We start from the raw sequence: 57,671 nt of genomic DNA, 5'->3' as shown, positions 1-57,671 counted from the left end.
TTACGACACCGATGCTCTACTCGCTTGCCTTTATTCCGATCTTCACGATCGGTGGCGTTACCGGCGTCATGCTGGCGATGGCCAGTGCCGACTATCAGTATCACAATACGATGTTCCTGGTTGCCCACTTCCACTATGTGCTCATTCCAGGCGCCGTATTCGCCGTCATTGCCGGTTTCCATTACTGGTTCCCTAAAGTGTTCGGCTTCCGTCTGAACGAAAAGCTTGGCAAAATCGCATTCTGGTTCATTGCCATCTCATTTAACGTTACGTTCTTCCCGATGTTCTTCCTGGGGCTTATGGGGATGACCCGCCGTACGTACACGTATTCGGCCGAAACCGGCTTTGGTCCGCTGAATATGCTGTCGATGGTCGGCGCGGTTGGCCTGGCGATCGGATTCATCCTTCTCGTATACAACATCTACTGGAGTACACGTTACGAGCCGCGCGACAAAACAGGAGATCCATGGGATGCACGCGCACTGGAATGGTCGACGCCAAGTCCGGTTCCTGTTTACAACTTTGCGGTAACTCCGAAAGTCAAAGGCCGCGACGCCTTCTGGTTCTCGAAGAAAAACAACGAGTCGCTTTCGGATGAGAAAATCACGAAGATTCACATGCCAAGCAACACCGGAAAACCATTTATACTAGGTATCGCCTTCTTCTTCCTTGGCTTCTTCCTGGTATTCAGCTGGTGGATTCCATCCATCATTGCCGGTATTGCGGTATTGATTATTTTGGCAACCATGTCCTTTGATCGTGATCACGGATACTACATCCCGGTTGAAGAGATTGTTCAAACCGAACAGAAACTGCGGGGTGATACGGTATGAAAATAGATGCCACTCAGCCGCTGGAATATGGAACAGAGGAAAATCGTAATCGTATATTTGGCTTCTGGCTGTTCCTTGGAGCTGAAATTGCGCTCTTTGCTACCTTGTTTACCGTCTACTTCGTTCTCGTGAACCGCTTTGCCAGCGGTCCGAGCGGAGCAGAAATCTTTGAAATTACACCAGTATTACTTGAAACGTTCCTGCTCTTAACGAGCAGCTTCACCATTGGTTTGGCTGTTCATGCGATGCGTCTGGGACTGAAAAAGCAGATGATGATCTTTATGGTCATCACCCTGCTGCTCGGTGCAGGATTCCTTGGGATCGAGATCTTCGAATTCTTCACCTATGTGCATGAAGGAGTAACGCTCTCAACCAGCGCCTTCTCCTCCAGCTTGTTCACATTGCTTGGCACCCACGGAGCTCACGTTACCTTCGGTCTCCTGTGGGGAACTGGCATTCTGCTTCAAATTAAAAAGCATGGACTGGATCATTCCACAGCCAACAAGTCCTTCATCTTCTCGCTCTACTGGCACTTCCTGGACGTTGTGTGGATCTTCATCTTCAGCTTTGTATACTTGAAAGGACTGATGTGACATGTTAAAACAGTTGTTTCCAATTAAGCATGTAGCGGGTTATATATCGTCTCTCGTCCTTTCAGCGGTTGCGCTCGTCGTTCTGCTGGATATGCCGGCAGCTTCGAAATTGGCCGTTCTGCTGGTTACCGCTATCCTGCAGGCAACCGTTCAGCTCATGCTGTTCATGCACGTCGGGGAAAGTGATGACAAAAAATCCGTTTACATCAACATTGCCTACGCTCTGTTTGTCGGTCTTGTCACCATCTTCGGAACGCTGTTCATCTTCGTATGGGGCTGGTATGCTTAATCCCTGCGAATATCTCTGAACTTAAAATATGGCGATGAACGTTCGCATCCTGATCCTATCATCCCATATCAAAGAGGGTGTCCCAAAAGATCCTAGATCTGGCGGGATGCCCTCTTTTCTTTTATGCGACGCTTCGTGTACGAATCGTTTCGTCCTCTCCGCTACGTTGTGCGGAAACATACTTTAGACAAACGAAAAGAAACCGTTTCTTGGTAAAATGGAAGTGCTACCCACCATTTACGAAAGGAACGGTTTCTTTACATTCAATACACCATGGACCAACTTCACCTGCCAATGCACTTGGAAGACGACATTAGTCACGCCCTGCATCCATGTCCAGAATTTCATCAATCTCACTCTGGAGCTTCGTGGTCAGGGTCTGTTCGTCTCCAATAATCCAGGCATGATTATAAGGAGCTTCCACCAGGGACTTGCCGCTCTGACGCCGTATCGATTCAACATACTTCATAATGGAGCGTGGCACCCCGTCACGGTTCGTAAACAATAAAGGTGCATGCTTCCCCATATGGGATAATGGAGCCGCTGCAATGGACAATACGGGCGAATCTGGAGTCGAGAACGAGAGATTGTAACCCGGCGATTGAATGCCCCAACCAAAGCCTGTTAAGCGATCATTGAACTGTGCAAAATGTATGGCATTCTCGAACGGGTCATCCCCGGATATTCGCGTCACCTTACCGTATTGCTGCAGCTCTTCCTCTACTGCCCGGGATACCACCTTTTCGGGACCGATGATATAGATATTCGCTTTCCCTTTCCGCTTATGAAGCGCCTGTGCCGTCTCTTCAGGCACATTCTTCTCGCGAACATACAGCATCGTTTCCGGCATATGGGCAATCCAGCTCACTGCAGGAAGCGTGTAGTCCGGACGATCCATCGATCCGACAATAACCGAGGTGGGTACTGATCCGGATACCTTAGCAGCGTATTCATCAATAGCAGCTGCTGCTTCTGCTGGCTCCCCGGCAGCAATGTGATCAGTCTTATATTCAAGACCGTGCAGTTCCTTCATCACCCTATCCGAGATCGGGCCAACAGTAATAATCTCAATGCCCTTGTTATGCTCCGCTCCTCTTGGCTTCAGCCGTCTCAGCTCTTCCAGCGTCTCCTTGGGAATCCCCTCTTCTTCCACAAACAGCAGAGGCCCTTCGCTAAGCTGCGTCAGATCGACGCTAACAGCCGCTATGGACCATTGAGCCGAATCCACCAGGATCACCGTCTGCGGACGACTATGCTCATTCGTGGACTGCCACAGCGTCTTGGAGGTCAGTACGGCCGCACTTACAGGATCAGATGTATTCAATCGAATGGTGTTCTTCGTAGCGGACCAAGGTACAGGAACATCCTTCAGCAGCTCCTTGTTGTGAACAGCCGAGGGAATGGAGGGCTCGGAATGACTTTGAGTCTGACTCCATGCGAGGATGCCTGCCGTTAACAGGGCAAGAGCCCAGCCGGCGATCATTTTTTTCACCGTATTTTCCTCCTGTCTCACAAAAAAGCGTCTTTAGGATAGATCTCCTCCACCCTTGATGCTGTGAATTCTACAGATCTTCCATTAACTTCTCCTCATCCATATCCGGCGGCAGTCCCGGCCGGTCATTGGAACGGTTTCGCCTCCATTGTTCCTTCAACATCTTCACAAACACGTCATCCCTGGAGAGCCAGGCACCATACTGCCGCTTCATGTGCCGCTCCGCCTCCTCGAACGATCTGAACCGGAATGGAAGGGGTTCTCCGTTCCACTCGACAATCCATTCCCCGGCGTGGGCATAAACAAACAGCAGATCCTCACCCCAGCTTTCGTATAGAACGCCGGACTCCGTCCCCTTCATGTTGAACTGATTCCGCGAAGCATCGAATCGAATCGGTTCCAGTTCAAACGGGTCAGCAGCAAATAATTGATACACTTCCTCCGTAATCGTGCATCCCGCTGCTTTGGGATGACCGCCTCCCCCGTATCGCATCGCCACTTCGGACACATCCACGTGATCATGAATCGTGCGAAGGCTCATTTTCCTTCCTCCCATGTTCAAAATGGAAATGTAATCCAGGTGGGGATACGTCGTTCCCAGCTCGCTAGCAAGCTCAGAATGATAGGATTCAGCATACACGATGCCTACACAATGCTCCCCCACGAAGGTCTGAATGAGTTCCCGCTGCTTGCGGCGGATGTAACGATCGATTTTATTCTCTTCCATATCCAATATTTTCTCTTCAAACTCATCAAAGAAGAAGTCCCCTTGCTCCCGCAGACGCTGCGTCATCTTGCTCTCAAATTCGTCAAGGGACAACATATAGAACAAATCATTCAGGCGTTTAGCCTCAATCTTCTGATTCTCTTCCCATTCCCACGTATCATAGAGGCGGACCAGCTCTACGAATTCGTCCAGCGCTTCACTTCTGCCCAGATGTCCATGCTCAATTAAATATTCATAGAATAGTGAGGTTGCCGATGCTGGGCGGCCGTCCCGATGCGTGACATCCACTTGCCCCCAGCTATATTCATTCAAGTGAAGAGCCGTTTTGTGGTGATCGATAAGCTGCACCTGCCCTCCCTCTTCGACATACACATTCAGTTCCTTCTCCATATCCGGAGCGACGGACAAATCCGTAATAAACAACACATCATACGGATTCTCCTGCACGGAAGTCCGGTTCAGATACCTTGCGACTTGCTGATTCAAACCGTGAATGGAGTTGTAACGGACATCAATTCCTTCACCGAAAGCGCATTTGGCGATAATGCCGCAACCGACACCATCCAGATCATTATGGCTGTATAGATGATACATAGGTGACTTCCTCCAAACAGTAGGTGGAATGATTAGCTGATCCTGTCTTTCATCCCTTTACGGTTCCCTAAATTCTATCGCTTTAACCCCTGTTAGCCCCATCCGACGTTACAATGGGACAAAAAAAGAAGCAGCTTGAGCAGCCGCTTCTTTTTTGTGAATAATAAAGATATTATGCCTGTTGAACAGGTCTCGGTCCTTTGGATGCCATAACCTCATACATGCCGTGGCTGGAGCTAATCACATGCTCAGGCTGCGGCTTGCCGCGTTTATCACGATGTCCTTGAATATGTGCGGGACTGGTTTCCCAACGTTTCCAAGCTTCTTTGGATTCCCAGCGAATCATGACGATGACTTCTTCCGTTTCGTCGGTACGCTTTGCATTCTTAACAAGGACATTCAGATCGATGAAACCTTCAATTTCTTCAATGGGTCCCGGCTTGCTAAAACGCTCAACAACCAAATTGGATGTGCCTGCTTTAACAATAATCGTTTTCGTCTCGATCAACATATTGAACGAACACTCCCTTAGCAAAAATAACGTAAAATGAACGATATTCTTTCATTCTAAATGATAACGATTATCATTGTCAAATTATATCCTTTCACCCGAAAAACAAAAAAATCTGACCAGCATAAGTCTGCTGATCAGATCATGATTAATTCAGTGAATGTTGCATGGAATTACAAGCCGTGCAATCCTCCTGTAAATAAAAAAGCGAAGTAAAGCCAGCCTTCTTCAACTTGCGCGCAGCCAGGATTCCATCCGAACGCTTCGGTGTTACAATGACCACGGCATCATCGGGTCTCAGCTCCTGCTCCCACACATACGGCAATCTTCCCAGAGAGATGTTAATCGTCTCTTTCTGCGGACAGGCCATATATTCGGATACATCGCGTACATCGAGCACTTTCAGATTCGGACATTCCTTCTGAGCCTGTCGAAGTTCACTGCACTTCATGAACCGCAGGCCAGTTATAGGTACATACCTCCGGTAATAAATACTGAATATAAATATAATCAGAGCGGCAGATGCAATCAGCACATAGCATTCCCCCATCATTGTCATGTGTTTCAGCTTGATGCTTGGTGGAAAGAGTACGGGACATTCAACCCCCAGTACCTACCCCTACGGGTATATAGTATGTGCTTCATGTTTAAATGTCAATACATCATGACAGAGCGCATTCCTCAATTTCAAACCCCAGGTCTTCAATCAATCCCCAGTCTGCGGTATGCGCCTGGCCTTCTGTCGTCAAATAATCGCCGATGAAAATCGAGTTGGCTGCATATAACCCCAGCGGCTGCAAGGAGCGCAGATTCACTTCGCGTCCCCCTGCAATTCGAATCTCTTTCGTGGGGTTAACAAACCGCATCATGGCAAGAATCTTCAAACACATCGTCGGGGTCAATTCCTTGCGCCCTTCAAGAGGAGTGCCTTCGATCGCATTCAAAAAATTGCAAGGAATCGAATCCGCTCCAAGCGATTTCAGAGCAAACGCAATCTCTACCCGTTCTTCCAGGCTCTCGCCCATTCCGAAAATGGCTCCGGAACAAGGGGACATTCCGGAAGAGCTTGCCTGCTTCACGGTATCTAACCGGTCATCGTATGTATGCGTGGTCGTAATCTGTTCATAGTAATCTTTGGAAGTATTCAAATTATGGTTATACCGATGCACACCGGCATCGGCGAGCTTACGGGCATGGTCCTCATTCAAAAAACCCAGGCAACAGCACACCTTCAACTGAGTAGTCTGTGTAATCTCCTTCACCGCTGCGACTACATGATCAATCTCCCGATTGGTAGGACGACGACCGGAAGCAACGATGCAATAGGTGCCCGCCTTTCGGCGAATCGACTCACGCGCGCCTTCGAGAATTTTGTCTTTGGTAAGCCATGCATATTTATCGATAGGCGCTTCCGAAACAATGGACTGGGAGCAGTACCCGCAATCTTCAGGACACAAACCGGATTTGGCGTTTACTATCATGTTCAGCTTGACTTTATTTCCGTAATACTCGCGGCGGATGCGATATGCAGCCTGCATAACCGTCAGCAGTTCCTGATCCTCGCTGCTTAGAATAGCCAAAGCCTCAATCGGCGTAATATCATGCCCTTGCACAACATGGTCAGCCAGAGTCACCCAATCATAATGGATTTGAGTCGTCATATCTTCATTCTCCCTCTACGTTTTTAATGTCAACCATATTTATATATTATTAGGTTAACAATATGGGTAATAATAGCATAGATGACGAAACAGTGGCAATCCTCCAGCGCAGCTTTTGCAAGAAAAAAAGGACTGCTTCATCCATGCCTGCGTCAGGCTTGATGAAACAATCCTCATCCTCGTTAACTACTCGTTGGCTTTACGGCGCTCGCTTGGGCAGCATTTTCACATATTCATCGGACAGCTTCATCAACTGCAGAATATAGTCATAATCGCTGCGATACTGCGAAATGTCCGTTACGGGCTCGAGTGTCTTCAAGGAAACCGCCGTGCCGTCCTCAAACCCGTCCCCAGGCACAAACAGAATATCATTATTAAAGAAAGACCCTGTCGGTAAATAATATCTCATCCCGATTACATTGCGGTCCACATTCAGCAGGTCATGGCCAAATGCGTTAAAACCTTCATCGTCCAGCGATACACCTAAAAGGTTAGCAACGGTTGGCAGAATATCGACCTGACCCCCCACCTGCTCGATGACCTTTCCTTCCTTCATCCCGGGTACATGAATGACAAGCGGGATGTTAAATCGGCTGACCCGCTCATGGTAAGGAATCCCTAACGTTGACGAGATCATATTGGCGTCGGCTTCTGCCGGATTAATGCCGAAGTGATCCCCGTACACAACCAGTACGGTATCCTCCCACAACCCGTTCTGCTTCAGACGGTCAACCAGTGTTCCGAGTGCATAATCAGAATAGTTCACCGACTTCAGGTAATTCCCCAGATGGGTCCCTTCCAGCTCAGCCGGCAGGGTAATCTTCGCGAATTCATCCTTCACATGGTATGGAGAATGGTTGGATACCGTGATGTAATGGGCATAGGTAGGCTTGTTCTGCTGTTGATTCTCCAGCAGCTTGTCCACGCCGACACGGAACAGCTCTTCATCAGAAGGTCCAAATTCATTGAAATTATCATTCGTGAAGTAAGGCTTGTCGTAATAATGCTGAAAATCAAGTGCCGGGTACAGTTTGCTTCGATCCCAGAACTTCACATCATTCACGTGGAATGTCGTAGTAATATACCCGTGCTTGTTCAAGAGCCGCGGCAGACCCGGCAGCTCTTTATTGCCGAACCCGGTGGACATCGCCACCGTTCCGGTCGGATAAATCGATGTATTGACCGCAAACTCGGCATCCGATGTGTTGCCTTGCCCGATCTGTTGGAAGATATGCGGGAAATACAGGCCGCCATCCGCAAGCTGGTTCATCACCGGTGTCAGCTCCTGGCCATTCAGGGATTGACCCACCGGAAAGTTCTGCAGCGATTCCATCTGAACGATGATCAGATTTTTGCCTTTGGCAGCGCCGAAGTAGTCCGGCTTGTCCTTTGCTTCCTTAACGTAAGGATAGGTCGCCAGCAGCTGCTGGGAGCGCAGAATGGTGTCCTGCAGACTCCCTTCGGCCAGCGCACGATTCTCCTGCGAATTCCGGATCACGGCCGATACCTGATAATTCATAAAGCCCATCTGCTCCGCACGCACGATTTCATTCTCGATTCCCCATTCTTTCCGGATGATAAGTCCGGACAGAACACCCGTAATGACCAGCACAACCGTCATGGAGATGCGCCACTTCATTCCAGGTCTGCGCGAATAGGATGCGGAATAACTCGAACGGACTCCACCAAAATGCAATCCTCTTCGGGAGCGCGAACGAATTTTTCGAACCGCCCATATGATCAACAGGACCAGCAGGTCCAGGAAGAAGAGAAAGTGCTCCGGCTCTAATAAAGCCGTAATGCTGGCTCTCACCTGGTTTACTTGACCGATACCCGCAAGCGCGGTATACGTCGGTATGGAGCCAAAATGAACGTTATAAACCGCGGACGCAAACATGATAAAAGATAATACGACATCTAGGATCACATAGACCATCTTTTTCCCTCTTACCGGCAGGATCAGCTCCAGTAAGCTAATCAGGACCAACAGGGATAGCGCGTCAGTAAGCACCTTACCCCATAAGACCCCATTAAACAGAAACACTCTTAGAAGAATCAACTTCAATAAGAGCGTCAAAAAAACGAGTATGCTTAATTTCAACCTTTGTTCAAGGTAGCGTTCCATTTTCCATTCCCTCTTTTGTGTAAATATAATGTTAAATTGCAGCTTCCATTATAACAGGAATGTAAACATCAATCTAATCTGCCCATTCCTTCGCCCCCCCTGTCAATTGTCCAATGCATGATCCTTACGTATCACGTAGGATAAAGCATCCCAATATAAAAGGCTGGAGGGTTTAAGACATGAAGATGGTTGTAACCGGCGGAGCTGGCTTTATCGGCTCCCATCTGGTGAACGGACTCGTTAATCAAGGCTATGAAGTCCATGTGATCGATAACCTGACAACCGGAGATCCAGGTCGCCTGCACAGCGAGGCGATTTTACATGTAGCCGATGTAAGCAGTCAGCAGACAACTGCGTATATCTCCGTGCTGAAGCCGGATGTCGTGTTCCACTTGGCCGCACAGGCCGACGTGCAGCGATCGATCAAGGATCCTCGACTTGATGCGGATGCGAATGTTATGGGCACCATCAATATACTCGAAGCATGTCGTAAGTCTGGGGTCCGTAAGATTGTGTTTGCTTCGACGTCAGGCGTATATGGGGACCTGGAGAAATCTCAGCTGACGGAGGATGATCCAGTTAATCCGATCTCCTTCTATGCACTTTCCAAAGTGGCAGGTGAGCAATATATCCGTTTATACCACCGCTTCTTCGGCCTGCAGTATACCATTCTTCGTTATGGGAACGTCTACGGACCGGGTCAGACTGCGAAGGGGGAAGGCGGTGTTGTGGCGGTATTTGGTGATCGCCTGCGTCAAGGCGCTCCGTTTCATATTTACGGCGATGGCGAACAAACCCGGGATTTCATTTATGTTAAGGATGTGGTTGAAGCGAACCTCGCCTCCATCCAACAAGGGGATGAGAGCGTTCTTCATGTTAGCACCGGCACTGGCCATACCGTCAATTCACTCGTCGATCACATCAGCAGTCTGCATCCTGACCGCATTGATGTCAACTATCTGCCTGCAAAGAACGGTGATATCCTGCATAGCTGCCTGAATAATGAGAAAACTCGGGCATTGCTGCAGTGGAGCCCGTTATTTAGCCTGGAAGAAGGAGTGGAAGAAACCTACCGCCACTGGCTTGGCACATCCTAGGTTCCCAAATGAACGGTAGCAAATGAACATAAAAACAGCCTTATTCCTCGTCATTCCAAGGGATATGGCTGTTTTTAAGCGTTCCGGTTAGGGACACGAAAAACATCCCAAACATAGCGCTTCGTTTTGTCAGAAAAACAAGCGGAGCCCTACCAAAGTCAGGATCCCGACGATGACGGTGGCAAACAGGCTTTTCGTGAGAAAAGCGGTTAGGAACGCGGGCACGGCTGCAATCAATTCGAGTGTATGCCCACCAGGATCTACACGTCCATCCGATAGGAGCAGCTCCTGGGCTAGCAGCGCTCCCATGACGGCAATCGGAACATGATTGAGCCACCGGATCATCGTCTCCGGAATGCGGAGCTTGCTCAGAATCATAAGCGGCAAAACCCTTGGAATGAGAGTTACGACAGCACAACCGATAATCAGTAAGGCGATATGCCATCTTATTTCCATCGTTCGATCACCATCCCTGCAGTAGCCGCAACCATTATCGCAACAATGACCGCCGCGCTTCCCGGCATAACTGTACTGACAGCTACCACTGAAACGGCTGCAATCATAACCACCATGAAGTCGAGTTTATACTTCTTCCGGCTGATCCATTGCAGAGCAAGCAATCCGATAAACATCCCCGGTAATGCGAAATCAAGGCCAAACTTCTCGGGCTCGGGAATCCATTCCCCGACTAAACCGCCTGCTACGTTGGCTGCGCACCAGAACAGATACGCCGTAATATTCAAGCCGACCATCCATTGATAGCCGAGTCTCTTCTGCTCGGTGGCCTTGGCTGCCGCAACACCAAATGTCTCGTCGGTTAACAGGGACCCGATAAAGAAGCTTTTTCCGGAGGAAAGCCCTTTAAAGTACGGGGCAATCGCGGCGCTTAACAGCAGATGCCTGGCATTAACAAAAAATATCGTAACAATGATCGATAGGATCGGGCTAGCAGCCGCTATCATCCCTGCAGCAATAAATTGCCCGGAGCCCGCATAGAGCAGCAGCGAAATGAGCGCAATCTCGAGCAGGCTGAAACCTGCGGTGCGCTCGACAACACCTGCCGCAAAACCGATGCTCAGGTAGCCCAGAAGGGTTGGAATACAATCTTTGAAGCCTTGAAGGTAGGTGTTTCCCTGGTTTCTCTCTAGACCTGCGGGAAGCTGTTCTGTCTTGGTGCTCATCTGTGTTCGATTCCTCTCTTACTCTACAATTCTATTTTTAATTACTATGAATTCTTCCTGCTGCCTTGTCAACGCTGTTACACCGTTTTTTCATCAAAAAAAGCGTCCCGGGAATGCTCCTCATTCGCCAAGAACGCTTCTTCATTCGGTTTATTTAGCTGCTTAAGGCTTCAGGATGACTTTGATACAGCCATCCTTTCGTTCATTGAAGATATCGTAGCCATGGGCAGCCTTCTCCATCGGGAGGCGGTGTGTGATGATATCCGAAGGATCTATAGTCCCCTCTTTCAACATTTGATATAGGTGCGACATGTAATGAATGACGGGTGCCAGCCCCATTTTTAACGTAATATTGCGTTCGAACAGCTCTCCAAGCGGAAATGCATGATAAACAAGCCCATACACGCCGGTTAGCTGGATGGTCCCGTATTTACGAACCATACTCACAGCCATGCGGAAAGCACCCAGTGAGCCTCCCTGGAGCCTCAGCATGCTGGCCAGCATTTCAGCAGGGGTCCGTTTGGCGTCCAGACCTACACAATCAATGACAACATCTGCGCCTCCCTTGGTGATCTCTCGGACATAATGCTCGATTTCGGGGATTTTCTCAAAATTGTAAGTTTCCACAAGATTGGTCCGTTTCGCATGCGCCAGCCTGTAATCCACATGATCAATCGCAATCACCCGCTTCGCACCTTTTAGCCAGGCAAACTTCTGCGTCAGCAATCCAATCGGACCGCAGCCCAGAACAATCACGACATCACCCGGTTTAACCCCTCCGTTCTCCACGCTCCAGATGGCTGTGGGGAGCGCATCGGAGAGCATGAGCAGCTTCTCATCTTCCATCTCGGCGTCCTCAGGAATAACAAAGGGCATGGAATTTCCGTAAGGGACGCGCAAAAGCTCTGCTTGCGCACCTTGAAAACCGCCGAACGCCTCACTATAACCAAAAAAACCGCCGGTATTCTTGGCTTCATTCGCATAATCGCATTGGCTCTCCATGTGGTTCTGGCAGAAAAGGCATTTTCCGCAAGATATGATAAAAGGAATAATGACACGGTCACCCACTTTGACCCTGCTTACTGCCGGACCTGCATCCACAACGATTCCTAAAGGCTCATGGCCGATAATGTAATCATCGGTCAGCTGTTTTAATCCACCGTTATATAAATGCAAATCCGATCCGCAGATGGCCGTGGTGGTGACTCGGATCAGAATATCCTCGCTGTGCTGAAGAACGGCGTCCTTCATCTCCTTCACTTGGATCCGATGTCTGCCTTGATAGGTGACTGCTTTCACGAACGAAACTCCTTTTCGAGTCAATATCCATTTTTGTAAGGATTTGACTTTTTAGGATCAGTCTACGCAAATTCAGTCATAACTACTCCGCCAGGGCAAAAATAAAGAAGTTCAGCCCAGCGCTTCGGGTTGAATGTCTACTGGCTGCTTTTTTGATTTCCCGACTTTCAAGAATAATACCAGCCCTAACAGCACAAGCGCTCCCCCTGCCGCCTGCAGGGAATTCATCGACTCATTCAACAGGAGAAAAGCCAGCACACTCGCTCCAACCGGCTCTCCGAGAACACTCATTGATACGGTTGAGGCTGTGGCATACTTCATCAACCAATTAAATAGCAGATGACCGAATACCGTTGGCACGACAGCCAATAAGGCAAATATCCCCCACTCTCGTCCGGAATACCCTGTCATTGGAATGTTCATACCCACGTTATACACCGCCAATACGGACGCTGCTATCGCAAAGACAAGCCAGCTGTACAGGAAAGAAGGCAGACGGCGCAGCAGCAATTGACCCAGCAGCATATGGACGGCGACCGCAGCCGTCCCCAGCAAAGACATGATATCCCCTGTCAAATGTCCCTTGCTCCCACTAAGCCCACTGCTTCCAATGAGAAGGAAGACGCCGAGGAAGGCGATGGCCATGCCTCCGATTGCCGCCAGCGATGTTTTCTCCTTAAACCAGAAGTAAGCACCCATCATCACGAATACCGGCTGAAGGGCAAGGATAATCGTGGAGCTGGCTACGCTCGTCCACTTCAAGGAGCCCATCCATAACAAAAAATGCAGAGCCAGCATCGTTCCGGATAGAAGAAGCAGCAGCAGATCTGTTCGCTTCAGCGATTTGATATCCGGCACGTATTTTACCGCGAAGGGCAGCATGATCAGGAACGTGATCACCAGTCTGTACATCGCTTGAATGGATACGGGGCTGCTGGACCATTTTACGAAAATCGAGGAAAAAGAAATAGCTATGATGCCGATAAATAGAGGAATAAATACGGGAATCGGTGCTCGGTTCGAATTCATGATGGTTAAATGATTCACCTTTCGTGTTATATTAGAGAATGATTTTAAAATTATAACATTCGGAAAAGGATAATTGGCATGAAAAAGAAAGACCTTCGCAACCAAATGACCCCTCCCAAATTTCTGGCGATCGGCTTTGCCTCGATTACACTGATCGGGACATTCCTGCTTAAACTTCCCATCGCTACGGCGGACGGGAGTTCTACCTCGATTGTAGATGCTCTCTTCACAGCGGTTTCCGCCATCAGTGTAACGGGTTTAACCGTTGTGGATACAGGGACTCATTGGTCCATGTTTGGACAAATTGTTATGCTCATGCTCGTTCAGCTTGGCGGATTGGGTTTTATGACCTCAGCCACCTGGATTGCATTGATGTTCAATCGCAGAATCTCGCTTCGCGAGCGCATGATCCTTCAGGCGGCGATGGGACAATACCAAATTCAAGGGATTGTGGATCTCATCCGCAGAGTGCTCATATACGCTCTGATCATTGAGGGTGCAGGCGCCTTGCTGCTGACGCTCAGGTTCTCTGCCATTATGCCGCTTGCAGATGCGGCATACTTCGGCATATTCCAGAGCATTTCCATATTCAACAATGCAGGCTTTGACCTCTTTGGCCAAATTCACGGCCCCTTTTCGGGGTTTGCAACCTATGTAGCGGATCCATTTGTCAATATTATCTTAATGCTCTTAATTTTTCTTGGAGGAATCGGCTTCATTGTCATCTTTGATCTTATCGAGTATCCGAAGTGCAAGAAACTGTCTCTTCACTCCAAGGTTGTATTAACCGTGACATCACTGTTAATCGTAGTTGGGGCTGTCATGATCTTTATTCTGGAGCACGGCAATCCCAAAACATTAGGGCCGCTCTCGTACCCGGTAAAAATCATGGCCTCTCTATTCCAATCGATCACGCCGCGTTCCGGCGGCATCAGCACCTTGGACATCTCGAGCCTGGAGCAATCCTCCCAGTTCTTCATGATCCTCCTGATGTTCATCGGCGCAGCTCCCGGATCAACAGGAGGCGGAATTAAGGTAACCACTTTCGCCGTGCTCATCGGTGCTGTCGTTACGATGATCCAGGGAAAACGTGATGTTGTTCTCTATCGCAATCGAATCTCCCAAGCCTTGGTTTACCGTTCCATTACGCTGACGATTCTATCGCTGCTGCTATTGGTGGGAGCTTCCATGTTTCTGTCCGTTACGGAATCTGGTGAATTCTTAAGAATTCTGTTCGAAGCCGTATCCGCGTTCGGTACAGCCGGGTTATCCATGGGACTTACAACCGAGCTATCCGGAGTTGGCAAGGTCACCGTTGCCCTGCTCATGTTCCTTGGCCGGTTAGGTCCGCTAACCCTTGCTTACGCGCTTAGCCGCAAGAATAATAAAGAACTGTATCGCCATCCGGAAGGCCGAATTACGATAGGGTAAGTTGTTCTTCTCCGCTGAAAACTTATAGATTCTATAATCTTAAACAAACCGTACCCTTCCCTTCCATGGGAGGTGTACGGTTTGTTTTCATTGGAATCCATTTCTGATTCGTCTTTTATTCGCCGAACTCGCTGGCATCGATGGCTGCATCCAGCAAATCATCAAACAGCTCGTTATCGGCTTCAATCCGCTCGTCAATCTGAAGAAACTGCTCCTCGATTCCCGGCTCGCCAGCAAAGTTCAGGCTGTAGTCCCAGTCCCGGCCATTCTTGCTCAGGAATGTGATCTCGTAGGCTGATGCATGTCCATCTATAGAAAATACGGTATATCCTACGAACTGATCGCTATCATCCCGCTTCATATCCGCACGCTCGATTCGGACTTCTGACACGTTTCCACGCTCCTTCATTACGTTGTAAAGCACTCACAAGACTCAGTATATCACTTTTCCTGGCAACTGATTATTGTTTTTCTTATACGCCTGGATCTAGTATAATATGGGTTGGTAAATTAAATTGCATTGGAGGGTACCAAATGTCCGATTTCAATACAAACTTGGACAAATATGCCGAGTTGGCTGTAAAGGTTGGAGTTAACATACAGGAAGGACAAACCTTAGTGGTTCATGCTCCTGTTGATTCCGCCGAGTTCACTCGCTTGATTGCCAAAAAGGCATACGAAGCGGGTGCCCGCCTGGTTAAGATCATGTGGACCGACGAAACGATAACAAGACTTCAATTCGAAAAGGCAGCGGATGATGTCTTTACCGAAGCACCGAAATGGTATGCCGGCGAAATGACGGAATTGGTGGAGAAAGGCGCAGCTATTCTGCACGTGCTGGCCGAGAATCCCGATCTGCTCAGCGGCATTGATTCCGAACGCATCGGAAACTTCTACAAAACGCGCGGCGAGGCATTGAAACAATATCGCGCCTATCAACAGTCCGACAAGTTTAGCTGGTGTCTGATCGCTGTGCCTTCAGCAGCTTGGGCTGCCAAGGTGTTCCCGGATGCGCCGGAGTCCGAGCAGGTTGGCAAATTGTGGGATGCCATCTTCCACACCGTTCGTGTGGATCAGGATAACCCGGTGGAAGCCTGGAACAAACACCTCGAAGTGCTTGAAGCGAAATCCACCGTGCTGAACGCCAAGAAATACAAGAAACTCCACTATATCGCACCGGGAACCGATCTTACCATCGAGCTGCCGGAAGGTCATATTTGGGCCCAAGGCGACAGCATCAACGAACGCGGACATTCCTTTGTGGCTAACATGCCAACAGAAGAGGTATTTACCGCTCCTCTCAAAACGGGAGTCAACGGAACCGTACATAGTACGAAGCCTTTGAGCTATGCCGGAAACATCGTGGACAATTTCTCCCTCACTTTTGAAAAAGGTAAAGTGGTCAGTTTTACGGCAGAACAAGGTTATGAGACCCTTGAACGTCTCCTGAACATGGATGAAGGTGCTCGTTATCTTGGAGAAGTGGCATTGGTGCCGCATCAATCCCCGATCTCGGAGTCAAACATCCTGTATTACAATACATTGTTTGACGAGAATGCTTCCAACCACCTTGCCCTCGGAAGTGCATATGCTTTCTGCTTAGAAGGCGGAAAAGATATGAATCAGGAGCAATTGATTCAGAACGGCCTCAATACGAGCGTAACCCATGTTGATTTCATGATCGGCTCCGGCGAAATGGATATTTACGGAGTGACGGCAGATGGCAAGGAAGAACCGGTATTCCTGAAAGGAAACTGGGCATTTTAAGAAACGATACAGCAATAAGCAGCTATTTCTTATGAAGTAGCTGCTTTCTTTGAACTTTTCCGACCTTTAATTGACCTGAGGTTGATTTACAATCGGAAAAATGGTGCGATAATCAAGAAAGCGAACGAAGATACTTAAAATGCGTGTTCAAAAAGTCAGCTTTTCAGCACCGAAGCTTTTTGAACAACCTCTTAAAGGTAGCATAAAAGAAATGGAGGATCTGTCATGTCCAGCTTTGAACAAAAATTGGAACGCTATGCGGAGCTTGCAGTCAAGGTGGGTGCCAATGTGCAGCAGGGACAAACGCTGGTCGTTAACGCAATGATCGATGCCGCGCCGCTAGTACGTCTTATCGTGAAGAAAGCTTATGAAACAGGCGCCAAGCAAGTTAAAGTGAATTACAGTGATGAGGTTGTGAACCGGATACGGTATGATCTAGCACCAGCCGAAGCTTTTCTGGAGCCGCCGACATATTATGCGGAGGAAGTAACCGAGCTTGCCGAGCAAGGAGCTGCTTTCTTGACGATTCTCTCCTCGAACCCGGACCTGCTCAAAGGCGTTGATCCGGAGCGTATTTCCAATTACCAGCGTACATATGGCGCTGCCATGGCGAAATACCGGCAATATCAGCAAGCCGATAAAATGAGCTGGACCGGCATTGCCTACGCTTCCCCTGATTGGGCTGCCAAGGTGTTCCCTGACGTTCCGGTCGAGCAGCAGGTGGACAAAATGTGGGACGCAATTTTCCACGCGGTTCGTGCAGATCTCGAAGATCCCATGGGTGCATGGGAAGAGCATATCACGACTCTCCAGCACAAATCGGATGAGCTCAATGCCAAGAAGTATCATAAGCTCCGTTTCACTTCACCGGGAACGGATCTTACGATCGAGCTTCCGGAGGGGCATATTTGGGCCCAAGCGGGCAGCCACAACGAAAAAGGCGAGCGGTTCGTTGCCAATATTCCGACGGAGGAAGTATTCACCGCTCCTCTCAAAACCGGCGTGAACGGCACTGTACGCAGCACGAAGCCTTTGAGCTACGGCGGCAACATCATCGACAATTTCTCAATAACGTTTGAGAATGGCCGCATCGTTGATTTTTCCGCGGAACAAGGCGAAGATACCTTAACCCGCCTGATTTCCATGGATGAAGGCTCGCATTATCTTGGCGAGGTTGCGCTTGTGCCTTATCGTTCCCCAATCTCGGAAAGCGGCATCTTGTATTACAACACGCTGTTTGACGAAAATGCCTCCTGTCACCTGGCCATCGGCAGCGCGTATGCCTTTAACCTTGAAGGCGGCAAGACCATGACGTCCGAACAGCTTCAAGCAAGCGGTCTGAACACTAGCATTACCCACGTCGACTTCATGATGGGCTCCAGAGAGCTTAATATTACCGGAATCACCCATGATGGTACGGAGGAGCCTGTATTCATCGACGGCAATTGGGCGTAAACCACTGCAATTCCGCTATGTGTATGACAAGCACAGCGCAAATTAGACCTGAACTATATAACAGAGCAGCCTTCTAAATCAGAGGCTGCTCTGTTTTTTTATAATAGACCTTCCTACTATGCCCTTCCCCATTGCCTCAATTCCATTTCGATTAATACATATAATCTGCCGAGCATATAATGAAGAGATGGACGCATGTCTCAGACTAGCCATTTTAATTCATAAGTTAACGCGCTTCAAACACATGACTTCATAAGGATAGACCCATTTTCCGGAAACAGTCTTCAGAGCTGGCTGTTATTAGAATTAATAGGGCTTTTTTACCCGATATGTTGTAAAATGATGAGAGAAATAGGATGGTTACACCAGAGAGGGGATTATCGCGTGTCCAACCGATTACAGCTCCTCCTTGCAGCAGATTTCGCTGATCTGAGCGAACCTATTCAGGAAGAAATCTATTATGAATTTTATGACCTCGTTTATGGACAGATACTGTATGTCGTACGGGATCATGCTGCTGTTGAGGATATCATTCAGGAGTCCTTTATAAAAGTGATCACAAGTAAGCCGAATTTTGAAACGGAAAGCAAGATGCGGGGATGGCTCCGAGTCGTCGCCAAAAACTCAACGATGAATTATTTAAGAAAAAATAAAAAATACCGTAACCAAGTGGATGTCGAGAGTGTTTTTATTAATGAAGAGGACGTGGCAGTTTCTTCCACAAACGTGGAACATCAGGTGGAGTCGAATATGCTGGAGGAATCCATCGAGCATTACCTCGACCAATTGAAGCCTGAATACAAGCTATTGATTGAGTACCGTTGGAAGCATAGTCTGACGTACAGGGAAATCGCGGAGCTGCTGAATACTCGTGAAGAGATCGTGAAGCAGCGCTTGTTTCGAGCCAGAGAATCCGTAAAAAAAATGCTGTATAGAGAGTGGGGTGAATTGGATGAGCAACGAAAAATACGATGATTGGTTTGATGAAGCCTTTGACGAAGCCTTTGATCGTGCAGCATCACGTTCCTCACTCCCTACTGACAACGAGTCCAAACGACAATCGTGGCAGCAGGTCAAGCAACAAATCAATCAGGCTAACAAAAAGAAACAGCGTCGACACAGATTTCAGTTAGCCGGAGTCATCGCCGCATCGATGGCCTTTGGTGCGTTGATATTCTCTCCATCCTCTGTAACTCAAGCGGTAACACCGGTTTATCAGGAGATCAAGGATTGGGGAAATGGTGTGGTTACTCAAATATTCGGTATGCGAGAGCCTGTTGATGAGGGCAAGGCATTAACCGCTCCACCACCGGAACAAGGAATAGAGCCAGAAGAGCATGTACCGCCAGCTGAATTAGTGGACACCGAATATGTTCCTTTCACAGATACCGATGAATCTCTGACAGAGTCACAAAAACGTGCCGTATTTAAAATACCAAAAATCAATTATCTTCCGGAAGATTACAAATTCCATGAGGCTACCGCATTAACAAAGGATGACAATGCAGATTTTGACGAGCTTCATCTTCAATATAAAAATTCGGACGATAAGTTTTTCTATATTGATCTCATCGGGATGCAACTTGGCAAAATGATTAATCTCAATGGAGATATCAAGAAGACGATTGTTCTTGAATCCGGAGCGAAAGCCTATTTAACCGAGAATAACCTGCGCTTCTTATACGATAATGATCAAGTGGTTGTGTCCATTAGCGGCTTCTTCACGGAAGAAGAATTCATTAAAATCGCAAACAGCATACAATGATTTTTAGATGATCTAAAAAAAGAACTGGCTGCCCCCAAAGTATATGGTTTCTTTGAAAAACAGCCTGGATTTTCACTCATGCACCGATAAAAGGTCGAAGACAGGCTCAAATTGAGGGCTGGTCTTCGACCTTTTTGTTTTATGGTTGTCCACATGAGCAGATTATAAAGCCATCGATGGGTGAGAAGATTCTTCACGGAGCGTCTTTCAACGAAAAAAAAAGAAAATGCCCCGCAAGATCTATGATCTTTTGGGACACTCCTTCATAAATCCGTATTCGAATTATAGCTCCACCAAAACCGAACTCGTGTGATAAGTCCCTTCTTCATATGTACCGCTCTCATTGACCCAGTGAATCGTCTTAGCTCGATAATAATAACCCGCCTGCACATTGAAAGTTTTGCTTCCGCTCAGCGAGGCCTTATTCGTTCCGTTATCGTATGAAGCTCCCGCATCAACCCAAGCAGAGCCCGTCCAGCGTTGAAGAACATAATTGATTCCCAGAGAATCAACAGCTTGAGAAGCACTGGTAGTACCGCTTATGCCTACTTGAGTACTGCTTACTTTCCCAATTGAAGAAAAATAATTCATCAAATATTTATTGGCAAAAATATTGATAGAAGAGTTCAGATTCATTTCCACCGGAGGCGGAGTTGTTAAAGCACCGGGTGCAATGTCTGCAGCGGAATCCGCGTATGCCCCTCCCGCTAGAGATAAACTTAATAGAACACTGACTGCAAGCGCTGAAGCTATACGTTTAGGACTGCGTACTTTTGACATCATATCACCTTTCTTTCAATATATTAGGAACATCCATATTTTAACACATGGTTTCGACATAAAAGTATCTAATTTTTCACAGTTTGATATAATTATTGAAACCTCTTTGCAAATAAAAAGAAGTAGCGGCATAATATGTCGCTACTTCTTCTAATATCCAGTTTACGCGCCTGCTTCTTCCTGAATCAGCTGCTGCTGCTGCCTGATCAGACGAATCCGCGAGATCCGTTTATTCTCGGTCTCCTCAATCACAAAGAGATAATCCTCATACATGACAGATTGACCTTTGTGTGGGAGCAGCACCTCAAGACGTGAGGACAGCCATCCACCGATAGTATCATAGTCTTCTGTATCCACGTTCAGACCAAATTGGTCATTAATTTCATCGATCAGCATCAATCCATCAATGGAGTATTCATCCTCCCCCACCTTTTCAATGCCCGGGCGCTCTTCGTCAAACTCATCTTGAATTTCACCGACGATTTCTTCCATAATGTCCTCCAGGGTTACGAGTCCTGAAGTCCCGCCGTATTCATCAATAAGAATGGCAATTTGCGTCTTGCTCCGCTGCATTCTTCGCAGCAGATCACTGATCTTGATCGACTCAGGAACAGCAATGATCGGGCGAATCAAGGAAAGCTGGTCATGAACGAATCCGCGCATCAGATCTTTAATGTGAATAAAGCCAATGATATGATCCTTGTCTTCGTCACAGATTGGATAACGGGTTCGCATCCCCTCGCTTGCGATCTTCAGATTTTCTTCCAATGAGAGATTGTTGTATAAGCAGATCATTTCTGTTCTGGGGATCATGATCTCCCTTGCCGTCGTATCGGCAAATTCAAAAATGTTGTCTACCAATACCATATCCGTGCTATCCATCAGACCGCTCTCACTGCTCTCTTTCATCATATCCCGCAGTTCTTCCTCCGTATGCACATTCCGTTCAACCACCGGTTGCATCCGGAATAGGCGGAGAACGTTATTGGAGAGCCCATTGGCAAACCAGATCAACGGGAACATGATGGTGTAAAATACCCGCAGTGGACCTGCTGATAACAGCGTAATTTGTTCCGCTTTACGAACAGCCACCGTCTTAGGCGCCAATGCACCAAATACAATGTGCATGAGTGCAATCAAGATGAAGGCTAATACCAAGGATACGGCATGAACAGCTGTATTGCTCCAGCCCATGCCATTAAACCAAGGCGTAATCATAGCGGATATCGTTCTTTCGCCGATCCATCCGAGTCCAATGGACACGATGGTAATACCTAACTGGCATGCGGATATATATCCGTCCAGGTTCTTCAGTATGTTCTGCGCAAATTTTGCACGTCTATGTCCTTCTTCGACCAGAGCGTCAATGCGGCTGCTTTTCACTTTAACGAAAGCTAATTCAGCCGATACAAAAAATCCATTTAACAGGACGAGAATCAATACCAAGGTTAAACTTATCAAACTCGGTAAGGGGTCACTCAATCGATCTCCTACCCGCCATACAGCATGCTATGACGAATAGGAACACCTCCTTCGGTTATTAAAAATGTGTGGTGCCATCAAGCATAACAACGTGTTCGGACTACGCATCAACTTCCCAATGGTTTCATCTCCTTATCTTATTCCGACTTCATCAAGCTATATAAGTAATTATATAGTACTACGATACACAGTCAAACGTTGTCTTATGACATTAATCAACGTTGTTATAAGCTTTAATTTGATTCTCAGCCGTTAGCACTCGTTTTTCGATGAATTGATATATTCTATGAATAAACATTCAAAATGTTAATAGAATTCGATGTATTTACGCACCTTTGTGGAAAAAAAACGCACGAAATTGAATATTTGCCATCTAAAACATAATGAAATAACCCCCGTCTACGCCTAAGTAAACGAAGGTTATTATGCATATGCTGGCTGCTAGAAGTTATCTTCCAGTCGGAGGCGGGTTGCCGATAACACCCGGATATTGATAATGAAGCGGCTCGTCGAACACGACATAATCCAGGTTTACCATCAGCAAGATGATACGGCGTCCTGTCGACCGTTCGCTGATAATGATATGATCGCGTCCAGCGGCTTCGACCACGCCTGTGAACACCTTCGCATTCCATTGCGAATTGTTTTCATATGTCATGTAGAAGGTTCCCTGTTTGCCCAGGTTCAGTCGAAGAATATTCTCAACGTAAGATTGTTCGAATTGCGGGGCCGGAACAACGGTGCCTCCTGGAGTCATTGGGCTTCCGCTAGGCACCTGCGGTGGAACGTTCGCCGTATAACCAGCCGTCCCGCGGTTCGGCACTCCCGGATAACGGATTCCATTCATGAAGTTTACAGGCGGCACACCTTGATTGTACATAAGTAATTTCCTCCTTTAATGTATATCTACCCGCCTAAGCGGTTAAGTAACGTGTATCAAAAGACTGTCGGGCAGTCGGCATATGTCGGGGTGAAGAAACAGTGTGCTTTGAAACGACCTGTGTTCTGCTGATTGTACCAGGTAGGCGGGCAATCCCCGGCCGGGCGGAAAAACCAAAGCGCATTGCTTGCCGGCCATATGCGTTCCCCGTTAATGACTCTTTGGGCGAGCCGACGATCCCGTTCCCTGGCCCGTTGATAAAAATAGCCCTTCTGTGTTGCTTCAAACCCACCCGGGCTCTGAAACACCATATCATTCATGTTGCGGATGTTTTGGAAATCCAAGCAGTTGCCCAGTATCCGGTTCACGCCGACATTCCCGACCATGAGCATGCCCTGCTCGCCTTCACCTTCTGCCTCTGCGCGGATCAATCTTGCCAGAAGATCCACATCGCTCGAATTCGTTTTGATGACTGCCACAGAGTTCCCCTCGCTTCCTTAAGATCACTCTGTATTTGTATGTGCATTCGCCCAAAAATGTGACTATATGAGGAGAAAAAAAGTTCCTTACCGCAACTTTAGCACGGTAAGGAACTTTAGCTCCCTGCTTCTATTCATTACTGCACTGCATGATCGGAATAAATATATCTGAACGCATATTCACCTGAGCCCGCATGAATCACAACTCCTGCTTCCCCATCACATACAGAATAAATCCCGCTCGCTTGGTCTAGAGCTATCGCTTCTCCTTCGATAACGCTTGAGGCATCAAAAGCGCCTGGCAGACGGATTTCAGCCGTTGTATTTGGCGGGATGGTTACCTCCAGTTGAAACGCTCCGTCACTTTCCATTCTCCAGCTTGACCGGACGGTTCCGTACAGCGTATCGATCTTGCCTTCAGCCCACGTCAATCCTTCGCCCGGCACAGGCGCAATCACAATATGTTTATAACCCGGTGCTTCCTCTACGGTTTGTATGCCGGCAACGGTACGATACAGCCACTCGCCAATGGCTCCGTATGCATAATGATTAAACGAATTCATGTCACGGCTCCAGAAGCTGCCGTCTTCCTTAATACCGTCCCAATGCTCCCATATCGTGGTAGCGCCTTTCGCAACCGGATACAGCCAAGATGGATAGTCCCGTTGCAGCAGCAGCTTATATGCCGCGTCATGCATGCCATGCCGGCTTAATACATGGTTCATATAGGGGGTGCCCACAAATCCTGTTGTTAGATGAAATCTACTCTCCTCCAGCAGCGAATAGAGACGTTTCGCTGCCCGTTTTTCTGCCTCTTCATCCAGCAAGCCAAACATGAGCGCAAGCACATGCGCGGTCTGTGTCGAAGCCGCAAGCCTTCCGGACGGGGTCACGAATTCGTTACGAAATGCAGCGACAACCTTATCTTTAAGCTCCGTATACAGGGCAGCATCTTTTTCTTGTCTCAATACGACGGCCGTTTTCCTAAGCAGCTCTACCGAATAACAATAGAACGCCGACGCTATCAAATCCCGTTCCGTAGCACCCACGTAGTCGCCTGATTTCGCATCCAGCCCCAGCCAATCGCCGAAATGAAAGCCGGTATTCCACAAATACTCATTCTCTCCCTGTGCCTTAATGTAGGAGACCCAGCTCTTCATGCTCTCATATTGACGCTCCAATATCCGTCGATCGCCATAATTGACATATACGGTCCACGGGCATATGACTGCTGCATCTCCCCATGCGGCCGAAGCATATGCTTCATCGCCAAGCACATGCGGGACAACGAATGGAACGGCTCCGTCATCGCGCTGTTCTGCAGCCAGATCCGATAACCATTTTGTGAAGAAAGGTGCCACATTTGCAAGATAGGCCGCCGTCCCAATAAACATCTGTGCATCACCGGTCCAGCCAAGCCGCTCATCACGCTGCGGGCAATCCGTAGGCACATCCAGGAAATTCCCCTTGAGCCCCCATCGAATGTTGCTCTGCAATTGATTCACCATGGGTTCCGAGCATTGGAATGTCCCGGTCTCTTCAAAATCCGAATGAAGCACAACCGCTTCGAAAGCCCCTCGGTCCAGCTGATCCTCCGTAAAACCGTCTAAACGGACATATCGGAAGCCTTGGAATGTAAAATGAGGTTCATAGGTTTCTTTCCCGCCGCCTTTTAACGTGTACTGAATCGTTTGTTTAGCGGTTCGGAGGTTTTCCGTATAAAAGTTACCATCGGAATCCAGTATCTCTGCATGCTGCAGCGTCACCATGGTGCCCTTCCCACCGGACACGCTAAATCGGACCCAGCCCACCAAATTCTGTCCGAAGTCGATAACGGTTTCACCTTTTGGTGTGGTCAGACTTTCAACGGGCCGCACCGTTTGAACGACTCTCACGGGCTCGTTTATCTGAGGCTTCAGTTTCTCGTAACCGTGATCGATCCATTCGACACCCTGCCAATCACTTGCGTTATAATCTCCTGAACTGAACCCTTCCAGCTCCAGCCGCGCATCGTAGGTTTCACCATGGTAGAGCTCCGACATCTTGATCGGGCCTTTGGCCGACTGCCAGCTTGAATCGGTTGCCATTACTTCTTCGCTCCCGTCTGCATACGTAATATGCAGCTCCAGCAGAAGCGCTAAACGCTCTCCATAGATCGCGCTCCGATCCTCCCATCCCAATTGTCCCTTGTACCAGCCGTTTCCGAGCCAAGCGCCAACCGCGTTTTGGCCTGAATTCAGCATCTCCGTCACGTCATAGGTCTGCGTCTGAATCGTATGATCGTAACTCGTCCAGCCGGGCGTGAAAAAACCATCTCCCACCCGCTGTCCGTTCAGCTCCAGTTCATAAAGACCTAAGGCCGAGGCGTATATTCTTGCCTTCGCAATGGGCGACTTTAAGCGGAAGCTCTTGCGAAGCAGCGGTAGATGAGCAGAGTCAGCAGGCAGCAAAGACCTAGGTGCCGATATCCATTCCCCTATCCATTTCTCCCCTTGCAGTTTCCCCGTCTCGTAATAGGCAGTATCCGACCATTCCGATACTTCCCCCGCTTGATTCCATGCCCGGACTCGATAAGTATAGCGCTTACAAGACAACATACTCCATTCGCTGAACTCAACAAACACCGATTGCGATGAAGACACTTTCCCTGAGGTCCAAAGGAGTTTGGCAAAGGTATCGTCATTCGAAACCTCAATCTCATAGGCCGTTTGACTGACTGCTCTTTCGTCCGAGACCAACTTCCAACAAAAACGCGGGTGCTTCTCGCCGATTCCTATCGGATTATGCTGATACTCACATCGTAGATCCGTTACGCTGAACATAGAACATTCCTCCGTTCACCTTCATTAAGGGTTAGCCCAACAATCAAGTTTTATAGGCCGATAATCGCGATATGTGCTTCCCTAACCGTGCCTATTTCAACTATTATTATAAGTGAACCTGAACGTGGAATTATGGGGATAACGGACAATTCGATGTGGCATAACAGACATCTATCCTCGATTAACGATAAGGAGCATGTAAGATGAAACGACCTATGGAAACCTATTATGGAGATACCTTTTTCCAGGACGACACCTTGATGTATGTGAATCGCAACGTGGAGAATTTTACAGGCTCTTACCATGACCATGATTTTCTGGAAATTGCTTATATTGCGGAGGGTGAAGGCTTTCATCATCTGGAGAACTCCGTACAGCGCGTACGCAAAGGCCAAATGTTCTATATACCACTCGGAATGCCTCACGTATTTAGACCCACCGCTGCAAACGGGAAACCGCTCATTGTGAACAATTGCATATTCTCCGTACAGCTGCTGCCCAAACTGATTGCTTTTGCATCAGGTTCGGATACAGCAGCTTTTTTGAAACGTATGGAAGATGGATCCCTTGGATACCACGCGATTATGGACCGTCATGATCGCTTCGAGAGGCTCTTTGGCTCCCTTTATGAGCAAAATGCCATGCCAGGCAGCGGTTCTGCCGTTTATCTGCACACGCTGCTGCTACAGCTAATCATAGAGTTCAACCGGGCCATTGAACATTCACAACCCATGACATCGGAGCCTCAACACCACTCCTTTCATGATGTTCTTCAATTCGTGGAGGGGCAGTACATGCAGGAGCTCACTTTGACGCAGCTTGCACAAATCAGCGGATTCAGCGAACGCCACCTGCAGCGGTTATTCCGCCGGTATACAGGCCAGAGCTGGCATCACTATCTGCAGAGCGTTCGCATTCGAATGAGCCGCGAGCTGCTGCGCACCACCCCGGACAAAATCAGTACGATTGCGGAAAAGGTCGGTTATAAGGACATGCACGCCTTCCACTCGGTGTTTAAGCGAAATACAGGGCTCACGCCTGGTCAATACCGGAGCGATGTTCAGCATCCTCAATAAAGCGATCAGATATTCCTGCAAATAAAGAAAGCATGATGATCCTGATGTAAGCCAGGGTCAACACGCTTAAGATGGATGAAATCCATATTTTACAGTCAAGCAACATTTTATTCCAGTTCTTTCTCCAGAACCACTTCATCCTCCCGCGTATAACCTGATTTCTCATATGCTCCAATGGCCCCATGATTATCATGACCTGTAAGCACCTTTACGGTCTTAACCCCACGCGCAATCAATTGTTCTTCCAGGAAAGCGATCAGTAAGCCCGCCAGCCCCTGCCTTCTTGCCCGCTCCTGAATGTACATTTCCGTAATCTCACCGATCAGCTCCTGGTAACAGAAGGATTGAAAGGACTGGGCACAGGCAAATCCTACAGCTTCATCGCCCATATAAGCTATGGCTACAATTTCACCCGATTGCTTTAATCGGTCTTCAACATCCGCAAGCGGCATTTGCACTTCATTAAACTCCCAGTTCAACTGGACCAGGACGGATGCATCCGAGTGCGATGCTAAGCGGATTTGTCTCTCATTGTTCATATAACTTCCCCCATTTGAAGTGTTAGTGTATGTAACAGCTATAATCTATTTACTCCCCAGTATACCATCCTTATCCAGTCCCAGCTTCCTCCTCCAACAATAAAAAAGATCCCGCTGCATAAACAGCAAGGACCTTGTTAACTTCCAAAATATTAAACGGCGGTAACTGAGAACATCAGGCCGCAATAGATCAACACAACTGCGCCTAAGCCGCTTAACAGTCCGACGGCAGCTGCCCGGTTTCTGCGAAATACGTTCACGACATTCCACAGAAGAGCAAGACCGAGACACAAACTAAGAATTCCTATCCAGCTCCACGTAAAAGCCAGTTCACCAATCGTAAACCCGGGATGAAACCAAACAAAGGTTGCAGCAGGACCATAGGAGGCCAATGTATCGATCACCTCATGCGGAGCCGGCTGCTGGTTCATATATCCGGTGACGATATAGATCAACCAGATCAGAACTCCTTCATTTCGTGCCCATGCCGCTGGACGATAACCGGAATCCCGGCGCAGCTTGCGCTTTACGAGATAACCATTAACAAAGGCAAACACCAACAGCGGCAAAATAAGAATATGCTTAACCAGCAGAGCTTGCCCATAGGACAGCGTCCAGCTGTTTATGGGCTCCGGCGTCACCGCCGTCATCAGGAACAGACCCGATCCGATCACAACGATGACGCAGGCGACCGCTAATGGATGAAACCATTTGAGAAATGAGCTCCAGCGCTCCTGATCCGTGCTGAACCATCCTGTAAGCAGCAACGTCCCCGTCCATATCGCCATTGCGGTGAAATGGCCGAAGAATGCAAGCTGTCCAACACCATCGTACAGAGATGCCGCATGGTTAAACGAGGACATGGCCACCGCAATGCCCAGCAAAGCAATGGGCATAAGCCAGCGTAATACAGAACCGGGTTTCCGGCGGACGATTAGGGTCAGAATCGCCAATAGGATCGAGAGAACCAGAATCCAGGCGTAACGCTCGCCCTCACTGAACTTAAACATGATACTGTTAAAGGACTTCCAGAACCCGATATCATCCTTGAAGAACATGATGATTTGCAGCAGCGGCACAAATCCGAATACGATGATGGATGCTGCTGCCACTGGGCCAAGCCAGGCCGGAACTGAAATTTCCGGCTTATATGCTTTCGGTACCAGGGACAGTACCGTGATGCCTGCCAGAAAAGCGTAGGCTAAATATAGAAACGGCTCACTTAACCAATAGTAAGACATTTATTTTTTCTTCCGTGATGCTCTAATTCCGAAGTATCCTGCAATAACGGCTACAATCACGATGACGACAATCCACACCGTTGACCCACTGCCTGCCGATTGTTCGGTATCGGTAGTGTTGTCTGCCTGCTGGTTCTGGTCAGCCGTCTGATCCGTGTTGTCCGCAGCGGTATTATCCGCTGGCGCTGTTTCATCCTGTGTATTTCCTGTATCCGCAGGCGTTTCTTCAGTACCTGCTGGTGTCTCCGGGGGAGCTTCCGCTTCCGGGGCATCTACCTCGAAGGCGTATGTTCCATCCACAGGGTGTCCATCGCCGCCCACGATTTTCCATTCGACCGTATACGAGCCGGATGGAAGCGGTGCAGCCAGTGTTCCCTGCATGGTATTCTGGTTGATCTTAACCTCTGCTACTTCAACCGATTCGCCTTGCGCATTCTTAATCTTGAGCGTGCTCAAGTTTTCATCGATATTTTCATTAAATGACAGACTTACTTCCTGTACGCTTTCCGTCAGCTTGGCATCCGCCGCGGGCGTACTGGTTTCCAGCTTGGAATGGGCCCACGTTGCAGTCGGGAACACCAGTATTAGCAGCAGACCCAAGGTCAGCAAGACTGAAGCTTTCACATGTTTCAACACGCATATCTCCTCCAAACCATGTATCTCAAATTTGAATCTTCCTCATCATAACAAAGACATTCTGACAATGCTAATGAGTAAATTGTGAACAATGATCCTCTGATATTTTACACAAAAAAGGGAGTGCCGCATAGCGCGCGACATCCCCAGTATATTTCACAGATTCAATTATACTAACCTCTCTCATACCAATAGCCGGGTATCCCTTTGGTCAGTCGCAGCAAGGCTTCGAGGTAATAGTAATCGCCCCAGATCATATAATCATCAGGTCCCGCACCGCCTCTGACGTAATAGGAACCATGCTTGATCAAACCTTCCTCACCCGCCTCATCGATGGTAGAATATCGGTTTACCAGAGATATCATCGACTTCTCGACGGCTTCTGTCAATAGCCCTTTGTTGTCATCTTCTCCGTCCAGATGCTCCAATATCTCCAGCATGCCGCACGCCGCAATGGCGGAAGCGGAGCTATCGCGAGGCGTATCCTCCTCAATCGGAACGTCAAAATCCCAATACGCAACATGATCCTCTGGCAGGTATTCAATAAAGAAACGGGCGGCACGTAAAGCCGTATCCAAATATTTCGGATCACGGGTATAGCGGTATGAGAGTGCAAATCCGTAGATGGCCCATGCCTGGCCGCGCGTCCAGGTTGAGCCGTCATGATATCCTTGATGCGTCCCTCCTCGGATGGGCGTTCCATCTGTCGGATTGAAGTAAAAGGTATGATACGACGAATCATCCCCCCGCATTAAGTAGCGTCGACTCTTGTCCGCGTGCGCCACGGCCACGCGCTTGTATCGCTCATCACCCGTCTGATCATACGCCCAGTACAGCAGAGGTATGTTCATCATGCAATCGATGATAATCCGACCGCCGTTCTTCTCGTCGCCCTTCCGGCCCCAGGCCTGAATATACTGTCCCTCTTCCCGCCAGCGCAGCATCAGATGATCCGCAGCTTTCAAAGCGAGCTGTTTGCCATCTTCATGTTCATCCACGATCCACGCTGCCAAGGCAGAGGGCAGATACAGAAATCCGATATCATGATGATCAAGATGTCGCTTCTCCTCAAGACGCAGCTTGTAATCCTCCAATTGGGCTATTGCCGTTTCCTTAAACAACGGGTCCTTCGTATATTCATAGCACAGCCAGATCATCCCGGTATAGAATCCTTCAATCCAGTCATTGCTTTCTCCCCACTCGTAACGCTTCTCTTCCGTGATATGAGGAAACTTCATCGGGAATTGTCCGATATTCCTCTTTGTTTTTTCTACCGCATCCATAATGGCTTGCTCCCACATGAGTACACGACCTCCTTATTCTTTTATGGCTCCGATCATGACGCCTTTCACGAAATATTTCTGCAAAAATGGATACAAAAACAAGATCGGCAGCGTAGCCACCATAATCGTTGCATATTTAATGGTCTCGCCAACTGGCATCCGATCTCCCCCGCCTACCGAGGTCATCATGCTGCTGGTATCGTTCTGGATCAGAATTTCGCGCAGGATCAGCTGCAGCGGAAACAGGTCCCGATCCCTTAAATAGATGAGGGCATCAAACCATTTATTCCAATGCCATACCCCGTAAAAGAGCACCATCACCGCAATGACCGGCAGCGATAGCGGGATGATGATCCGGAACAGAATGGTCCAGTCGCTGGCTCCGTCGATCCGTGCGGATTCCTCGAGCGCATCCGGTACGCCTTGAAATGCCGTTCGCATAATAATCAAGTTCCATGTCGTCATGGCGCTTGGAATAATCAAAGCCCAGTACGTATCAATCAGACCCATATTTTTCACGAGCAGGTATTTCGGGATGAGCCCACCGTCGAAAAACATCGTCATTACGATCAGCATCATAATGGTGCTCTTCCACATCACGTTTTTCCTGGATAAGCCGTAGGCTCCAAGAGCCGTCATCAGAATGTTCAGCGACGTGCCGACCACCACATAAAATATCGTGTTTAGGTAACTTCGGATAATATTGGGGTTCTCAAATACCATACGATAGGAATCCAGCGAGAAGCCCTTGGGCCACAACAGGATACCCCGGTGCTGAACGAATTCGGCCGGTGTACTGATCGAAGCAAACAATACGTATAGGAAAGGGTATAACGTGACAATCGATAGCAAGCACAAGAGAATGACATTCGCAGAATCAAACAGGACTTCACTGACAGATTTTGAAGTACGCATGAGATGCCCCCTTTCTACCACAGCTTCGTGTCGGTAAACCGCTTGCTGAGATAATTGGCTCCAATGAGCAGCATAAAGTTAATCAGGGAATTAAACATGCCGACAGCAGCACTATAGCTGTAACTCGCTTCCAGTATCCCCTTGCGGTAGACATAAGTTCCGATAACGTCCGCCGTCTCATAGATGACCGGATTGTACATGATCAGGATCTTCTCATCTTGCAGCGCCATAAAGGAACCAATCCGCAAGATGAGCAGTATGATGACCGTTGGCAGGATGCCGGGCAGCGTAATTTGAAGCATCTGCTTCCAGCGGCCGGCACCGTCCACTTTAGCCGCTTCATAAAGGGATGGATCGATATTGGAAATGGCCGCGAGGTAAATGATAGATCCCCATCCAATCCCTTGCCAGATGGCAGATGAGGTATATATGGTGCGGAACCATTCCGGCAGCCGCATGAACGAAATCGGTTTTCCGCCGAAGTAGGTGATGATGTGATTGATCAGCCCGTCTACGGACAAAAAATCCACCAGCATCCCGACAACCACGACAACGGATATGAAATGGGGAATATACGTAATGGATTGGACCGTCCGCTTAAATATGCGATGCCGAACCTCGTTCAGCATTAACGCCAGCACAATGGAAGCGGGAAAAACAAATATGAGATCGTACGCACCCAGGATGATGGTATTGGAAACCACCCGTTCAAAGAAAAATCCGTTAAAGAAATCGCTGAAGTGTTGAAATCCAACCCACGGGCTATTCCATATGCCGAGCCCTGCCGAGAAGTTTTTGAACGCAATTTGCAGGCCATATAAAGGTCCGTAGTGAAACACGGCATAAAACGCCACCACCGGCAGCAGCATCAGGTAGATTGTGGAATTTCGGCGAAAGTCCTTCGCAACTCTTATGCTGAAGCTCTCTGGCTTGCTCTGTATCGTAACGTGGTTTGTCTCTTCCTTAAGCTGCACCCTGTGCCCCTCCTCTGACAAAAAATCATTCACAGTTAGAGGGAGAATTCTGAAGTCTTCTCCCTCTTCATGCACCTACAACTTAACGGCTGTTGAACCGGTCCAGCGCGGCTTGCTGAATCTGGAGCGCTTCCTCAATGCCCATACCTTGAACCGTTTGGACAAATTGATCAAACCCGCTGATCGGCTCCACGCCCATAATGAATTTGTTGACCATCTCTTCGTAGTACGTATTAATATCGTTCATGATCGAGGCATAACGCGTGCTTTCCTCAGCCGTTGGTGAAATAATCGGCATCAAACGGTCATTCTCCGCCTTCATCCATGTCTCAATGGCCGCTTTTTGCTGGGGAAGCGCGGAATACTGCTCGATGTAACGGCGATCCTGGACAAAAGGTCCCGAATAACTGGCCAGATTGTATTTCGACAACGCTTGGGTGATCGATAGGCCATCCGGATTTTTCATCACTTCATCTGTGTAAGTCGGGTATCCATCCTTCATATCGTAGCTGACTCCCTCGACCCCAAAATTAAACAGCATATGCCCTTCTTCACCGTATTTATAGTCAAGCCATTTCACCGTCTCCGCCGGAAACTTGTTCGCTTTTGTAATGGCCGCGCCAAATCCGTTGAATGGCGAATCCTTCTGTCCAAGAATTGGAGTGTCTCCCTTTTTCAATACAACATTCGGAGCACCTACCAGATCTACGTTCGGATTGCTTTTTAGCATGAGCTCGGAATAGCGGCCGAGGCTGCTGCCCATGTAACCGGAAAAGGCACCTACTTGATTGTTGGTCACTTTGGCGTCTTTTAGTGTAGCGTCCGTTGCCGCGTAATCCTGATCAATGAGACCTTCGGCGTACCATTTGCTCATTGTCTCCAAATATAATTTGAATTCCGGTTGGATGGGACCATACTTCACCTTCCCGTCCACCTGATAAAAACCTGTCGTAATTCCCCACGCGCCGACAAACGCATGATTAATTGCTGTCATATCCATATCGAGCAGGAGCGGGATTTCATCCGTCTGCCCGTTTCCATTGGGATCCTTGGTTTTGAATGCCTTTAATACTTCATACCATTCATCTATCGTTTCCGGCACGGATAACTTTAGCTGATCAAGCCAATCCTTGCGGATAATAAGGCCGTTAAAAGTCAGCAAATACTCGTCCCCGCGGATAAACGGAAATACGTAAATGTTGCCTCCGTCTGTCGTAATAAGCTTTTTGTATTCCGGATGCTCGTTCAACAATTTCGATACATTTGGAGCATGCTCTTCAATCAGCTCATTCAGGCGAATAATCGAACCGTCCGATATTGCTTTATCCGGACCTCCTGATACGTTGGCCCATCCGTACTCCACAACATCCGGCAAATTGCCTGACGAGACCATGATATTGAAGGCGTCCGCCTCCTGACCCGCCGGTGGATGCTGGAACTTCACTTTAGTGCCTGTTGTTTTCTCCAATTCCTGATATGCAGCAATTCCGTTCATATCCTGCATGGTTGCTGAAGCGTTTCCATTTAGCGATACCCAATAGGTAAGCTGCCCGGGATATCCCGTTTCACCGCCAGCGGCTACGTCCGTACCTTCCTTTCCTTTTCCGCCGGCCGGCTCCTGTGCCCCCGAGCTTTTTCCGCTGCATCCGGCAATCATAGCCACAATCAGCATAAAGATTGCAAGTCTCGCAACACGTTTCCGGTTTGTTTTCAAATCACGACGCCTCCCTTTTTTCCTAATGAATGATCCATCGATATGACTTCAGGCTGAGGTGCTGCCAGCCCTGCCTCAAATACTAAGGCTGAAGCGCATACATCGTATACCGTACAGTTTCAACATGCATAAACAGGGATTACGAATTGAGATGATCATTTCTTAAGGTCGATGATAGGGAATGCAGGGTTTCCTTGTATTTTCCCGGGGTGATCCCTTCGTATTTCTTAAATACCCGGATAAAACCGACGTCACTGGTATAACCGACGGACCGGGCAATATGCGAAATCGTATTTTTGGCATCCCGCATCATTTCCTTGGAGCGTTCGATCCGAATCTTGGCCAGGTAATCCGTGAGATTGGTGCCGCTGTTTTTCTTGAAGAAAGCCGACAGATAGGGCGGCGTAATATCGAATTGCTCGGCAATGGAAGCCAGACTGATCATGGCATCGTCGTGGTGATCCGCAATGTAGCTCTTGATCTTCTCAAGCAGCAGCGAAGAGGAATCGCCCCTTTGATCTCTTACGTATAGACAAACCTTGCCGAACATCCATTTCACTTCCCGGTAAAGCTCCTCTACCGTACTGCCCTCCGTTATGTCTTCAATCGATTTGCCTGACTCGCCGAATACATCCTCGTACTTCAAATTCAAAGCATTCAGCAGCTTGAACATGGTACTGAGCAGGTTAGCGAACATGAGTCTGCCGAGCTCAGGCGAGATGGATTGTCCGTTGAAGTTATTGTGGTACAGACACTGGATGATATCCTGCGCCTTATCCGTATCCCCGCTTTTCATCGCGTTAATGAGCTGGACTTCCGTCTCAATGGGAAAATCATAATGCACCCCCGTTTTCTGTTTCATTTCTTCGTACAATAAAATCGGTTTATACGCCGTAAAAATGGAATATTCCAAAGCCTTCAAGCTTTCGATGTAGCCGCTCGCCAAGCATCCAAGACCTGAACGGATATCGCTGATCCCGATCGTGATTTCGGATTTAAAGCGCTGTTCAATCACCAGCTTCACTTGTTCTGCCCAATCGTACAGCTGGACTGCTTTGTCATGCAGAGATTCTGGCATGTTTAGAATAATGGCAACCAGGTTCTTCTCCAGCTCCACGGAATATGCGGTAAAGGGATGAATTTCTTCCGCCACCTTCCCGGTGACAAAACGGATCAGGGCCCATTCTCTTTCCCGCTCATTATGTATGAACCCGCTGGCATCCCTCAACTCGATCAAGGCAACGGCAAAACTGGAATGTGGGAACGAGATCCCCATGAAATCCAGAGCATGATCGGACATATCCGCCGTATCCACGTTTCCCTTCAATAAACGCTGCAAAAAGTTGGACCGAATCACAGGGGTTTGCCTGGACAATTGCTCTTTCATCTTGGTCTGCTTACCGAAAGAATCAGCCATCGTCGTTTTGATAAAATCATATTCGTTGCGTACCTTCCCCTCCTTCGCCGGATGGGATTGCCGGATGAAGCGGATAATGTCGCGCAAAGGGAAATACGCGCGGTAGGTCATAAAGGCACAGGCAGCAATCCCAGCGACAAGACAGATGGCCAGAACGCCAACGGCCATTCGTTTGACCATATTGACCTTTTCCATAAACACTTTTTCCGGCACGACCGACACGTACTCCCACCCGCTCCTCGCGGATCTTGCCGAAACCGTCAGCACACGCTGGTTATCCGTGGTTTTACCCATACTGCTCGCTTCAGCTTCACCGGCACTAAGAATTACTTGGCCGCTGGCTCCTTGATGTAAATCGTTCCGTGGTTTGTTTTCACAATCTCATCAAGCAATCCTGCGATCTGTCTCTCCTCAATCAGCATAACAAGCGCGCCTTTGGGATTGGCCTTCTCACCAAATGGAAGCGTTTGCATATATGTGAGCATGCGTTTCTGATTTAACCCTTTGCCAACTTCGGTCACGGGCAAATACCGGTTAAAGTGGATGCCGTGCAGAATATCTGCTTGATACTGTTGGTAGGTTAATTTTTCATATCCGTAAATATCGGAAAACAAGACACTGGACGTTGTCTTTAAGGAGGGACTGAGAACCGTATCGCTCTCCCGTAGATATACATAAAAATCGGTGATAAAACTGCTGCTGTTACGGTATCGCTGCATTTCCTGCATGAAGGTGTAGTAATTGTAATGCTCGGTTCCATTTTGAGGGGAGCTTGCCTTTAGCAGCGCATCCAGTCGCGGATGCGAAGTGATGTTCCGGGAAATCAGATGCATTTCATCCAATCGGCTGTCCACCACCTGCTTCGCCTGCTCGATCAGTGTCATATTGGAGTTGTTGGCATTTTCGATCATAATCCGCTCGATTTGCGTATACAGTCCCCAGAACACGATGACCGGGATCAGCAGTATCACAAGATAGGACATGAGCAGTGTAACGAACACGGACACTCGATTGGAACGCTCATTTTTTGTGCTGGTTGTCGTCAATTTCCCCATACCCTCATTCCTTCCATTCTTTAGATGTGGCTTTTCGTACTTACATTAATTACATCATACTGTTTTTATTTATCATGAACAGGTTTTCTTCAAAAGTGTTAATGCATCACGAATTTGTATCATATGGTAGACACCGGCCCCCCTTGACCATTAAGAAAAAGAGCGCCTTCCATGGGAAGACGCTCTTTATATTCAGATAACTAAGGCTCATATATCATTTTGCGGGTCATGCCGCCATCCACAACCAGATGGGCCCCCGTCACGAAATCATTGTCCGGATCGGTAAAATAGAAGCAGGCTTTAGCGATATCAGCTGGGATCCCGACCCGCCCGGCTGGGTGCTGTTTATGGTCAACTGAACGGAGCTCATCGTAGTTTCCAGTTTCAATCCAGCCAGGACTTATACAATTCACCCGAATCCCATCGGGTCCCAGGCTTACGGCCATGGCATGGCTCAACGCGACAATGGCTCCTTTGGAAGCTGCATAAGCCTCCGAATTCGGCTCGGACATAATCGAACGCGTGGATGACATATTGACGATAGCCCCGCCATTTCCAGCCTTTTTCATATGTACCGCCGCTTCACGCGTAGCCAAAAAACAGCTTCGGGCATTCGTGTTGATCACATCGTCCCAGTCTTCAACCGTGAGCTCATATGGCGATTTCCAACGGGAAACCCCGGCATTATTAATCAAAATATCGATGGTGCCGGCATATTGAACGGCTTGGTTCATCAGGCGTTTAATCTCTTCTTCCTTCCTTACATCGCAAGGGACGAAGTTTGCGTTCAATCCTTGTTCCTTCAAGATGTTTGCCGCCAGGTTGCCTTGTTCTTCATGAACATCGCTTAATATCACTCGAGCTCCGCTTAGAGCGTAAGCCTCAGCCACTCCGCGGCCAATCCCATTGGCAGAGCCCGTGATCACAACCGTTTTATCCTGAAATTTCATATGCTGTCCCTCCTTCTCCTTCATATATACCACAAGAGAAGGTGCATATAAAAATCAAATCCGTGTCTTATTTAGGATGGTCATAACCTCGAACCACGCTAAGATGCGCTCTGGGGTGCCTAATGAAACCGTAATACCGGGTTCCCTGAAAACGCAGCAGCCCCTCGTCTCCTTCTGCACACATGCCGAACTCCTCCCCATTTACAACAAACTCCATGCGGTCTCCGCTCTCTACTTCAAATGTCAGATAATAGGTGGTACGAGTACGGCTCGACATCGTATCATCTGTCTGCTGCGTGTGTTTCACTTCCGTTCGCTTGCTCACAATCTTGGAATCGACCGATAGCAAAGGCTGTCGGTTATTCTGACTCCATTGCAAGATTCCCTTACCGGCCGACAGCAAAATGATCCCGATGACGACGATGAAAAACACGGGCATAACGCTGCCGAAAAAATCGAACATCCACACTGACCCCGATCCCATACGGCTCCCCCCTCCACCTTGTCTTGAAATATGTATATGCTTTAATTCGGACAATTTAACTCATACCTTATGGAAAGTTTGATTGAAATTTTAAAGAACTTGTCCCTTTCTGGGAGCACCAAAAAAGCTGATGTCTGCATTTTGCCAGTCATCAGCTTCTTCCCGGGACTAGAACGTCCTGTTTCATTCATTCTCTTCATTGTCTTCATTTCCATTCAATCGTAAGCCAATCTCATCCATTTCATCGTTTCTTCTTGTCCTGTCATTTCATGCTCCTGCGCTGTCATGTCCTGCTCATTCCAGCAGGCCAGACACTGCTCCTCGGTGTCGCATAAACAAGCATCATCACAATGGTAGCAAAGGCGGAGGAAATTTATCGTCATTTGATCGGTATGCATGAGGATCGTCCCCTTCTAAACAATTTGGAGTATCTGATTACACCTTTATAGTAGCATACATGGAGGTTATTGTTTGTGATTTATTTCACAATATATACTAAAAAAAGCTTTATCCGCACTGATAGTCACAGTCGATAAAGCTTTTTCAATCTGCTCTTTTTATCGGCATATTCAGATCATATATTCTCGTCGAAAACTATAGCCCCTGCCAGGTTGCCCCGCCGTCACTGCTTTTCATCAGACGCGATCGATTCTTGTCCGTTGTTTCAATCAGCATCCAACCGACATCAGATGATGTAAACTGCAGTTTTACCACGTTCGGATATTTGGCAAGATTATCGTTCAGCAGCTTACTCCTCGGAAATGGCTTCCAGGTCTTGCCCATATCATTCGTATGATAAACAATACCGTTCACCATTCTCCACCCATCATGAAGCCGACGGAAAACAGGCTGAATAGACCCCTTACCCGTATCACCCGCAATGGGGAATGACACCAGATTCCATGATTTTCCTGTATCGGCAGTAAAGTATCCCAAATAGCTCGCCTGGTCATCCTTCACGCAGGTAACCGGTATATAAACCTCGCTTCCGTTACTCCCTTTGCCCAGAAACTTGGGGGCGCCGGCAAAAATCGAACCGCACGGATCCAGCAGTTTGCTCTTGAATATCTGTCCGGAGGACTTCCACTTCTGACCTCCATCACGGGTAATATACAATTTGGAGGATTGCATTTCACGGATGGTCGCAAATCCGACAAGCGAATCCGTGAAGGTTAAGCCAATAATGGACCCTGTTCGTGGAATCACGCTGCCGGGAACACGAGATGTAGGATACTCTGTATTCTGCATGACCTCTTCCCATAATCCACCATTATTGCTGGTTCGAAATAACGACTTCTCCTCAGAGCCCCTGGAAAGATCGCCTTTCGCCATAATCCATCCCTGCTGAGATGAGACGAAGGACATGGCCGTGACGATACCTGTCTCCGGCAGCGAAGAAAGCTTCCAGGTGTCTCCCCCATCCGTCGTATTGAGCAGGATCGTTTCAGCTGATCTCTGCTTGTTGCGTATAATCCAACCATGTTTCTTATCCGTGAACACGATGTCTTTCCCATACTCCAGTTTATCAACGAATTGTACATTGGAGGATGGAGAGATATCAACCCACGTTTCGCCATAATCCTCGGTCTGGTAAAGGCGCAGCTCCGTGTTCGTTATCCCCCAAGCAATCCCTGTTGACTCATTTAAGAGTTGGAAATCCGTCAACCGTGTATGTATCTGATATTTACTTTTTTCCTCGGGCGCTTTCATTGCTGTATCCGGCGTCACTAGTGTAATGGTCTGACCTTCTTCTTCAACCGATTCAGGAGGGTCTTCTACTGTAGAAGTTTGCTGTTGTTTTATCGGTTCTGAGGTACAGGCTGCTAACATCAATGCCATCATCATTAGCATACTGAGCCAGAATATAAAACGACTTGATTTCAAGAATTCTTCCTCCTCTTATTTCGATGTCATGCTGCAAGTCTGCTTTTTCGACATTATAACATATTCCGTCCAACGGATATGTAAAGATGTGACTTGCAATATTTACAATACTGTAGCTTTTTTGATCGTGTCCGTCTCGTATGCATAAGGATGTTTTTATTATGGAAAACTCTTGAGGTGTGAAATTTTAGCAAGGCAGTTGAATTTAAGGAGGTGACAACTCATGGCTAAACCCGATAATCGCGAAGACAATGTAGAACATTTGCAACAGGCCGTCCAGAACACGATTGAGAACTTCCGTGAAGCCGAAGATTATCTCGAGGAGTTCGGGGATGAGATTCCGGCAAGCGAGAAAGAACAGATTCAAGATCGTAATGCTCGTCGCGAAAAGAGTATTTCCGGCTTCCGAGAAGAGATCAAAGACGAAGCTGCCCATCAGCAAGGAGAATAATCCGAAAGATCACATAGAAACAGGAGGAGCGTATGGCGCTCCTCCTGTTTTTGCACATATCTCCTACCAACCCGGGAAATCGTCAGGGTCACTGTAAGCGAAGGTAAAATGTTCAGTACCGAAATTCTATTTGACGATAACTCCCTTATAATCCTTTAAATACTCGGGCGCATCCGTAATAAAGTGTCTGATCGCCTTCACCCTGGATTCCAAATCCATGGTATCGTTCGGACCCACTTGTACAACCGATGCTGATGCAGTCGCTATAATTTCGACACATCCCACATGAATCTTTTTATAATCTTGTATAATGTTTAGTTCTACGTCTGAGACGGGCGGCCATGTGGGCATGGGCCTAGAAAATATCGGGTAATCCTCATATTGTCCCTCGTCTTCAAAAAACACCGGCACCTGCCGCTGAACCGCCAATGCACGCGTATCGGCATCGATATGTCCCGATTCACCGCATACAAATACGGAGCTATTGGAAATATTGATGATATACATGTGATCAACGTGTGAATGACGTTTCATGATGCGGAGCCCGGAGATAACGGAACAAGTGGGGTGATTTGCAGTGATTCGGAAGGCGTATCATACATGGAGGAGCAATTTATGACATGGGTATCTCCAATCAACAGTACCGATGAACTTGAGATCGCTGTAATGCGGATCGAACCAACCTGAAGCTCTTTATTGACGACTGTCATTTTCATTTGAACTCCACTTCCCTCGTTGCAAAGTAAGAAGGTGCTGCTCGACTGCCGTAACGATTTCACTCTTCACTTGTTTGATGATCGATTGCTCAACATCTTGCGGATTCATATTTTCACTATTCGTTTGATATTGCTTCAGATAAACCGTTATACGGTCTCCGAGTTGTTTACGAATATCTTCAATAATAACCCCAGCATATTCATCACCAACTACAAGCTTGGATTCGGGAATCATGCGTTCGATCTGCTCGGGTACGATTTCTTCTAGATAACGTGATACATTCTGATATATGTTCGAGTGTAGTTCGCCGCCTGGATTTCCCGTCTGGGACTGTTCTAACGGCTGACCATTCACGGTAATATCGTCCAGGGATTCTCCGGCCTTAGGCATCAATCCAATATTTAAGGTGCCTTCCAATTTTTCGATCTTCAATAAATCAAAATTATATTGCACCCGATCTATCGTTTTCTCGCTTCCCTGTTTTAATTGATCTATTTTACTGCTCATTTCCTTCAGCATTTGTTCCATTCTACTCAGCTGCTCTGACTGGGTTTGAAGAATATAGAACAATTGCTGTATATAATAATCATACATGGCACCGCCTCCCCTGCTCCTTATACAATCTATGCACAGGTGATTCACCTCATTCTTGCCTATACAGTCCTTCAGTTGGCGCAGGTAATGGGACTAAGGGGTTATTGCTATTATTCTGAGGCTCGAAATCCGGAGCAGGGCCTGTAAACCCACCTGTGTTATATAGATTGGATAGTGCCCGGATCTCTCCGGCGGTTCCAATCTGCAGCACCGAAGAATTAGTCACCGCTCCCACCCGAAGCTGCTGTATATTAATACATTGATGTATTGTTAGATTCACAGAGGATCACAACCTTAATTAAGCATTAGGTGAATCGATCAAGTCCGGATCAAATGTATTCGTGCTGCTGGCCTGGTTGTTTGTAATATTCGTACCAATAGTATCGCCAGTGGTGAACGAGTTGGCGCCGGAATAAGCTTTTGAGGTACTGTTTAAATCAATGACGCCTGTATTTCCAACCAAGACCGTAGAACTGGGGCCCACGTTTACAATCTTCATATTGCCGATTATCGAAACCACAATTCCACCTCTTCATTCAAAATCATACGCCTGGATTTATTCTATGTGGTTGGAAGCCCAGATGTCACTATAACCTTCTTTCGCCCATATAATGAATTTACAGAACGAGGGAGGGATATAGAATGAACTCAAGATCCAAACGGCCTGACTGGTTGTCAAAGGACTCTTTTTTCAAAAACAATTCGTTTCCATTCAAAGATCTTAATGATCTCAATGAGGATTTCCAGCTGGATCCAACCGTAATTGAGGATTATGTAAAGGATACGATCAGACAAGCAACCGCCGGAAATGAAATGCTGCCTAACCCTAATACACTTCGATATGAAACTCTTGATACCCATAACTTTCTGGTTGTAAAATGTTATGTACCCAAACTTGTCCATCCGGAAAACTTATGGATTAAGTTAAGTCGGACACAAATTAAAATCCATGGTTTGCCAAAAGATCAAAGCCAGACCATCGTCTTACCCGTCCCCGTTCTTCCTTCACAAACCATTGCGACCTATAAACAGCCTACTCTTCAAATTAAGATGCCAAAAATGTCTACTGGCCGATTTCATGATATCAATATTCGTTTCTTATGAACTCCTATATCTTGCGACGTTTGTCACAATCCAAGAATGGTTCCTACTGTCAATTCACTCCGGTTCAGCCTGCGTACAACGAATGTTGTATGCAGGTCACTGGATTTGTGCAACCATACGTAATACCTCTTTTACCGCAATGAAGAACGGTTGTCAGTGTGTGGATATCTCCCACCATTTCCACTTTTGTGTAGGGACTATACAGGAGGTTGAGGTGCATTAGATCGAAGCAGCTAGATAAATTGAAGTTATTCTCCTATTATGAATTTTTCACATGATGTATTATTCACTTATCAAGGACGATTTCCTACTTAAATAAGCTGATTTCATGATGAAATCAGCTTTTCAAGAAACTATATGAAGGTCGCTGCCGGACTAATTAAGCCTCGGACACTACCGTATAACGCTCGTTAATATGCTTCGGCTGTTCAAGTTCATCCAATACCGCAATTGCGTAATCCGCGTAGCTGACATAGCTTTGACCGCTTGAATTGACAATGACATGGTCCTTACCTTCCTGATAGCTGCCCGTGCGTTGACCTTTCGGATTAAAGAAGGCTGCCGGACTAAGAAATGTCCATTTGACATCGGAAGTTTGCTCCAGGTCTTTCAAATTCTCACCGGCGTGGAATGCCGTCGGATAATATTCCTTAGGAAAATCAGGAGTTTCCATGAGTCGCAAGGTTTTGGCTTCATCAACAAACAAACTTCCGGCTCCACCCATCACAAACAGTCTGGTATCCGTGCCTTTCAGAGCTTTTATCAATACTCGGCCTACTTCCACATATTGAGTTTCCTGCCCGGGGGCCGCCGCAAAGGCATTCACGACAACATCGAAGCCTTGAAGATCGGCATTAGTCAAATCCAGCACGCTCTTCTCCATAATGTTAATACTGGAATCGGAGACCTTGGATGCATTGCGTACAATTGCCGTTACTTCATGACCGCGTGCTTGTGCTTCCTTGAGAATCAGACTTCCCGCTTTCCCTGTTGCACCGATAATACCAATCTTCATTGTGAATCTCTCCTTTATCAATTGTATATACAAATGAGGGACGAAAAAGAGACTTTATATTCCCTTTTTCAATATTTCACTGGATTCATGGAGAAGTTTAGTTAATTGTTCGCTATGTTCCTTCCCCAAGAGGGAAACATACTGTCCATACAGCTGTTCAAAATATTGGTTCAGCTCCTGATATAACAACTTCCCTTCATCCGTTAGAAAAATATGCGTTTCTTTCCATTCGGATTGGCGCAGTACCAACTGCTTCTCCTCCAGCTTATCAATGAACCGGGTGCTCGTGGATGGAGCAATCGATAACTTATCGCTTAGCTCTTTCTGCGTGATGCCGGGATATTGATGGATTACCACCAGAACATAGGAATATGTTGGTGATAATCCGGCTTTGGCAAAAGCTTCCTCCGCCATCTTGGTCATCGAACGAGCAAACCGATTCGAAGTAAAAAACAAACATGAGCTTAGTATGGAATCATCTATGTTCATAACCAGTCACCTCTCATTTGTATATACAAATTAACATGATGCTAATATTTTGTCAACAACTTTCTTATAGTTAGTTCAATGATTGATTTTATCCTTTTCGTCGTAATGAAGCACGGTTGCAATTGTATATAGCTTGCTTGAGAGATAGGACTGCTTTTCTTCATTATTATGAATTTTTCATATGTTGAAATACTCACCTAACCTGACAGCCGATTCCCTGATCGTGCACGCGAAATGGCGGATTGGGCAACCAAGAACGGTATTGACTATATTGATGGAGCGATCATGACGCCGATAACGACCATCCAGATTTAAAGACTAAACGGGATATAACAACGAATAGGCAAGTCAAACAGGTGACGAAAGCGTCCCCTCTTGACTTGCCTATTCGTTGAATTCGATGTCTCCTTAACCCTTGACGGCTCCTTCGGTCAAACCTTTCTGAATATACTTTGAGATAAACAGGTACACAATCAGCACCGGAATAACGGTCAACGATACTGCCGTAGCCATCAGGCCAAAGTCTGTTCCGTATTGGGAACTGATCTCATTAAGCAAGGCAACGATCGGACGGACATTCTCTTTGTTTACAAAGATCAACGCTGAGAACAAGTCATTGTACGACCACATAAATACAAAAATACTTGTCGATGCAAATACAGGCTGCGAGATCGGAACGAATATCTTAACAAACATTTGCCATCGGTTGCATCCGTCCATAAAAGAAGCTTCTTCAAGCTCTTTCGGTATCGTTGCCATATAACCGGCAATAACCAAGGTCGCAAACGTCAGATTGCCTGCCGTTTGCGGGAAGATCAGGCCCCAGTACGTATTGACCAGGCTGGTTTTGATAAGAAGCTCATATACCGGAACTACGGTAGCAAACGCCGGGATCAAAAGTGTCGCATACAGAATGGAATAAATCGTGCGCTTGCCTTTAAAGTTGAATCTGGACAGCACATAAGCGGCTAGTCCTCCAAGCAATAACACCAACAATACGGTACTGAAGGACATCACCAAGCTATTGATATAACTTCTTCCGATATTGATGCGGTCAAATGCGTTCTGATAGTTAACAAACACCGGTTCCCATGCGATACCAAAGGAATTATTCATCACATCGCGAGAAACCTTGAACGAGTTATTCACGATCCAGAATAACGGATAGATGGTTGTTAAGGACCACGCTGTCAAAATCACGTACATCAACGTGGTGCCTAAACTAAACCGACTTTTCCTAACGCGCTGAGTTTTGTGTTCAACGACGATGGTTGGCTCCATAACAGTACACCCCTATAATGCTTAGTATGTAATCTCGTCTCTTTTCATCAAACGGTTGGCAATCAACGCAAGCAGTACGCCAAAGATCACCATGTATATAGCAACCGCCGATCCGTAACCAAAGTTCTGATCCACCATGGCCTTTTTGTACATATACGTTCCCAGTACTTCCGTTCCATTCTGGCCGCTTGTAATGACCCAGATGAACTCGAACACCTTCAACGTTCCCGTAATGGCAAGGGTGATAACAACCTTAATGTCACTCATGATGAGCGGAATTGTAAGCATCGTTGTTTTCTTGAACCCGGTGATTCCTTCCAATTTTGCAGCCTCATAATAATCCGCGGGTATTTTGGACATGGCGGTCAAAAACAGGACGAAATAAAAGCCCACATAATGCCATACCGTTGGAATCGATACTGCCTTAAGTGCATTCTTCGCATCCAGCCACAAAATCTTCTCAATGTTGAAATTCGCCAGCAAATTGTTCAGCAAACCGAAGTTGTAATTGTAGAACAATACAAATAATAAGGAAATGGCAGTACCCGATATGACAACCGGGAAGAAAAAGACAGTTCGATAAAACCCTTTGAGCTTGGAAATGTTATCTACCAGGACGGCCAACACAAGCGCGATCCCAACCTGAAACACGATAACATAGAGCATGATTTCCAGCGTGTGCAATGTTGCAGCGCCAAGCAGTTTATCCGTAACGAGTCTCTCATAGTTAGCCCATCCGACAAACTTTTTGTCGAAAAAGCCGCTTGTGCGATAAAAGCTAAGATACAAACTCTTAAAGAACGGATAATATAGAAAGATTGTCATGATGGCTGCTGCGGGTAATAAAAACATCACAATGTACTTGCGATCACCCTTCATATTAATCACCCTTGATGTTTATTTTTCTTCATCGTCCTTGCCGAAATGACTACGCCGCCCAAATGAAAGCAGAGGGGCGGCGTAACGTCACTTTTATTTCTACCGTTTCTGATAAAAACTATTTTTTGTTGGCATCTTCTGTTTTCTTCGCTTCTTCGATCGCTTGAGTAGGCGTTTTCTTGCCTTCTACTACAGGCTGAACATTAGCACGAAGGTTACCAAACGTTTCTTGCGAAACTTTACTGTCAACCGGTGCAACGATGGTAGCTGCTTTAGCTGCCATAGCGAAACCGTCAAGAGCTACTTGCGGCAATCCAGTCACTTCAACGTCAGCAGCTGGTGTACCACCGTTAGCTGAAGCGATTTTTTGAATAGATGCCGGGGAAGTCAGGTGTTTCAGCAAAGCGATTGCCGCTTCTTTTTTGGCTGCATCATCATAAGTGGCTTTGGAGAGGTAGAAACCGGAACCGAAACCGCCTACGATATCATTACCGCTGCCAGCGCCACCAGGAACCGTAGGGAATGGCAGAACTGTAGAGTTGTCACGAGTATCATCGCTCCAACCGCCAACTGCCCAAGATCCTTCGATGGTCATAGCAGCCAGGCCTTCACTATAGTAGTTGCCGGACATGCTCAGGTCGATCGTGGCCGCATCTTTAGGGAATGCGCCCAGATCATACAATTCTTTCATAGCCGCATACGCTTTTTCCCAGTTTGGATCGATGCCATCAAGTAGACCTTTGCTTTGGCTTTCAGGACCGGCTGCAGACAAAATCGTATGCTCGATCAGGTAGTGGGATTGGTCAAATGGTACGGACAAAGGAATAATGCCTTTGGCAGATAACTTTTCCACAGCTGTGGTCAATTTCGCCCAGTCTGTTGGAAGCTCCAGACCATTTTCTTCGAAGATTTTTTTGTTTACGAACAAGCCTTCATAGAAACCGGTCAATGGTGCAGCGTAAATGTTACCGTCTTTTTGCTTGGCAAGCTCAAGCGCGTCAGGAATGAAGCCGTTCTTCCATTCAGCGTCAGCGTCGAGAACTTCGTTCAGCGGCACAACTTTACCGGCATTGACGAATCCTTCTGCGTCAGCCCCGATGAAGTAGAACAACAAGTCAGGCTCGTTGCCGCTGTTCATGTCGGTGTTAACTTTCGTTCTGAAACCGTCATCATTTGCTGACATGGTGTCGTTGTCTATCTTCACGTTCGGATGCTCCTTCGTGAACTCATCCAACGCTGCCTGGAAGGCTTCGCGAGCTGCGTCAGTTCCTCCGAAAGTCGAGAACACGCGGAGCGAAACCGGAGCGGCTTCTTCCTTCTTCCCATCTGCCGGCGGCGTTTCCTTCGGAGTATCTCCTCCAGCAGCAGGAGTGTTGGTGCCACTGTTACCGCATGCTGCTAGGAACATGGAGAGCAACAACATGACACTCATGAGTAACATGGAAGTCCTTTTCATTTCTAATCCCCCTAAGTATTTTTTCAGAACCTTATGTAAATACTTGCTGTCTACCAGAATTTTATTCCAAGCCCTACTGGTTTCAAAGGGGGACATTCATCTTTTGCAGGGGGAAATTTTTCCATGTCAACTTTTTTCGCTTCATGCCTCCCGTTTTAAATCTGGAAAACGTGCTGGGTATAGAGGAAGCTAGATGAAAATAATGCAGTGGCTAGATCAGGAAATGGATGGGCATTTCTTTATTATGAATTTTTCATATGTTGAAATAACATCATCATTTACAGTATGGTTTGCAATCTTTTAAGCAGCAAAGAGAGCCTGTCGAGAGATCTCTCGACAGGCTCTTCTTATACACCTATGCCTTACCCCGACGTGGTCCACCTTCAGTCGCTTCAAGCTGCGGTCAATGCTCTGCTCAAGCATTACGGGATCCCCATCCGGATAGTCCAAACCGGAAGCGTGGCCGCATTTCTTTCGTTACCATTCGATTTCACTATATTCTTCAGTTTGAAAGAATACTCCCTTGCTAGAATCCATATATGCTAAGTCCGCCATCCACCAGCAGTGTTTGCCCGGTCATATAATTGGCAGCCTCGGACGCCAGGAAAACGACAGGTCCCACCACTTCTTCCAGACTTCCCACGCGCTTAAGCGGTGTCCGGTCCAATATGGCCTGCATATAAGCTTCATCACTAAGCAGCTTCTCCGTCAGCGGAGTCCGGAAATACCAAGGTCCAACCGAGTTGACCTGAATTCCGTACTGCGCCCACTCCATCGCAAGCACCTTGGTCATATGGATGAGAGCCGCCTTCGTGGCTCCATAGACAACGCCCGTGCGAAGGGCGGTGTGTCCGCCTACGGAGGAGATGTTAATGATTCTGCCATTTCCCTGATCTTTCATAAATCGGGCAGCCGCTTGAGAAGCTACAAAAGCCGACTTGAGGTTGGTTTGCACAATTAAGTCCCATTCGGAATCCGTCACTTCCAGCGCAGGCGTACGAATATTCATGCCGGCATTGTTGACCAGTATATCGATTCGTCCTGCCTGATCTACAAATTCTCGAATCGCTCCCTCCATCTCTTCCCTTATGGTCAGGTCACCTGGAAGCACAAATGCCTGACCCTGGTTCAAGCCATTGATCAGATTTGCGGTTTCCTCCAAATCGCTTCTGGTTCGGGACATCAAGCCGACATCACATCCGGCCTCCGCCAATCCTATGGCAATGGCGCGTCCGATTCCGCGTCCCGCCCCTGTAACAAAAGCTTTTTTCCCTTCCAGATGAAAACTTGGTAAATACATTCCAATTCCTCCTAAGCATCAATCTGTAATCAAGTTCTATGATCAAATAAATGAACGTTCCTTCGATCCGTTTAAAAATGCTACGAATTAAAATATTGCGAAGGATTGTGACGAACCGGATCAATATATTCCTCATATCGACCGCCCGTATATGATTCAATGACTTTTCGCCAAAAAGCTTGCGCCGGTATATTGCTGCTCACTTGGGTCACCTTCCAGCGTCCCTGGAACTGATCGAACAGCCAGGTCGCCGCCCAGGTCCCCAATCCCGTACGCCGATATTTTTGCATAACAAAAAATTCCGTCATGTAATAGTCCGCTTCTGCGGCGTCATCCAACCACTCGATCAAGGCAAACCCGGCTGGCCGTTGATCAAACGTGATCAGATAAGGGTATTTTCGTTCTCGTTTTTTCCAGAATTCATCCAGATCCGGATAGGGTAAAAACAGCCCTTGATCATTTACTGAAATATCCAGGTACTTGGTAAAATCATATAGGTACAATTGCATCAAGTTTACGATAACGGCTTGTTTCCGCTTGGGAACCAGCTCAATTCCCATGCGTTCCGATCGTTCTGAAATCATGCTGCCGCCTCCCTGGGCATATCATCTATCATTTAAACGCGTCATATCTTCATCATAGTATCCGTTCATAGTGAAACACAAGCGCCATATCGGATCAGTGAGCACGGTGATCTGACACCTGCAAGCACGATAGACTTTCCATATGTTACACTAGTAATTAATGACACAGGTCATCGCTATAAAGACAATTATTCGAGGTGGAACATGAATATACAAAAAGATATCGACCGTGCAAGACTCGATGAGAAATCGCCGGATATGCCTTGGTTCGTGCAGCAATTTATCGACTACAAGCTCCCGGATCTCTCCCCCTCCACCCTGCTCGAATATGTAAGGGATTATGAAACGTTCTTTAATTGGCTCCGGTCGGAGGGGCTGTCCCAAGCAACCTCTAACCGAGAGATAACGCTGCTCGAACTGGAGACGCTGCGCATGGACAGCATCACCAGTTACCGCTTATATCTGACTACGCGCCGGGAAGGGACCAACTCCAGAATCACGGTTTCCCGCAAGCTCTCATCGCTGCGCTCCCTGTTTCATTATTTAAGCCAGATTGCGGAGGACGAAGACTTTTACCCGCTTCTCAAGCGTAACATTATGGCTAAAGTGGAAATTAAGCGAATTCATAAACCCAAAGATACGGCTGCCAAGCTAAAAGGAAAAATTCTGGAAGAAGAAGAGCTTCAGGATTTCATCACTTACATTCACGAAGGTTATGGGCTGGATGTGGAGCAGAACAAACAGGCGCTCTATGCGCATGAGCAAAATAAAGTCAGAGATGCCTGTATCGCCAGCCTCATATTAAATTCTGGCCTTCGTGTATCCGAAGTGGTCAATTTGAATCTGGCAGACATCGACCTGAACAATAAAATGCTGCATGTCTATCGTAAAGGGAATAACGACGAAACCTTTAAAACCCCGGTCTACTTCCGTGCGCAAGCTAAAGACGATCTTGAATATTACCTGGAGCTTCGGCAGGCCCGCTATAAGGTGCCAAAAAAAGAAAAGGCTCTGTTCGTTGCACTGCGCAACGGCCAGAATGAAGGGCAGCGCATGACCAAGCGGGCAATTCAGGCGATGATCATCAAATACGCCAAGCGTTTTGGCAAGCCAGCCCTAACCGTGCATAAGCTGCGGCATTCCTTTGCAACCGATTATTATCTGCAAAATGATATTTACAAAACCAAAGAACAACTGGGTCACGCATCCACCGAGACAACCGAAGTGTACGCCCACTTAACGGACAAAACGATGTCCGAGGCGATTGAACGCCGCTCCGATGATTAACCACAACTTCTTTATAATGACAGCAGCAGCGACGTAATCCGCTCTGTGTCATTCCATGTAAACAGGGGAACCGCTAGCCGCTGCTGTATCTCATGCAGGGCTGACGGTTCCTTTAGCATTTCAGGACGCACCACAATACCCTTGATCTCCTCTACTTGATCCACTAGCCCAATGTCCTCCGTTCCCCGCAGCAGTACGAGCTTCGGATAAGGCTGCATCTTATAGCCTTCAACAAGCACCAGCTCAAAATCGCTGTACAAATGGATCAACGACGCAAGTTCCAGCTCCGTTTCCATCAGCATCGCCGTACGCCCCGGTGAAGCGATGGCAATCCCCTCGGCTCCTGCCTCACGGAATTTGTAGGTATCCGTCCCTTCGTGGTCCATTTCGAATCCGTGCCCGTCATGCTTGATGACGGCTGTCCGGATGCCATGCCGATTCAACTGTGGAATCAAGGTGGCAATCAACGTGGTTTTGCCGCTGTTCTTATAACCGCATATCTGGAAGACTTTCATGTCCAGGCTCCTGGCAGAACGAGGACCTGTACGGCTTGGCCTTTAACTGCACCTCGAAGCTCTGGTGGGATCACGATTAAACAGTCGCTGTCTTTGATCGTAATCATGACACTCGATTCATCAAGGGATGCAGGTGTCGCTACAAGCTTGCCGTTTAACACCTCAAGGCTCCCCCGGACGAAACGGGTAAAGTTGTTCACTTTCGAGTAATCCGAACCCAATTCTACTGTCCATTCGGTTAAAAACAACTGCTCCATGCCAAGCATCTTGCGGATCACAGGTCTGACAAACAACAGAAATCCCACATAACATGCGCCCGGATTACCCGATAGCGCGAAGAGCAGTTTACCATCCTTCACAGCCGCGGTTGTAACACTCCCGGGACGCATCGTGACTTTATTGAACAGCATGTCCAGACCGCCGGATGTCACCAGCTCGCCCATAATATCGTAGTCGCCTACTGAAACGCCGCCTGTCGTAACCACGATGTCATACACCTGCAGCGCTTCCTCCACCTTCTGGCGGGCAAGCTCGATATCATCCGGGATCGCCTCCATAATCACCGGCACACCACCGGCTTCCCGAATTTGCGATGCGAGCATATAAGTATTGCTGTTTCGGATTTTACCGGGTTCAAGCGGCTCGGTGATGCCGAGTAGTTCGGTGCCCGTCGAGAAAATTCCTACCACCGGTTGACGATACACTTCTACCTGATGTATGCCGAAGGTAGCCAGAACCGAAATTTCTCCAGGCCCGATGAGAGTTCCTCGACGGAGGATCAAATCACCTTCCTGAAGTTCGAATCCGAGGGGAGTGATATTTTTCCCCTTCTCGATGGACCGCTTGAAGCCTACATGGGTTAAGCCATCCTCCATTCTAAGCTCCGTCGCTTCAAGCATAACGACAGCGTCTGCCCCTTCCGGGACTTGAGCGCCTGTCATGATACGGGAAGCCTTGCCTTGTTCGATCGGGATTGAAGACACATATCCACACGGGATCTCATCGACAACCTCTAGCCACACCTTTTCCCCTAGATCGCATGCCGCCAAATCCGCTGAGCGAACAGCATAACCGTCCATGCCCGAACGTGCAAAAGCCGGAAACGGGTGGGGGGCGATGACATCGGAAGCAAGCACACGTCCATCACTGTCCTGGAGCCGAATGAGCTCCTCCTGACCAAGCCCTGCATATGAAGCGGCAAGCGCTTGCGCGTCCGCTACCTGTAAAGCGCGCCGATCAAATTTATGATTTTGTTTCTTAGGCGATATCGAATGATTATCTTTCACAACGCATTCCTCACTTTCTGACTCAAAGAAACCTGACATTCTTACTGTACTACATTCTGAGCAATCTTCAAACCGAGCCTTCGGCTCATATGAAACCCTTCTGCTCGTACAAAAAAGCGCATGGTCACCAGACCATGCGCTTGAGACTCCTTACTTTACCTTCGTCCCCTTCGGGAGATTTTGCCAGATCCGATTCGGGTCTTCGGCTTCTTGTACGATTTCTTCGGCGAATCGAAGAGCCCCCCGCCGCTTTCGCCGCGCTTAATCGTCCCGCGGTCTCCGCTTGTATCCGGATTTCTTCGGAACAGGCTTCCACCAGTACCGGCAGAATCCTGACCACGCCGGGTAATCTTCCCGCTCCGGTCCACCGTCAACGGCGGAGCGATCTTCTTATCCTTGCTTGTCGGCTTCTTATAGTTACCTTGTGCCGGTTTATACACATCTTTACTTGTATACCCCCGGTAACCTCCGCCGCCCATCGAATCAAATAAATTCCCGATCAGAACTGCCGTTAAGTAACCTTGCAGGAAACTTGAATCATAATTGCGCTGAACATACTCCCTGGAATCGATCTCAATCAGCGTATCGGTTGGCTTCTGGGGGTCCTGCTGCAAATGGTAATACTCATCCCCATACACCAGAAACATCCGCTCGGTATCCGCAGGAGACGATTGATCCGGCGAGTTTGCCGCCGTGAGCTCGTCTGCAACATCAGGGACGCTTTTATCAGCTGCCCGGTATACATAGGACGTTGCATTGCCGTCTCGATTGACGGATTCCAGCGGATAGGTATCCTTGATATTCGGCGCTCCGCATCCACTCAATAATGATACGAACAAACTCAGCACCAATATGATTTTTATAGATATAAAAGAGCGTTCCTTCATGCCACCACTCCTAAGTCGCCCGGATAACTCGAACGTCCCCCGGTATCACTTTCTCACCTTCATACAACATAAACCGCCCGTTCTGCCATTCAATTCGCAGCAGCTTGTAATCATCCGATTGGTATTGCCATACATGCTGCTCCCCACTTTGCGTAAACGCAGTCCGACCGGTAATCGATACATGTCCCCCGTACTCCTCTTCCAAATGAAATACATGATCGTCCAAATCGATGATGGACGGTACCTCATCCGGAGAATCCAGCCGTCCATCGATCGGAGCGTATAACGCATACTGAACCGTCTCGCGTTCCTCAATATGCAGATAAGCAATGGTGCTGCCATCCTGCAGCGTCAAGACGACCGCATTACGACCGCGATTGTGCACGCGACCCGTGACTTCATAAGTGACCAGAGACACTTCGCAAATATCGCCGGGAGCCAGCTGCAGCATGCTTTTCTCTACTTTGGGCGGCTCCGGCTTACTAAATAAATTGCTGATTCTTTTCCACATACTCATCTTTCCTGTCCCCTATCTCCATTATGCGTTCTATAAGCAAGCGGTAATAATTAACGCTCCAACCACATGCAGCGAACCTGCAAATAAACCGTATCCCGTCTTACCCTCGCGGGTTCCTTTGTCAAGGTTCAGCTTGCCGAAGTTACGCAGCATGAGTTCTGTCAACGATTCAAGAACCAGCAATATGATAAACGAAATGATCGATACCACTATCGCCTCAAGCAGATGATATGACGTACCGATCGACACGGATAAAATATACCCTTGTGCGAACAGCTTCAATATCAGTCTTGAGGTTACCGCCATATTACCCGCTTTCACTTCTTCAAGATCGTTATATTTCGTGAACAGGGAATCCACAAACATCAAAACAAACAACAGCAGCCCACCGACAGCTGTCCACAGCAATACACGCAAGATCATATCAAAATCCATCTCTAAGCCTCCACATTCAACATACGAAAACTCCCTTGAGTCCGGGCTGCCTCAATTGAAGACAGACGTCGACGTCTAATCAAGGGATCTTCCCTTATATCTACGATCAAACAAAAGCGAAGGAGAAGCTCAGCTGCATTCAGCCCTGCTGTTTCTCCCTCGCCCCCTGAACAATATACCTGTCAGACCGCTGAATCGTTATTACTTGTTCTCGTATTGTTTCATCAAGGCTGCAAGCTCATCCTCAACGACTTTGTCCTTGCCAAGGTTCTCAAACTCTTCATCAAGGGATTTCTCGCGTGTCGACATTTCATTGCTTGCTTCCGCACGAGCTTCCATTGCCAGCATCTTCTCTTCCATCCGTTTCAAACCGGCAGAAGCCGTGTCAGTCCCAAACCCGTTCATCGCTTTGTTGATCTCGGTTTGCGCTTTAGCCGCATTATAACGGGCAACCAAAGTTTCACGTTTGTTCTTCATCGCTGTAAGCTGCTTGCGCATTTCTTCCAACTTGCCGCGCAGATTATCAGCTGCCAGTTTGTTCTGATCGTAGCTGGCTTTGTACTCATCACGCTTGGCCTCAGCGGCCTTCTTCTCTTCCAGCGCGCGGCGGGCAAGGTCAACGTTTTGAGCTTGTGCTGCGGTATGCGCTTGCTGCGTGCGTTTTTCCACCAGCGCAGCTTGCTCTTCATAAAGTGCTTTAAAGCGTTTCTCGATGGCAATTTGCGAAGCTACCGCTTTCTCGGCATCCTCAAGATCTTCCGTCATATCCCGGATGTACTGATCCGTCATTTTAATCGGGTCTTCCGCCTTGTCGATAATGGCGTTAATATTGGACATGGTCAAATCGCGCAATCTTTTAAATATGGACATCGTTCTCTTCCTCTCGCTTTCACTTTAAAATACTGGTATATGATTAATATTTACGCTGCATGCTCCCAAACGTTTCAAATTTTTTTTAGAAGTTGTTCAAACACGCACTTTTAATATGCTCGTTCATATTGCTTAGGAACTTTCTGTCCTCCATCAAGCGCCTTGGCTGCATGAACAGCCCAGTAGGGATCGCGGAGCATGCCCCGGCCAATCGCCACCAGATCCGCCTTGCCTGACAAAATCACCTCTTGTGCGGCATGGTAATCATCCAGCAATCCTACCGCAATAACAGGGACCTTTAACAGTTGTTTGAACTCTGCTGCCAGATCCACCTGATAACCGGGCTCTGCTTCCGGGCCGCCATTTGCGCCGACCTGGCCTTCTCCCCCCGAGGAGATATGAAAAATATCAACACCGGCATCCCGGTAACGTTTGCAAATTTCCGCACAGTATTGCACATCGTAGCCGCCGTCCACATATTCTTTTGCAGATACCCTCATCATGATCGGCATGCCTTCAGGCAGCACTTCCTTAACGGCTTGGACAACCCGCTCGCCGAACAAGGGAAGATCTTGGCCATATTCATCACTGCGCTGGTTCGTTAGCGGCGAGTGAAACTGATGAATGAGGTAACCATGGGCGCCATGAATCTCAACGGTATCAAACCCGGCTTCAACAGCTCGACGCGCGCCTTCCTTGAAGGCTTGAATGAGCTCTTCCACTTCCGCCCCGGAAAGCATCTTGGGCATTTTGTAATGGGAGCTGAATGGAATCGCAGAAGGGGCTACGGACGGCTCTGCATCCTGCGCTTTTCTTCCGGCATGCCCAAGCTGGATACCAATCTTGGTTCCATAAGAATGCACGTTCTCCACAATACGGCGATAGGCTGGAATCTGATTGTCGTCCCAAATCCCCGTGTCCTGATTCGTTATGCGTCCATCAGGGTGGACACCTGTCATTTCCACAATAATGAAGCCAGTACCTCCAACGGCACGGCTGACGTAATGAACAAAATGCCAATCATTCGGAATCCCGTCCTCAGCTTGAACGGAATATTGACACATCGGTGGCATAACAATGCGGTTCTTGAGGGTCAAATTCTTGAAATTGTAAGGTGTAAACAAGTCTGCCAAGCGATTATCTCCTTCCATATCCAAATGATCAAGATGTAATAACCAATCTGTTACCGGTTATTATACACCTTTCTGAGGGAAAACTAAAAAACATCGCATTCCCATATTGAGGATAATCGCCCGATCAACTGGGCATACCATATTAAAAAGCGAAAGGGGCTGATCGTGATGTTCAATCGATACCGTGCAGGAAGCTGCCTGTTGTGTATCCTGTTATTCTGTTTCATGGTGCCGGACATCCCGGCACACGCGTCCAATGTACATAGTTTGTCACTTCAACCCCAAGACACTTCCGTCATGTCGGAATCCGGCCAAATCTTGGATCATGCCAACCGCAGTAAGACCCAAAATTCAGACGATGCGCCGTCTTTAAGTCAATTGCTGAGAAAATATCCGGATACCTTTCGCTCC

At 47.7% G+C, this 57,671-nt stretch carries 62 protein-coding genes and 1 pseudogene (2 of these 63 only partly in view); 15 read left to right on the top strand and 48 right to left on the bottom strand.

Annotated elements, in window-relative coordinates:
• The 3 genes in view from qoxB to qoxD are tightly spaced (at most 1 nt apart) and all read left to right on the top strand, a layout consistent with a single transcriptional unit that may run on beyond the window.
• Positions 1 to 833: the 3' end of a cytochrome aa3 quinol oxidase subunit I gene (gene qoxB, locus ABEW73_RS30825; protein WP_430165130.1), read on the top strand. It extends 1,111 nt beyond the left edge of the window; 833 of the gene's 1,944 nt are visible here — the last part of the coding sequence; the start codon falls outside the window, past its left edge; it ends in the stop codon at positions 831 to 833.
• Entirely contained in the window at positions 830 to 1,426 is a 597-nt protein-coding gene (qoxC, locus tag ABEW73_RS30820; protein ID WP_076321252.1) for a cytochrome aa3 quinol oxidase subunit III, read from the top strand. The genes qoxB and qoxC overlap by 4 nt, the downstream gene beginning before the upstream one ends.
• Position 1,427: 1 nt before the next feature.
• Positions 1,428 to 1,715 (top strand): cytochrome aa3 quinol oxidase subunit IV, encoded by a 288-nt coding sequence (qoxD, locus tag ABEW73_RS30815; RefSeq protein WP_098743425.1) that lies wholly within the window; start codon positions 1,428 to 1,430, stop codon positions 1,713 to 1,715.
• Between the two features lie 313 nt (positions 1,716 to 2,028).
• On the opposite strand, the gene ABEW73_RS30810 is transcribed toward qoxD, so the two are convergent.
• From ABEW73_RS30810 to ABEW73_RS30785, 6 genes are all read right to left on the bottom strand, one after another.
• A complete protein-coding gene (locus ABEW73_RS30810; RefSeq protein WP_430165622.1) occupies positions 2,029 to 3,198 on the bottom strand; it encodes a cell wall-binding repeat-containing protein in 1,170 nt (389 codons plus the stop codon).
• 79 nt (positions 3,199 to 3,277) lie between these two features.
• Positions 3,278 to 4,528, bottom strand: a complete 1,251-nt coding sequence (locus ABEW73_RS30805; RefSeq protein ID WP_430165132.1) for a DHH family phosphoesterase — start codon at positions 4,526 to 4,528, stop codon at positions 3,278 to 3,280.
• Between the two features lie 172 nt (positions 4,529 to 4,700).
• Positions 4,701 to 5,039 carry an antibiotic biosynthesis monooxygenase gene (locus ABEW73_RS30800; RefSeq protein ID WP_213644932.1) on the bottom strand — a complete coding sequence of 113 codons (339 nt, stop codon included), beginning with the start codon at positions 5,037 to 5,039 and terminating at the stop codon, positions 4,701 to 4,703.
• A gap of 148 nt (positions 5,040 to 5,187) precedes the next feature.
• Positions 5,188 to 5,574: a rhodanese-like domain-containing protein gene (locus ABEW73_RS30795; protein WP_430165135.1), complete on the bottom strand. Its 387-nt coding sequence runs from the start codon at positions 5,572 to 5,574 to the stop codon at positions 5,188 to 5,190.
• A 127-nt stretch (positions 5,575 to 5,701) separates the two neighbouring features.
• The gene (bioB, locus tag ABEW73_RS30790; RefSeq protein WP_430165138.1) at positions 5,702 to 6,700 is read right to left on the bottom strand and encodes a biotin synthase BioB; all 999 of its coding nucleotides are present in this window, start codon (positions 6,698 to 6,700) and stop codon (positions 5,702 to 5,704) included.
• A 199-nt stretch (positions 6,701 to 6,899) separates the two neighbouring features.
• Entirely contained in the window at positions 6,900 to 8,825 is a 1,926-nt protein-coding gene (locus ABEW73_RS30785; protein WP_430165141.1) for an LTA synthase family protein, read from the bottom strand.
• A 179-nt stretch (positions 8,826 to 9,004) separates the two neighbouring features.
• On the opposite strand from ABEW73_RS30785, the gene ABEW73_RS30780 reads away from it, so the two are divergent.
• Positions 9,005 to 9,922, top strand: coding sequence for an NAD-dependent epimerase/dehydratase family protein (locus ABEW73_RS30780; protein ID WP_430165144.1), 918 nt, complete (start codon positions 9,005 to 9,007; stop codon positions 9,920 to 9,922).
• Between the two features lie 129 nt (positions 9,923 to 10,051).
• Here the strand turns inward: ABEW73_RS30780 and ABEW73_RS30775 are convergent, their stop codons facing one another.
• From ABEW73_RS30775 to ABEW73_RS30760, 4 genes are all read right to left on the bottom strand, one after another.
• The gene (locus tag ABEW73_RS30775; RefSeq protein ID WP_430165147.1) at positions 10,052 to 10,378 is read right to left on the bottom strand and encodes an AzlD domain-containing protein; all 327 of its coding nucleotides are present in this window, start codon (positions 10,376 to 10,378) and stop codon (positions 10,052 to 10,054) included.
• Entirely contained in the window at positions 10,369 to 11,103 is a 735-nt protein-coding gene (locus tag ABEW73_RS30770) for an AzlC family ABC transporter permease (protein WP_430165150.1), read from the bottom strand. Before ABEW73_RS30770 ends, ABEW73_RS30775 begins: the two co-directional genes overlap by 10 nt.
• A 162-nt stretch (positions 11,104 to 11,265) precedes the next feature.
• Positions 11,266 to 12,402, bottom strand: a complete 1,137-nt coding sequence (locus ABEW73_RS30765) for an alcohol dehydrogenase catalytic domain-containing protein (RefSeq protein WP_379406990.1) — start codon at positions 12,400 to 12,402, stop codon at positions 11,266 to 11,268.
• Positions 12,403 to 12,513: 111 nt separating this feature from the next.
• Entirely contained in the window at positions 12,514 to 13,431 is a 918-nt protein-coding gene (locus ABEW73_RS30760) for a DMT family transporter (RefSeq protein ID WP_379406989.1), read from the bottom strand.
• Between the two features lie 78 nt (positions 13,432 to 13,509).
• Between ABEW73_RS30760 and ABEW73_RS30755 the strand changes: the two genes are divergently transcribed.
• Complete coding sequence (locus ABEW73_RS30755) at positions 13,510 to 14,862, top strand: TrkH family potassium uptake protein (RefSeq protein ID WP_379406988.1); 1,353 nt, start codon at positions 13,510 to 13,512, stop codon at positions 14,860 to 14,862.
• A gap of 115 nt (positions 14,863 to 14,977) precedes the next feature.
• On the opposite strand, the gene ABEW73_RS30750 is transcribed toward ABEW73_RS30755, so the two are convergent.
• A complete protein-coding gene (locus ABEW73_RS30750; protein ID WP_071224350.1) occupies positions 14,978 to 15,253 on the bottom strand; it encodes a hypothetical protein in 276 nt (91 codons plus the stop codon).
• A gap of 143 nt (positions 15,254 to 15,396) precedes the next feature.
• Between ABEW73_RS30750 and ABEW73_RS30745 the strand changes: the two genes are divergently transcribed.
• The 4 genes from ABEW73_RS30745 (at position 15,397) to ABEW73_RS30730 (ending at position 19,849) form a co-directional block, all read left to right on the top strand.
• Entirely contained in the window at positions 15,397 to 16,629 is a 1,233-nt protein-coding gene (locus tag ABEW73_RS30745; protein ID WP_430165154.1) for an aminopeptidase, read from the top strand.
• 225 nt (positions 16,630 to 16,854) lie between these two features.
• Entirely contained in the window at positions 16,855 to 18,084 is a 1,230-nt protein-coding gene (locus ABEW73_RS30740; protein ID WP_430165156.1) for an aminopeptidase, read from the top strand.
• A gap of 384 nt (positions 18,085 to 18,468) precedes the next feature.
• Positions 18,469 to 19,059, top strand: a complete 591-nt coding sequence (locus ABEW73_RS30735) for an RNA polymerase sigma factor (protein ID WP_098743387.1) — start codon at positions 18,469 to 18,471, stop codon at positions 19,057 to 19,059.
• Positions 19,037 to 19,849, top strand: coding sequence for a DUF4367 domain-containing protein (locus ABEW73_RS30730; RefSeq protein ID WP_430165159.1), 813 nt, complete (start codon positions 19,037 to 19,039; stop codon positions 19,847 to 19,849). Before ABEW73_RS30735 ends, ABEW73_RS30730 begins: the two co-directional genes overlap by 23 nt.
• Positions 19,850 to 20,131: 282 nt before the next feature.
• Here ABEW73_RS30730 and ABEW73_RS30725 read toward each other — a convergent pair whose 3' ends face one another.
• From ABEW73_RS30725 to ABEW73_RS30705, 5 genes are all read right to left on the bottom strand, one after another.
• On the bottom strand, positions 20,132 to 20,629 hold the full coding sequence (locus tag ABEW73_RS30725) for a hypothetical protein (RefSeq protein WP_430165162.1): 498 nt from the start codon (positions 20,627 to 20,629) through the stop codon (positions 20,132 to 20,134).
• Between the two features lie 162 nt (positions 20,630 to 20,791).
• A complete protein-coding gene (locus ABEW73_RS30720; RefSeq protein ID WP_430165165.1) occupies positions 20,792 to 22,111 on the bottom strand; it encodes a hemolysin family protein in 1,320 nt (439 codons plus the stop codon).
• Positions 22,112 to 22,559: 448 nt separating this feature from the next.
• Positions 22,560 to 22,958, bottom strand: coding sequence for a spore coat protein GerQ (gerQ, locus tag ABEW73_RS30715; RefSeq protein WP_430165625.1), 399 nt, complete (start codon positions 22,956 to 22,958; stop codon positions 22,560 to 22,562).
• Positions 22,959 to 23,047: 89 nt separating this feature from the next.
• A complete protein-coding gene (locus ABEW73_RS30710) occupies positions 23,048 to 23,470 on the bottom strand; it encodes a cell wall hydrolase (protein WP_430165168.1) in 423 nt (140 codons plus the stop codon).
• 137 nt (positions 23,471 to 23,607) lie between these two features.
• A complete protein-coding gene (locus ABEW73_RS30705; RefSeq protein WP_430165171.1) occupies positions 23,608 to 26,292 on the bottom strand; it encodes a family 78 glycoside hydrolase catalytic domain in 2,685 nt (894 codons plus the stop codon).
• 203 nt (positions 26,293 to 26,495) lie between these two features.
• Here ABEW73_RS30705 and ABEW73_RS30700 point away from each other — a divergent pair, with 203 nt between their 5' ends.
• Positions 26,496 to 27,368: a helix-turn-helix domain-containing protein gene (locus tag ABEW73_RS30700; RefSeq protein WP_430165174.1), complete on the top strand. Its 873-nt coding sequence runs from the start codon at positions 26,496 to 26,498 to the stop codon at positions 27,366 to 27,368.
• A 107-nt stretch (positions 27,369 to 27,475) separates the two neighbouring features.
• On the opposite strand, the gene ABEW73_RS30695 is transcribed toward ABEW73_RS30700, so the two are convergent.
• From ABEW73_RS30695 to ABEW73_RS30635, 13 genes are all read right to left on the bottom strand, one after another.
• The gene (locus ABEW73_RS30695; RefSeq protein ID WP_430165177.1) at positions 27,476 to 27,907 is read right to left on the bottom strand and encodes an N-acetyltransferase family protein; all 432 of its coding nucleotides are present in this window, start codon (positions 27,905 to 27,907) and stop codon (positions 27,476 to 27,478) included.
• A gap of 152 nt (positions 27,908 to 28,059) precedes the next feature.
• Positions 28,060 to 29,148: a copper resistance D family protein gene (locus ABEW73_RS30690; protein ID WP_430165179.1), complete on the bottom strand. Its 1,089-nt coding sequence runs from the start codon at positions 29,146 to 29,148 to the stop codon at positions 28,060 to 28,062.
• Positions 29,149 to 29,784 (bottom strand): copper resistance CopC family protein, encoded by a 636-nt coding sequence (locus tag ABEW73_RS30685; protein ID WP_430165181.1) that lies wholly within the window; start codon positions 29,782 to 29,784, stop codon positions 29,149 to 29,151. It lies immediately after the preceding gene.
• Between the two features lie 173 nt (positions 29,785 to 29,957).
• A complete protein-coding gene (locus tag ABEW73_RS30680; protein WP_430165184.1) occupies positions 29,958 to 31,085 on the bottom strand; it encodes a glycoside hydrolase family 88 protein in 1,128 nt (375 codons plus the stop codon).
• 15 nt (positions 31,086 to 31,100) lie between these two features.
• Positions 31,101 to 31,982 (bottom strand): carbohydrate ABC transporter permease, encoded by an 882-nt coding sequence (locus ABEW73_RS30675; RefSeq protein ID WP_430165186.1) that lies wholly within the window; start codon positions 31,980 to 31,982, stop codon positions 31,101 to 31,103.
• 14 nt (positions 31,983 to 31,996) lie between these two features.
• Positions 31,997 to 32,956, bottom strand: coding sequence for an ABC transporter permease (locus ABEW73_RS30670; RefSeq protein WP_430165188.1), 960 nt, complete (start codon positions 32,954 to 32,956; stop codon positions 31,997 to 31,999).
• A gap of 82 nt (positions 32,957 to 33,038) precedes the next feature.
• The gene (locus ABEW73_RS30665) at positions 33,039 to 34,670 is read right to left on the bottom strand and encodes an extracellular solute-binding protein (RefSeq protein ID WP_430165190.1); all 1,632 of its coding nucleotides are present in this window, start codon (positions 34,668 to 34,670) and stop codon (positions 33,039 to 33,041) included.
• A gap of 139 nt (positions 34,671 to 34,809) precedes the next feature.
• Positions 34,810 to 36,381: a helix-turn-helix transcriptional regulator gene (locus ABEW73_RS30660; protein ID WP_430165193.1), complete on the bottom strand. Its 1,572-nt coding sequence runs from the start codon at positions 36,379 to 36,381 to the stop codon at positions 34,810 to 34,812.
• Between the two features lie 32 nt (positions 36,382 to 36,413).
• Positions 36,414 to 37,142: a hypothetical protein gene (locus ABEW73_RS30655; RefSeq protein WP_430165195.1), complete on the bottom strand. Its 729-nt coding sequence runs from the start codon at positions 37,140 to 37,142 to the stop codon at positions 36,414 to 36,416.
• A 200-nt stretch (positions 37,143 to 37,342) separates the two neighbouring features.
• A complete protein-coding gene (locus ABEW73_RS30650) occupies positions 37,343 to 38,092 on the bottom strand; it encodes an SDR family NAD(P)-dependent oxidoreductase (RefSeq protein WP_430165198.1) in 750 nt (249 codons plus the stop codon).
• A gap of 67 nt (positions 38,093 to 38,159) precedes the next feature.
• Entirely contained in the window at positions 38,160 to 38,576 is a 417-nt protein-coding gene (locus ABEW73_RS30645) for a DUF2500 domain-containing protein (RefSeq protein ID WP_430165201.1), read from the bottom strand.
• Positions 38,577 to 38,791: 215 nt separating this feature from the next.
• Positions 38,792 to 38,974 carry a hypothetical protein gene (locus ABEW73_RS30640; RefSeq protein ID WP_430165204.1) on the bottom strand — a complete coding sequence of 61 codons (183 nt, stop codon included), beginning with the start codon at positions 38,972 to 38,974 and terminating at the stop codon, positions 38,792 to 38,794.
• Between the two features lie 196 nt (positions 38,975 to 39,170).
• Entirely contained in the window at positions 39,171 to 40,460 is a 1,290-nt protein-coding gene (locus ABEW73_RS30635; RefSeq protein ID WP_430165206.1) for a WD40/YVTN/BNR-like repeat-containing protein, read from the bottom strand.
• A gap of 223 nt (positions 40,461 to 40,683) precedes the next feature.
• Here ABEW73_RS30635 and tlp point away from each other — a divergent pair, with 223 nt between their 5' ends.
• The gene (gene tlp / locus ABEW73_RS30630; protein WP_430165208.1) at positions 40,684 to 40,911 is read left to right on the top strand and encodes a small acid-soluble spore protein Tlp; all 228 of its coding nucleotides are present in this window, start codon (positions 40,684 to 40,686) and stop codon (positions 40,909 to 40,911) included.
• A gap of 126 nt (positions 40,912 to 41,037) precedes the next feature.
• Here tlp and ABEW73_RS30625 read toward each other — a convergent pair whose 3' ends face one another.
• From ABEW73_RS30625 to ABEW73_RS30605, 5 genes are read right to left on the bottom strand one after another with little or no spacing between them, the layout of a single operon-like run.
• Positions 41,038 to 41,445: a spore germination protein GerPE gene (locus ABEW73_RS30625; protein ID WP_430165210.1), complete on the bottom strand. Its 408-nt coding sequence runs from the start codon at positions 41,443 to 41,445 to the stop codon at positions 41,038 to 41,040.
• Positions 41,442 to 41,627 (bottom strand): spore gernimation protein GerPD, encoded by a 186-nt coding sequence (locus ABEW73_RS30620; RefSeq protein WP_430165213.1) that lies wholly within the window; start codon positions 41,625 to 41,627, stop codon positions 41,442 to 41,444. Before ABEW73_RS30620 ends, ABEW73_RS30625 begins: the two co-directional genes overlap by 4 nt.
• Positions 41,605 to 42,222, bottom strand: a complete 618-nt coding sequence (gerPC, locus tag ABEW73_RS30615) for a spore germination protein GerPC (protein ID WP_430165216.1) — start codon at positions 42,220 to 42,222, stop codon at positions 41,605 to 41,607. Before gerPC ends, ABEW73_RS30620 begins: the two co-directional genes overlap by 23 nt.
• Positions 42,223 to 42,271: 49 nt before the next feature.
• Positions 42,272 to 42,502, bottom strand: coding sequence for a spore germination protein GerPB (locus ABEW73_RS30610; protein WP_430165219.1), 231 nt, complete (start codon positions 42,500 to 42,502; stop codon positions 42,272 to 42,274).
• 18 nt (positions 42,503 to 42,520) lie between these two features.
• Positions 42,521 to 42,742 (bottom strand): spore germination protein, encoded by a 222-nt coding sequence (locus tag ABEW73_RS30605; protein ID WP_430165222.1) that lies wholly within the window; start codon positions 42,740 to 42,742, stop codon positions 42,521 to 42,523.
• Positions 42,743 to 42,864: 122 nt separating this feature from the next.
• Here ABEW73_RS30605 and ABEW73_RS30600 point away from each other — a divergent pair, with 122 nt between their 5' ends.
• Positions 42,865 to 43,326, top strand: a complete 462-nt coding sequence (locus ABEW73_RS30600) for an Hsp20/alpha crystallin family protein (RefSeq protein ID WP_430165225.1) — start codon at positions 42,865 to 42,867, stop codon at positions 43,324 to 43,326.
• 379 nt (positions 43,327 to 43,705) lie between these two features.
• Here the strand turns inward: ABEW73_RS30600 and ABEW73_RS30595 are convergent, their stop codons facing one another.
• The gene (locus ABEW73_RS30595) at positions 43,706 to 44,341 is read right to left on the bottom strand and encodes an NAD(P)-dependent oxidoreductase (protein WP_430165227.1); all 636 of its coding nucleotides are present in this window, start codon (positions 44,339 to 44,341) and stop codon (positions 43,706 to 43,708) included.
• 54 nt (positions 44,342 to 44,395) lie between these two features.
• A complete protein-coding gene (locus tag ABEW73_RS30590; RefSeq protein WP_076321209.1) occupies positions 44,396 to 44,830 on the bottom strand; it encodes a MarR family winged helix-turn-helix transcriptional regulator in 435 nt (144 codons plus the stop codon).
• A gap of 199 nt (positions 44,831 to 45,029) precedes the next feature.
• On the opposite strand from ABEW73_RS30590, the pseudogene ABEW73_RS30585 reads away from it, so the two are divergent.
• A pseudogene (locus ABEW73_RS30585) lies at positions 45,030 to 45,136 on the top strand (NAD(P)-dependent oxidoreductase); the annotation flags it as partial.
• 102 nt (positions 45,137 to 45,238) lie between these two features.
• Here ABEW73_RS30585 and ABEW73_RS30580 read toward each other — a convergent pair.
• From ABEW73_RS30580 to ABEW73_RS30560, 5 genes are all read right to left on the bottom strand, one after another.
• A complete protein-coding gene (locus ABEW73_RS30580) occupies positions 45,239 to 46,111 on the bottom strand; it encodes a carbohydrate ABC transporter permease (RefSeq protein ID WP_076321208.1) in 873 nt (290 codons plus the stop codon).
• 21 nt (positions 46,112 to 46,132) lie between these two features.
• Positions 46,133 to 46,990, bottom strand: coding sequence for a carbohydrate ABC transporter permease (locus ABEW73_RS30575; protein ID WP_076321207.1), 858 nt, complete (start codon positions 46,988 to 46,990; stop codon positions 46,133 to 46,135).
• 118 nt (positions 46,991 to 47,108) lie between these two features.
• Complete coding sequence (locus ABEW73_RS30570; RefSeq protein ID WP_430165229.1) at positions 47,109 to 48,446, bottom strand: ABC transporter substrate-binding protein; 1,338 nt, start codon at positions 48,444 to 48,446, stop codon at positions 47,109 to 47,111.
• 526 nt (positions 48,447 to 48,972) lie between these two features.
• On the bottom strand, positions 48,973 to 49,746 hold the full coding sequence (locus ABEW73_RS30565; RefSeq protein WP_430165231.1) for an SDR family NAD(P)-dependent oxidoreductase: 774 nt from the start codon (positions 49,744 to 49,746) through the stop codon (positions 48,973 to 48,975).
• Between the two features lie 80 nt (positions 49,747 to 49,826).
• On the bottom strand, positions 49,827 to 50,330 hold the full coding sequence (locus ABEW73_RS30560; protein WP_430165233.1) for a GNAT family N-acetyltransferase: 504 nt from the start codon (positions 50,328 to 50,330) through the stop codon (positions 49,827 to 49,829).
• Positions 50,331 to 50,534: 204 nt separating this feature from the next.
• Here ABEW73_RS30560 and xerS point away from each other — a divergent pair, with 204 nt between their 5' ends.
• Positions 50,535 to 51,617, top strand: a complete 1,083-nt coding sequence (xerS, locus tag ABEW73_RS30555; protein ID WP_430165236.1) for a tyrosine recombinase XerS — start codon at positions 50,535 to 50,537, stop codon at positions 51,615 to 51,617.
• A gap of 11 nt (positions 51,618 to 51,628) precedes the next feature.
• On the opposite strand, the gene mobB is transcribed toward xerS, so the two are convergent.
• The 7 genes from mobB to ABEW73_RS30520 all read right to left on the bottom strand — a co-directional run bounded on the left by mobB (position 51,629) and on the right by ABEW73_RS30520 (position 57,260).
• Positions 51,629 to 52,132 (bottom strand): molybdopterin-guanine dinucleotide biosynthesis protein B, encoded by a 504-nt coding sequence (mobB, locus tag ABEW73_RS30550; protein ID WP_430165238.1) that lies wholly within the window; start codon positions 52,130 to 52,132, stop codon positions 51,629 to 51,631.
• Positions 52,129 to 53,418, bottom strand: coding sequence for a molybdopterin molybdotransferase MoeA (locus ABEW73_RS30545; RefSeq protein ID WP_430165241.1), 1,290 nt, complete (start codon positions 53,416 to 53,418; stop codon positions 52,129 to 52,131). Before ABEW73_RS30545 ends, mobB begins: the two co-directional genes overlap by 4 nt.
• 155 nt (positions 53,419 to 53,573) lie before the next feature.
• Positions 53,574 to 54,305, bottom strand: coding sequence for a DUF4247 domain-containing protein (locus ABEW73_RS30540; protein WP_430165243.1), 732 nt, complete (start codon positions 54,303 to 54,305; stop codon positions 53,574 to 53,576).
• A 10-nt stretch (positions 54,306 to 54,315) separates the two neighbouring features.
• Positions 54,316 to 54,822: a DUF4178 domain-containing protein gene (locus tag ABEW73_RS30535; RefSeq protein ID WP_076321199.1), complete on the bottom strand. Its 507-nt coding sequence runs from the start codon at positions 54,820 to 54,822 to the stop codon at positions 54,316 to 54,318.
• Between the two features lie 30 nt (positions 54,823 to 54,852).
• Positions 54,853 to 55,257, bottom strand: a complete 405-nt coding sequence (locus ABEW73_RS30530; RefSeq protein ID WP_430165245.1) for a DUF350 domain-containing protein — start codon at positions 55,255 to 55,257, stop codon at positions 54,853 to 54,855.
• A gap of 201 nt (positions 55,258 to 55,458) precedes the next feature.
• Positions 55,459 to 56,127, bottom strand: coding sequence for a PspA/IM30 family protein (locus tag ABEW73_RS30525; protein WP_430165247.1), 669 nt, complete (start codon positions 56,125 to 56,127; stop codon positions 55,459 to 55,461).
• A gap of 110 nt (positions 56,128 to 56,237) precedes the next feature.
• Positions 56,238 to 57,260 carry an NADH:flavin oxidoreductase/NADH oxidase gene (locus ABEW73_RS30520; protein ID WP_430165250.1) on the bottom strand — a complete coding sequence of 341 codons (1,023 nt, stop codon included), beginning with the start codon at positions 57,258 to 57,260 and terminating at the stop codon, positions 56,238 to 56,240.
• A gap of 168 nt (positions 57,261 to 57,428) precedes the next feature.
• On the opposite strand from ABEW73_RS30520, the gene ABEW73_RS30515 reads away from it, so the two are divergent.
• On the top strand, positions 57,429 to 57,671 hold the beginning of the coding sequence (locus ABEW73_RS30515) for a polysaccharide deacetylase family protein (RefSeq protein WP_430165253.1). It continues 606 nt past the right edge of the window; the window shows 243 of its 849 coding nt (coding positions 1-243); its start codon is at positions 57,429 to 57,431; the stop codon falls past the right edge of the window.

Origin of the sequence: Paenibacillus lautus, assembly GCF_050482385.1 — a bacterium.
In the GTDB taxonomy this organism is placed as follows: Bacteria; Bacillota; Bacilli; order Paenibacillales; family Paenibacillaceae; genus Paenibacillus_AQ; species Paenibacillus_AQ lautus_B.
The sequence above is the reverse complement of the archived record's forward strand: the minus strand, read 5'-3'. Positions and strand labels throughout refer to the sequence as shown.

Coding starts and splice junctions, on each gene's coding strand:
- gerPC (WP_430165216.1), bottom strand. CDS start 42,222: ATGTATGATTATTATATACAGCAATTGTTCTATATTCTTCAAACCCAG.
- ABEW73_RS30640 (WP_430165204.1), bottom strand. CDS start 38,974: ATGCATACCGATCAAATGACGATAAATTTCCTCCGCCTTTGCTACCAT.
- qoxC (WP_076321252.1), top strand. CDS start 830: ATGAAAATAGATGCCACTCAGCCGCTGGAATATGGAACAGAGGAAAAT.
- gerQ (WP_430165625.1), bottom strand. CDS start 22,958: ATGAATGGAATCCGTTATCCGGGAGTGCCGAACCGCGGGACGGCTGGT.
- ABEW73_RS30700 (WP_430165174.1), top strand. CDS start 26,496: ATGAAACGACCTATGGAAACCTATTATGGAGATACCTTTTTCCAGGAC.
- ABEW73_RS30810 (WP_430165622.1), bottom strand. CDS start 3,198: ATGATCGCCGGCTGGGCTCTTGCCCTGTTAACGGCAGGCATCCTCGCA.
- xerS (WP_430165236.1), top strand. CDS start 50,535: ATGAATATACAAAAAGATATCGACCGTGCAAGACTCGATGAGAAATCG.
- ABEW73_RS30775 (WP_430165147.1), bottom strand. CDS start 10,378: ATGGAAATAAGATGGCATATCGCCTTACTGATTATCGGTTGTGCTGTC.
- ABEW73_RS30785 (WP_430165141.1), bottom strand. CDS start 8,825: ATGGAACGCTACCTTGAACAAAGGTTGAAATTAAGCATACTCGTTTTT.
- mobB (WP_430165238.1), bottom strand. CDS start 52,132: ATGAAAGTCTTCCAGATATGCGGTTATAAGAACAGCGGCAAAACCACG.
- ABEW73_RS30755 (WP_379406988.1), top strand. CDS start 13,510: ATGAAAAAGAAAGACCTTCGCAACCAAATGACCCCTCCCAAATTTCTG.
- ABEW73_RS30680 (WP_430165184.1), bottom strand. CDS start 31,085: ATGTGGGAGCAAGCCATTATGGATGCGGTAGAAAAAACAAAGAGGAAT.
- ABEW73_RS30660 (WP_430165193.1), bottom strand. CDS start 36,381: ATGGGTAAAACCACGGATAACCAGCGTGTGCTGACGGTTTCGGCAAGA.
- qoxD (WP_098743425.1), top strand. CDS start 1,428: ATGTTAAAACAGTTGTTTCCAATTAAGCATGTAGCGGGTTATATATCG.
- ABEW73_RS30690 (WP_430165179.1), bottom strand. CDS start 29,148: ATGTCTTACTATTGGTTAAGTGAGCCGTTTCTATATTTAGCCTACGCT.
- ABEW73_RS30560 (WP_430165233.1), bottom strand. CDS start 50,330: ATGATTTCAGAACGATCGGAACGCATGGGAATTGAGCTGGTTCCCAAG.
- ABEW73_RS30695 (WP_430165177.1), bottom strand. CDS start 27,907: ATGAACAATGAGAGACAAATCCGCTTAGCATCGCACTCGGATGCATCC.
- ABEW73_RS30800 (WP_213644932.1), bottom strand. CDS start 5,039: ATGTTGATCGAGACGAAAACGATTATTGTTAAAGCAGGCACATCCAAT.
- ABEW73_RS30600 (WP_430165225.1), top strand. CDS start 42,865: ATGAACTCAAGATCCAAACGGCCTGACTGGTTGTCAAAGGACTCTTTT.
- ABEW73_RS30645 (WP_430165201.1), bottom strand. CDS start 38,576: ATGGGATCGGGGTCAGTGTGGATGTTCGATTTTTTCGGCAGCGTTATG.
- ABEW73_RS30805 (WP_430165132.1), bottom strand. CDS start 4,528: ATGTATCATCTATACAGCCATAATGATCTGGATGGTGTCGGTTGCGGC.
- ABEW73_RS30740 (WP_430165156.1), top strand. CDS start 16,855: ATGTCCAGCTTTGAACAAAAATTGGAACGCTATGCGGAGCTTGCAGTC.
- ABEW73_RS30705 (WP_430165171.1), bottom strand. CDS start 26,292: ATGTTCAGCGTAACGGATCTACGATGTGAGTATCAGCATAATCCGATA.
- ABEW73_RS30655 (WP_430165195.1), bottom strand. CDS start 37,142: ATGGGGAAATTGACGACAACCAGCACAAAAAATGAGCGTTCCAATCGA.
- ABEW73_RS30650 (WP_430165198.1), bottom strand. CDS start 38,092: ATGAAATTTCAGGATAAAACGGTTGTGATCACGGGCTCTGCCAATGGG.
- ABEW73_RS30540 (WP_430165243.1), bottom strand. CDS start 54,305: ATGAAGGAACGCTCTTTTATATCTATAAAAATCATATTGGTGCTGAGT.
- ABEW73_RS30625 (WP_430165210.1), bottom strand. CDS start 41,445: ATGAAACGTCATTCACACGTTGATCACATGTATATCATCAATATTTCC.
- ABEW73_RS30745 (WP_430165154.1), top strand. CDS start 15,397: ATGTCCGATTTCAATACAAACTTGGACAAATATGCCGAGTTGGCTGTA.
- ABEW73_RS30620 (WP_430165213.1), bottom strand. CDS start 41,627: ATGAAAATGACAGTCGTCAATAAAGAGCTTCAGGTTGGTTCGATCCGC.
- ABEW73_RS30525 (WP_430165247.1), bottom strand. CDS start 56,127: ATGTCCATATTTAAAAGATTGCGCGATTTGACCATGTCCAATATTAAC.
- ABEW73_RS30675 (WP_430165186.1), bottom strand. CDS start 31,982: ATGCGTACTTCAAAATCTGTCAGTGAAGTCCTGTTTGATTCTGCGAAT.
- ABEW73_RS30535 (WP_076321199.1), bottom strand. CDS start 54,822: ATGAGTATGTGGAAAAGAATCAGCAATTTATTTAGTAAGCCGGAGCCG.
- ABEW73_RS30530 (WP_430165245.1), bottom strand. CDS start 55,257: ATGGATTTTGATATGATCTTGCGTGTATTGCTGTGGACAGCTGTCGGT.
- ABEW73_RS30565 (WP_430165231.1), bottom strand. CDS start 49,746: ATGTATTTACCAAGTTTTCATCTGGAAGGGAAAAAAGCTTTTGTTACA.
- ABEW73_RS30725 (WP_430165162.1), bottom strand. CDS start 20,629: ATGTCAAAAGTACGCAGTCCTAAACGTATAGCTTCAGCGCTTGCAGTC.
- ABEW73_RS30780 (WP_430165144.1), top strand. CDS start 9,005: ATGAAGATGGTTGTAACCGGCGGAGCTGGCTTTATCGGCTCCCATCTG.
- ABEW73_RS30760 (WP_379406989.1), bottom strand. CDS start 13,431: ATGAATTCGAACCGAGCACCGATTCCCGTATTTATTCCTCTATTTATC.
- ABEW73_RS30590 (WP_076321209.1), bottom strand. CDS start 44,830: ATGAACATAGATGATTCCATACTAAGCTCATGTTTGTTTTTTACTTCG.
- ABEW73_RS30580 (WP_076321208.1), bottom strand. CDS start 46,111: ATGGAGCCAACCATCGTCGTTGAACACAAAACTCAGCGCGTTAGGAAA.
- ABEW73_RS30570 (WP_430165229.1), bottom strand. CDS start 48,446: ATGAAAAGGACTTCCATGTTACTCATGAGTGTCATGTTGTTGCTCTCC.
- ABEW73_RS30575 (WP_076321207.1), bottom strand. CDS start 46,990: ATGAAGGGTGATCGCAAGTACATTGTGATGTTTTTATTACCCGCAGCA.
- ABEW73_RS30770 (WP_430165150.1), bottom strand. CDS start 11,103: ATGAGCACCAAGACAGAACAGCTTCCCGCAGGTCTAGAGAGAAACCAG.
- bioB (WP_430165138.1), bottom strand. CDS start 6,700: ATGACGACTCAAATCCATTATGATTGGGTGACTCTGGCTGACCATGTT.
- tlp (WP_430165208.1), top strand. CDS start 40,684: ATGGCTAAACCCGATAATCGCGAAGACAATGTAGAACATTTGCAACAG.
- ABEW73_RS30595 (WP_430165227.1), bottom strand. CDS start 44,341: ATGAAGATTGGTATTATCGGTGCAACAGGGAAAGCGGGAAGTCTGATT.
- ABEW73_RS30730 (WP_430165159.1), top strand. CDS start 19,037: ATGAGCAACGAAAAATACGATGATTGGTTTGATGAAGCCTTTGACGAA.